Consider the following 54,882-nt stretch of genomic DNA (forward strand, 5'->3'; position numbering starts at 1 on the left):
GCTGATCGTGACACCATCCTTCCTGGCGCTGCGGGTCTGGGTGACGACCTATGCCGTATGGCTGGGCAAGGTGCTGGCGCGGGTCACTGCGGGCCGGTCCAGCAAGATCGCGCAGGACATGGCCATCGGGCGCACCGCGCGCGACATGCAATCGACCGAGATTGTCTGGAGCGATACCCCCGCCCCGTCACCGGATGAAAATCCAATGGGCGATCATCCCCCCGGCCCGCCGCTGAAAGCGGCTGAATAGAGCAAATGGCGAGCCGCAGGGCTCGTCATTTTCCTTTGGACTACGAAAAGCTAGGACTGCAATCTGGTCCAGGTCTGATGCGCGCAGATATGGTGCTCACACCCTTTGACCTTGAGCTGGTCCCCTTGCAGGGTCATCTGCGGCACCGCATCGACGTCAATCAGCGGCACCCAGAACTCACCGCCGCCGTATTTGCCGCCGCCTTCGCCTGCCACATCCCAGAACAGCTTTTTGCCGATATTCGGCGTCTGCACTTCCTTGCCGGAACTGTCATAGGCCGAGAGAATCTTGCCGCAGAACTTGTCCCCGCAAGCGGTGATCTGGATGTGAGAGGTCAGGTTCTTGCGATCCGGCTCGGTCTTCCAGACGCCCACGATCGGGTCCGCCCACGCCGCAACCGGCATCAGGGCGACAAGTGCCGAGATCAGAACTCCAACTGATATATTCCGCATGCCACCACCTCCGTTATGCTTGCCAGTCTAACAGATTTTCTCTCAGGCCGCCTGAGTGTCCGATTGTTGCCGGTTCCAAAGCTGGGCATAGCGCCCCTGTTGGGACAGCAACTCGTCATGGGTGCCCTGCTCGATGATCTCGCCGCTTTCCAGAACCACGATCCGGTCGGCCTCGGCGATGGTGCTCAGACGGTGCGCAATGGTGATCACCGTCCGCCCCTCACCAGCGCGGGCCAGCGCATCCTTGATGTCCTGTTCGGTGTCTGTGTCCAGCGCCGAGGTCGCCTCATCCAGCAACAGGATCGGAGGGTTCTTCAGCAAGGTCCGCGCGATCCCGACCCGCTGTTTTTCACCGCCTGACAGCTTCAGGCCGCGCTCGCCGACCTTAGTGTCATAGCCCTCGGGCAGCGTAGCGATAAAGTCATGGATTTGAGCGGCTCGGGCCGCAGCCTCGACATCCTCCTGAGTGGAGCCGTCACGGCCATAAGCGATGTTATAGCGGATCGTGTCGTTGAACAGCACGGTATCTTGCGGCACGACACCGATAGCCGCGTGCAGGCTGGTTTGGGTGACGTCCCGCACGTCCTGGTCGTCGATTTTCAGCGCACCTCCGGTCACGTCGTAGAACCGAAACAGCAGCCGCCCGATGGTAGACTTGCCGGACCCGGTCGCCCCGACAATCGCCACCGTCTGCCCCGCCGGCACGGTCAAAGACACGCCTTTGAGGATTTCACGCTCGGGGTCGTAGCCAAAATGGACATTCTCCAAAGTCACTTCCCCGCCGTTCACAGCAAGATCGGGCGCATCTGGCTTGTCCTTAACCTCGGCAGGTTGTTCGAGCAGATCGAACATCTGCCCCATATCCACAAGCGACTGCCGGATTTCCCGGTAGACCGTGCCCAGAAAGTTCAGCGGCACTGTAATCTGGATCATGTAAGCGTTGACCATCACGAAATCGCCGACGGTCAAAGACCCGTTTTGCACCCCAATCGCGGCTAGAACCATGACGCCGATCAGGCCGCAGGTGATCAGGAAAGACTGGCCAAAGTTCAGGAAGGCCAGCGAATAGGCCGTCTTCAGCGCGGCCCCCGCGTAGGCCTTCATCGACACATCATAGCGGTCAGCTTCGCGGGTTTCCGCGTTGAAATATTTGACGGTTTCAAAGTTCAGCAGACTGTCAATGGCGCGCTGGTTGGCCTCGGTATCCTGATCGTTCATCTCGCGCCGCAGCTTCACCCGCCACTCGGTCACGGCAAAGGTGAACCAGATGTAAAGGGCGATGGTGACGGCGACGACCACCAGATACCAGACGTCGAACAGCCACATCAGGATGATGGCGACCAACAGCAGTTCCAGGATCAAAGGGCCGATCGAAAACAGCAGGAAGCGCAGTAGGAATTCAACGCCTTTGACACCACGCTCGATAATGCGGCTCAGACCGCCAGTGCGGCGGGTCACGTGATAGCGCATCGACAGTTGGTGAATGTGCTGAAAGGTCTCCAGAGCCAGCGCCCGTAGCGCGCGCTGCCCCACCGGAGCAAAGGCCGCATCGCGCAACTGCTGGAACCCCACGGTCATCATCCGCGCCACGCCATAGGCGACGGTCAGCCCCACGGCCCCCAGCGCCAGCGGCGGCACGCCCTCACCCGCCAAGGCGTCAACCGCGCCCTTGTACAGAATCGGCGTGTACACCGCGATCAGCTTGGCCAGCACCAGCATGCCCATGGCAATGACTACGCGGCGTTTGACCCAAGGTTCATCTTCCGGCCAAAGGTAGGGCGCGACCTTGCGGATCGTGCGCCAGCCAGAGCGGCGTTCATCTGGGTCCGGCATATCAGCGGTGGTCATTGGGGCTGTCCGTCTCATCACGTACCTTGTCTGCGGTCAGAGATAGACCCCGGCCCGCGCCGAGGCCAGAGACGATTTCATTCGGGAATTGTAAATATCTGTCCCGGATAGATCAGATCGGGGTCACGGATCAATTCGCGATTGGCCTCGAACAGGCGCACATACAGTACGCCATCGCCAAACCGCTCGCGTGAGATGGCCCACAGCGTGTCGCCCCTTTGAACGGTGACCGAGCGGATCGGGGCCGCCTGTTCAAGCGACGAGTCCCCTGTTGCGGCTTCGGCGGCTTGCAGAACTTCGACCGGTTCGCGCTTGAACGGCGTTTCCACGCGGCTAAGCACGGTTCCCTCCGTATTCACTTCATCCACTCGCAGGGTGTAGACGCCAGGGTCGATCCCCTCGAGCTCACCCCGCCAGTTGCCATCGTCTTCCGGGTCCAGATCGGCGACAAGGCGGTTGTCCAGATAAAGGCGCACAGCCGACCCGTCCGGCGCACGCCCGGTCAGTTCGACATCGCCCGTGTCCGAATATCCGATGGTGTCCAGAGCGATCTGTTCCGGTTCGTCGCTTTGCGTCGCCGGGGGCTGAACCAGTTCAACGCCTTCCTCGCCCGAGCGCAGAACGGCGATTTTCTGATCTTCGGGCGCAGCCTCGGTCGACGCTTCGGCGGTCTCGGTTTCGCCGTCGGCGGTCTGCGGTTCGACCTCGGCAGTCAGAGTCTCTTCGGATGTTTCGGTCTGTAGCTCATTGGACGCGTCCGTCGGCGTCTCATCGGCAACTTCGGGCTGCGCCTCGGGTTCGGTGACGCTGGCGACTTCAGTTTCACCGGTCGGCTCTGTATTCTCAGCGGCCTCCGGCTGGCCTTCTTCTGACGGCACCTCAGTAGCTGCGACCTGCTCTTCCACCGGTTTCGGCAGCGCTGCGATCAGGTAGTCATCCGACCGAGCCGTTTGCTCTCCATCCGAGTTTTCCAGAACCAGCCCCTGTGCTGCGTCGCTGAACGGGATGGTGACGAATTCCGCAAACTGACCGCCGGGGCCAACGATAAACTCATGCAGCACTGCCCCGTTCAGCAGTACCCGCATCCGACTGCCGGGTTCTGCATCCCCGGAAAGCAGGGCGTTGCCGTCCTTCTCAACAAATATCTGATCCAGAACGGGCTTCCCCAGAGGGGCTGGTTCCGTTTCCTCTGCAGCCTCGACAGGGGCTTCTGCCTCCGGCTCTGACGCGATTTCCTCGGTTTGATCAGGTGCTGGTTCCGCAGCCGCCTCTTCCACTGGCTCAGCAGCGGGCTCCTCCTCGGCAGCCAGTTCAACCGGCTCAGCGGCCGGAGCGCTGTCTTCAACGGCTGCGGGCGCCTCGGGCGGCTGGCTTTCCGAGGTCGGGACGTCTGCAGTCTGCTCCTGCTGTTCCACCTCGGGCGGGGTACTGAAAACGCCCGACAGGTAAAGGCCACCCGCACCCAAGACTGCGACAAGACCGGCAATCACCCCCCAGACAAAATTCCCGGAGCTTCCGTTTCCCGATTTGGCGTCCATTCTTTTCCTTTCGCTCCGCGGCGCAAATGCTTTGAGTCAATAGCATTCCGGCGGACAGTTGAGCCAATCTATCAATCTCGCTATCACGGGTCAAAACGTCTGACACAAGCCCGGAGACCCCCTTAGATGTCCCAGAAATCCGTCTGTGTGTATTGCGGGTCACGCAATGGTGAAAATGCGGCATATTCCGAAGCCGCGCGGCAATTCGGCACATTACTGGCAAACGAAGGCTGGCGGCTGGTCTATGGGGCCGGAGATGTCGGTCTGATGGGCGAAGTGGCGCGGGCGGCGCAGACGGCGGGGGGCGAGACATTCGGCGTCATCCCCGTGCACCTTGTTCAGCGCGAGGTCGGCAAGACCGACCTGACCCATTTCGTGATCACCGAAACAATGCACGAGCGTAAAAAGGTCATGATCATGAACGCAGACGCTGTCGTGGTTCTGCCCGGAGGCCCCGGATCGCTGGATGAGCTGTTCGAGGCGCTGACATGGCGGCAACTGGGCCTGCATGACAAAACCATTTTGGTCATGAATGTGGACGGATATTGGGACGCGCTGCGCAGGCTGCTGGATCAGGTGATTGATCAGGGCTTTGCCGATGCCTCACTGGGCGAGTTCATCACCTGGGTTGAGGACGCGGAATCGGCGATGTCTACGTTGCGAGAAAAACTGAAGTAACGACGGGATCGGGCGGCCTGCGCCGCCCGAAGGATGGATCAGGCCAAGCGCGCATCAGGCTTTAGCCGGTGCGTCAGAACCTTCTCGACCTTGTGCAAGGGATGATTGGTCAGCGTCTTGTCGACCTCGGCCACGACCTTGGCCAGCACTTCGCTGTGCAGCCGACGGCGCAGCAGGCCGAGCACGCGTGGGTTGGCGACCAGAACCAAGCGCTTGAAGGCCCCTTTCAACCCTTTGCGATTCAACAGATTGGCCAGATCCTGCACGAACAGAGATTTGGCATGGGTCTTCCAGCTTGCATCCTCGACGGCTGACTTCTGGTTCGGACCGTTGTCATTTCGACGCCCGGCCCGGTCGGTTGGTTTCGATTTCGGGCTGTCCTGTTCCTCGACCGAAAGGACAACCAAATTGGGGTCCTCGGCGTCGGTGATGTTCTCCATGAACAACGCCTTTTCCCCGTCTGCAATGATAACCCATGTTCCCTGTGCAAGTGCGACCATCGTGATCTCCTGTTAAGGTTTCTTTTGGGTATCCCTCATCCGCCGGGCGCAATTGTTCTGTCGCGCGCCTATGGCTGCAGGCGCGCCGCCCGTTGTTTTTGAATGTGCGGATTTCTCCCTCCCGCACAATATAAGCTAGGTATCGCGGGGTCGCTTACAATAGATGGGGGTGCCGAAAGTTGACGCGTCGGCAGGTTTTCACCCTTGTCGGCGGTGTAATCGCTTTTGACAAGAAAATGCACTTAGTGAATGCCTGCGGTCAGACCGCGCATCAACCATCGCTGCAGTAACAGCACGACAAGTGCAGGCGGCAATAGTGATAAAAGCGCCAAAACCATTCCTGCCGTGCCGCCAAACCCGGTATAGGCCATCCCTCGGACCAGCGTATCATGATCTTGGCTGGTCGTCGTGATCATGATCGGCCAGACATACTGGTTCCAACCCAAAACGAACAAGATCGCAAAAACCGCAGCGATCATCGGCAAAGATATCGGGATGACGATATCAACCAGGATCTGCAGCGACCCAGCACCGTCAATCCGAGCGGCTTCCATCACCTCGGTCGGGATTTGCCGCATGTATTGCCGGAACACCAGAACACCCAACCCGCTGGCTGTGATTGGAAGGATCATTCCGGCATAGGTGTTCAACAACCCGATTTCATTGGTGATTGCAAAGGTGGGCAAAATCCGTGTCTCGATCGGAAAGAACATTGCAACAAGGATCAAACCATATAGCACCTCCGCAAAGGGCAGGCGAAAGAAAACCAACGCATAAGCCGCCAGCAGCGAGATGGCACTTTTGATGACAGCGACCCCAAGCGCCAAAACGAGCGAATTCCACATCATCGCCCCTGCCCCAATGCCCGCGCTGCTTACGCCATCTCGCCAGATCTGCACAAACAGCACCCACAGATCCCAGAGTTCGAGAGCGGATAGCAATTGCCAGATCAGCAAGCAGACCGGACCGCTCATCAGGACAACACCGGCCAAAAGGATCACATGATCTAAGATTCGGTTTCCACGCAAACTACGGGTCCAGTTGTTGAAGCGATGTCTTTTACGGCCGGCCAGTTCAGGTCTCTCATGGTCGACACTCACCCGCAAGGCGAACGGTACATGCCCACGCAAAAACCTTGATTTTTTCGGCGGATAGACCCAGCCAAAAAAGGGAATGTGCACCGAATTTCGATCTGAACCAACGCTCTCTGAAACAGGTTACGTGATCACTGCCACCATTGTTCTACGAAAAAGACCCGCCAGCGTCTCCGCAGGCGGGCCCAGACACGTCCTTAGTGGACCAGTGTTCACATCCGCGACGCGACGTTTTCCCAGTTCACCAGGTTATCGAGGAAGTTCGAAAGGTAAGCCGGGCGCTTGTTGCGGAAGTCGATGTAATACGAATGCTCCCAGACGTCGCAACCCAGCAGTGCAGTCTGACCGAAGCACACCGGGTTCACGCCGTTCTCGGTTTTGGTCACGGCCAGCGAGCCATCGGCGTTCTTGACCAGCCACGCCCAGCCCGAGCCGAACTGACCAGCGCCAGCGGCGCTAAATTGCGACTTGAATTCGTCAACCGAGCCGAAGCTCTCGGTCAGCGCTTTTTCCAATTCACCGGGCATGGCGTTGTCGCCGGGGCCCATCATCTCCCAGAATTGGTTGTGGTTCCAAAGCTGGCTGATGTTGTTGAAGATACCGTTCTGCGCCACGGCGTTTGCGTCGTAGGTGCCGGTGATGATCTCTTCCAGCGACTTGCCGTCCCACTCGGTGCCCGCGATCAGCTTGTTGCCGTTGTCGACATAGGCCTTGTGGTGCAGATCGTGGTGATATTCCAGCGTTTCTGCGGACATACCCTTGGCTGCCAGCGCGTCATGTGCATAAGGAAGATCAGGAAGTTCAAAAGCCATCTCGGCCCCCTGTTGAAATGATTGTTGCGGTTCCAAAGGTTACATGCTTTGACAAGCGCCGCAGGTCAAGGGCCGCGACAAGAAAACCCGGAGGTCCGCGATGCTGACACAGGCGCGCAAGATGTTCTACCGCGCCCGCGGGTACTATGATGGCCGGTTGAACGGCGAAACGTTCCGGCTGGACCCTTATCATTCGAAATTCTGGCGCAAAGCCTCTGCCGGCGACTGGGAGCCCGAGACATTTGCCGTTCTGGACCGGTTCCTGACCCCCGAAAGCGATTATCTGGATATCGGCGCATGGATCGGCCCAACGGTCCTCTATGGCAGCCGCAGGGCGCGGCATGTCTGGTGTTTCGAGCCGGACCCCACCGCATTCCGGCATTTGGCGTGGAATCTTGATTTGAACGACATACGCAATGTCTCAGCCTTTGGCGTGGCCTTGTCGGACCAGTTTGGCGTGGCCCGCATGGCCTCGGTCCGTGGCGAGCCGGGGGATTCCACCAGTTCCCTACTCCATGATGGCGCGCATGGTTCGGATGCGCTGACGATTGGCTGGGATCAGTTTGAGGCGGCGAATGATCTGTCGCGCGTGTCTCTGGTCAAGATGGATATTGAGGGGGCGGAATTTTTCGTTCTGCCAGCGCTGGTAGGCTGGCTGAAACAGCAAAAACCCACCCTGTTCCTGTCGCTGCACGGGCCGTTACTTGCGGAAGGCGACCAGTTTGAGGCGACCCAGAAGTTGCTGCAAATGCTGGACTTCTACCCCAATCTCAAGGATGAAACCCTCCAGACTTTGTCACCTGAACGGCTTCTTTCACAAAAGGCTCTGACAAAGTACCGGACCGTGTTGCTGCATTTCTGAGCCACCTGATCCAACCTCTGCGTCCACTGACCGGCCGGGTTGCACGAGGTGTGTTTACGAAAGCCCCGGGACCAACCCGAGGCTTTTGGTTTTGCGACCCGAACAGGCTGGGATGTCGCATTAAGAGGCGTAGAGCGACCCACCCGTGTTCACAGAACAACCGCCATACCCCGAGGGCCGGTTCGCCGCGTTTGCCTGCGGGAACCTGGCCACCATGTCCACACGTTGTTTTTCAGGATTCAGCGTGGCCGTGTAGCTGACATAGATCAGCCCACCATTGGTGGCGGGAATTTTCATCTTCCACATCAGCCGGTAGTCGCCTTTACGCGTTTCCTTGAACCTGACATCCTTGGGCTGGCCATCAAATTTCTTGATATAACCATCGTAAACGCGCGCACGCTTGTTTTCGGCATCGACACTCAGGATTACACGTTCCGGAATCCACCCACGCTCCATTCGGTGCAGGGTGCAGTCATAGGTCAAAATTTCCGCGTTCGCTATGGTTGCGGCCAGGGTCAAAGCCAGGGTGGCCAACAGTTTCTTCATCTTCTTATGCTCTCAAGTTATGCGAATAACACTGCAACTTGCGGCCTTATAATCCTTTAATCACAAAACAATCTTAGGGAGAGACCGCCCGTCGGCTTTCTCCATAAATGACCGCCGGACCCTTGTTCAAGACCAAAATGAAAACGGCCGCCTTGTTCAAAAGGCGGCCGCGACATGCGGCTGTTTTGTTGGTTTATGCGCTCAGTAAACCCCAACCTCACTGCCCGGCTGCGCCGCGACCTTGAGCAGTTTGAAGACGTAATCCGCCGTCGAGCGGAAGCAGACCACGCGGAAGGTCTCGGCATCATCCATCCAGAACGCGCCCGCCACCTGTGCCAGACGCGAGCGGCGGATTTGGCCGGGTTGGAATGCGCCCGCTGACAGGTCGACCGGGGCCAGCTTGCCCAACACCTCACGCGCGCTGCTGCCAGAGATGCGGAATAAAGCGCGGGCGTCCGAGACGTTGACGGCCAGAGCATGCGTGCCGCTAAGCGCATTGGTCATGGCGGCCAGTTTGGCCTCGACCTCGGCATAAGGCACCAGCACCAGCAATTCGTCGGTGGACATCCAGCAGACGCCGGTGTCGCCCTCAACCAGAGCCTCGCGCTGGCCCGGCACCTTCTGGCCGGTGGCGTCTTTGACGGATTTGGCCAGCACCTTGTCCGACAGATCGCCGCGCAGGGTTATCATGCCCTGCAGACCGCATTCCTCGACCTTGGCGATGCCATCATAGCTGGCGTGGTTCAGTGCGCTGATGGGTTCAGACATTCTGCTTCTCCCCGTCCTTGTCGTAGAAGATCGGGTCCACGATCTTGGCTTTATAGGTTTTGCCGTCGGTGCCGGGGAATTCGACAATCTCGCCCATCCGGTCCGGCCCGTGCTTGATCAGGCCCATGGCGATGCCCTTGTCCAGATTGGCCGAGTAATAGGTCGACGTGACACGTCCGATCATGTTGCGCTGACCGTTGGCGTTGACGCCCTCGCCCACCGCATAAGCGCCATCCGGAATGACAGAACCATCCACAGTCTCAAGACCGACCAGTTTCCAGCGGTCGGGATCGGCCATATTGCTGCGCGTATGGGCGCGTTTTCCGAGGTAATCCTCTTTCTTCTTCGAGAGCGCCCATTGCAACCCCAGATCCTGTGGGATCACGGTGCCGTCGGTCTCGTCGCCGATCATGATAAAGCCCTTCTCGGCCCGCAGGATGTGCAGACATTCGGTGCCATACGGCATCACCCCGAACTCCTGCCCAGCCTCGATCAGAGCGTCCCAGAAAGCCTGCCCCTGCGACGCGGGAACCGCGATCTCATAGGACAGCTCACCTGAGAACGAGATGCGATAGGCCCGCGCATCGAACTCACCGATCTTGCCGTCACGCCATTCCATGAATGGCAGCGCCTCTTTCGACAGGTCCATGCCGCCCAGCTTCGCCAGCACCTTGCGCGCGTTCGGACCCACGACGGCGACCTGAGCGTATTGCTCGGTCACGTTGGCGACATAGACTTTCCAGTCCCACCATTCGGTCTGCAGCCATTCTTCCATGTGACCATGGATGCGCTCGGCCCCGCCGGTGGTGGTGTGGCACAGCCATGTGTCGTCATCAATGCGGGCCACAACGCCGTCGTCGATCAGAAAGCCGTTCTCGGAACACATCAGGCCATAGCGGCATTTGCCGACCTTCAGCGTGGACATCATGTTGGTGTACATCATGTCCAGGAACTTGCCCGCGTCGGGCCCCTTGACGATCAGCTTGCCTAGCGTCGAGGCATCCAGCAGCCCGAGGTTTTCACGGGTGTTTTTCACCTCGCGATTCACCGCGTCATGCACCGACTCGCCGGGGCGGACATAGGCATAGGTCCGGCGCCAATGGCCGACGGGCTCCCAATCTGCGCCGTTCTTGTCGTGCCAGTTGTGCATTGGGGTCTGGCGGATTGGCTGGAACACCTCGCCACGCGCTTCCCCACCGATCGACGCCAGCGAGATCGGCGTATAGGGCGGACGGAAGGTAGTGGTTCCGACCTTCGGGATTTCCGACTCCAGTGCATCAGCAAGGATCGCCAAGCCGTTGATGTTGCTCAGCTTACCCTGATCAGTCGCCATGCCCAGCGTAGTGTAGCGCTTGGTGTGCTCGACACTCTCATAGCCTTCGCGCGCGGCCAGTTGGACGTCGGACACTTTCACGTCGTTCTGGAAGTCCAGCCAGGATTTCATGCGCAATTGAACCTCGGCATTGGCTGGCATCAGCCAGACAGCGGCCATCGGGGCCTCGGTGGTGGTTTCACCGACCGGAGCTTTGGTGCGTTTGGCTTTGTAGCCAGCCGCCTTGGCCGCCGCCTTACCGGCTGCATCCGCGTCTTTCAGCACGTCACACAGTGCCATCGGACCGTTCGAGGATCCAGCGGCCAGCACAAGCCCTTCGCCATCCGCGCCTAGCGGGGGGCGGTCGGGATCGGGGCGGAAATGCGCATGAGTCTCATCCCAAATCAGCTTGCCGCCGCAATGCGACCACATATGAACGACCGGAGACCAGCCACCCGACATGGCGACCGCATCGCATTCGACCTCTTCCCGCGCGCCGCCGATGCCGTCCTGATTGCAGAGGGCAACTTTCTTGACACGCTTGCCGCCTTTGACCTTGGCAATCGCCTTGCCCGGATCGACGCGGATACCCAGTTGACGAGCCTCTTCCGCCAGCGGTCCGGCGGTTGCCCTCGCGTCAACAACACGCAAAACATCCACACCTGCCTGCTTCAGGATAATCGCGGTGCGGTAAGCGTCGTCATTATTGGTCGCAACGATGACTCGTTCGCCCGGAGTCACCCCCCAGTTGACCACGTAATCCCGCATGGCCGAGGCGAGCATCACGCCCGGCACATCGTTCCCCGCGAAGGACAATGGGCGTTCTATCGCACCAGTTGCAGTCACAATCTGCTTGGCCCGGATGCGCCACAGGCGATGACGCGGGCCCTGCGTGCCCGGCTTGTGGTCGGTCAGCCGTTCGTAGCCAAGGGCATAGCCGTGGTCGTAGACGCCTGCGCCCATGCAGCGCAATCGCATCGTAACGTTGTCCATTGTTTCGAGTTCGGAAACCAATTGTTCCACGAACTTATCCACAGGCTCATCATTAACCGTGCCGCCATCAACCGGAGCGCGACCGCCCCAATGCGCGGTCTGTTCGATCAGCATGACTTTGGCACCGGACGCAGCCGCCACTTTGGCCGCCTGCAAACCGGCGACACCGCCGCCAATCACCAGCACATCGGTGAAGGCGTAGAAATGCTCATACGTGTCCGCATCGCGGCTGTCCTTGTCCGGCGCTTTGCCCAGACCGGCGGACTGGCGGATGAACGGCTCGTAGACGTGTTTCCAGAACGGCTTGGGGTGGATGAAGGTCTTGTAGTAAAACCCGGCCGGCAGGAACCGCGCGAAGGCGGTGTTGACCGCGCCGATGTCGTGTTCAAGGCTCGGCCAGTGGTTCTGTGAGATCGAGGTCAGCCCGTCGAACAGCTCGGTCGTGGTGGCTCGCTGGTTCGGCTCGAACCGGTTGCCCTGCCCCAGACCGACCAGAGCGTTCGGTTCCTCGGCACCGCTGGCGACCATGCCGCGCGGGCGGTGGTATTTGAACGAACGGCCCACCATCATCTGATCGTTGGCCAACAGCGCCGAGGCGAGCGTATCGCCTGCATAGCCCTGCATCGAGGTGCCGTTGAAGGTGAACGTGACCTGTTTCGAACGGTCGATCAGGCGGCCTTGTTTTGCGAGGCGGGTGCTCATGGTGCGGACCTTTCGCATGTGGAGGCGTCGGGGCCTCCGGCGGGAGTATTTTTGAAAAGATGAAGCATCAGGAGAACTCTCTCCACGTCCAGCCGGGGCGTTTGGCCGTGATCGCGGCCTTGACCTCTTTCGGCGGCTCGGTGATCTGGGCCGGATAGGTACCAAAAACTTCGAGCGTCTGCGTACAGCGGGCGGCATGGAACCACTTGCCACAGCCATTGGCATGGCGCCAGCGTTCGAAATGCACGCCCTTGGGGTTTTCGCGCATGAACAGGTAGTCGTGGAAATCATCATCCGATGAGCCGGGGCCGTAGCGCTTCAGATGCGCTTCGCCGCCTGCGGCCAGTTCGGTCTCTTCGGCATCCACGCCGCAATAGGGGCAATTCAGGATCAGCATGTGGTCATCCTTTCGGCAGGCGCGACGGGGCAGCCTGTAAAACTACGTAGAAGGTGCCCGAGATTTTTCGACGAAAAATCTCCATCAGTGCGCCACCCCGGCGGCGACGCTTTCGTCGATGAAGCGGCCTTCTTTGAAACGGTCCAGAGTAAAGGCTTCGGTAAGTGGCGAATGGCCTGTTGCCATCAGTTGCGCCATGCCCCAGCCCGAACCCGGAATGGCCTTGAAGCCCCCGGTCCCCCAGCCTGCATTGATAAAGCATCCGCCCAGAGGCGTTTTCGACAGGATCGGAGACCGGTCACCGGTCATATCCACGATCCCGCCCCACTGGCGTAGCATCTTCAGGCGCGAGATCATCGGGAATGTCTCGACCAGTGCGCGCACGGTTTCCTCGATATGGTGGAACGATCCGCGCTGGGTGTAGTTGTTGAACCCGTCGGTACCGCCGCCGATTACCATCTCGCCCTTGTCGGACTGAGACATATAGCCGTGCACGGTGTTGGCCATCACGACCACATCCATACAGGGCTTGATCGGCTCGGACACCAGCGCCTGCAGCGCCACGGCTTCCAGCGGCAGGCGGAAGCCCGCCATCTCGGCCAGCTGACCTGAGTGCCCCGCAACCACGATGCCCAGCTTTTCACAGTCTATCGCGCCTTTGGTGGTATCGACCCCGACAACGCGACCGTTTTCCTGGCGCACGCCGGTGACTTCGCATTTCTGGATGATGTCCATCCCCATGGCCGAACAGGCGCGGGCATAGCCCCAGGCCACCGCATCGTGACGCGCGGTGCCGCCGCGTTCCTGCCAGAGGCCGCCCAGAACCGGATAGCGCGGACCTTCCAGATTGATGATCGGCACCAGCTCTTTCACGCGCTCGGGGCCGATCCACTCGGTCTTCACGCCCTGCAGCGCGTTGGCATGCGCTGTGCGCTGATAGCCGCGAATCTCGTGCTGGGTCTGGGCCAGCATGATCACACCGCGCGGGCTGAACATGATGTTGTAGTTCAGGTCCTGGCTTAGATCCTCGTAGAGGCCCCGCGCCTTTTCATAAAGCGCCGCCGAGGGGTCCTGCAGATAGTTCGACCTGATGATCGTCGTGTTCCGACCGGTGTTGCCACCGCCCAGCCAGCCCTTCTCGATCACCGCGACATTCTGGATGCCGTAGTTCTTGCCCAGATAATATGCCGTCGCCAGACCATGGCCCCCCGCGCCAACAATGATCACGTCGTATTTCTTCTTGGGCTCGGGCGAACGCCAGGCGCGTTCCCATCCGGTGTGATAGCGCAGCGCTTCCCGCGCCACCGCAAAGGCTGAGTAGTGTTTCATAAGCGAATCCATCCGGTTCGGTGATTGCACGCACATATGCCGTGTGGCGGCATAATACCCGCGCCATGCAACGTCACAATACTGCGCTATTGCGACATGAGTACCCCTCGCGTCTTTTTGTCCCTTTTTTCCGGGCGCGTGCAGGTCTAAGTCAGGACAACCATACCGGAGGGACCATGACGTTCTGGGTTCTGATACTCCTCATCGCGCTGCTGATTGCGGCTTTCCTCAGCTACACGTTGCTGCGCACCCGTCGCGGTGCGGAACCGGCAGCGGCGTATGATCTGCGCGTGTATCGCGAACAGCTTGCCGGTGTGGACCGTGATTTGGCGCGCGGCGTGATCGGTGAGGCTGATGCAGAACGGGTGCGCACCGAAATCTCGCGCCGCATTCTGGCGGCGGATGCGCAGATGCAGCAGGACGGGGATCAGGCGGGGCCATCTCGGGTGGCTTCGGTGATTACCATATCAGTGCTGGCGCTGTTCCTGATTGGCGGGGCCCTTGCGATGTACTACAGAATGGGTGCTGTTGGCCTGCCGGACTTGCCCTTGAACGCGCGAGTGGAAATGGCCAAGGAAGTGCGCGCGAACCGCCCGGGCCAAGCTGCAGCCGAAGAGTTTACGAACCGGCCACAGCCACGCGAATTGGACGAAAGCTATGCCTCCCTTCTCAAGCAGTTGCGCGAAACGGTTGCAGCGCGACCGGACGATGCGAACGGGCACATGCTGTTGGCGCAACACGAAACCAACGCCGGTAATTTCAAGGCCGGATACACCGCTCAGCAACGGGTGATCGAGTTGTCTGGCGAGGCGGCGACAGCGGACGCTTACGCGGATCTGGCCGAGATGATGATCCTTGCCACCGGCGGCTATATCTCGCCCGAGGCGGAACAGGCCTTGAAACAAGCATTAGACCGCGACCCGCAACATGGTCCGGCCCGCTATTACTGGGGGCAGATGCTGGCGCAAATCGGGCGTCCGGACATTGCCTACCGTGTGTGGGCCGAAACCCTGCATGATGCACCAGCGGGCGCGCCGTGGGCGGATATTATTCGGGCGCAGATCAACGAACTGGCCTTTCGCGCAGGCATCTTCAACGGACCGGACCTGAGTGTCGCGCCATCCGGGTCTGGCCCCAGTCAGGAAGACATGGCCGCCGCTGCGGACCTGACGCCCGATGAGCGGCAGGAAATGATTCAAGGCATGGTGGATCAACTCTCGGACCGTTTGGCCACTGAAGGCGGCTCGCCCGAGGAATGGGGCCGCCTGATCGCCGCCCTTGGGGTTCTGGGCCAGGCCCAGCGCGCCATCGATATCCGGGATGAAGCCATGACCGTTTTCGCCGATGACGCAGCCGCGCTGCAGATCATCGACGCCGCCGCCCTGCAAGCCGGAATCGCGCAATGATCTATGACGAGTTCGAGGGTTTTGCCGAGAGCCTCGCGCCCATGACCGCGTTGATGGGGCTGGACCTTGGCGAAAAGACCATCGGCGTCGCGGTGTCGGACCGGATGCGCGGGGTGGCCAGCCCACTGGAAACCGTACGGCGCAAAAAGTTCACGCTGGACTCGGCGCGCCTGCTGGAAATCGTCGCGGATCGCGAGATCGGAGGCATCCTGCTTGGCCTGCCAAAGAACATGGACGGCACCGAAGGCCCGCGCTGCCAATCCACCCGCGCATTCGCGCGCAATATGTCTCGCCTGACCGAATTGCCCATCGGGTTCTGGGACGAACGGCTGAGCACCGTTGCGGCAGAAAAGGCACTGCTTGAGGCGGATACGACACGAAAACGTCGCGGACAGGTTATCGATCACGTTGCGGCTGGCTATATCTTGCAGGGAGCCTTGGACAGGCTGCGCTTTTTGTAACCGGTCGGAGGCCGCAAATGACGAACATGGTTTGGAAACGGAACGAGGTCGAAAGCCCTTGTATCCAAATCTGTGTCGTGCACCCGACCGAGCGGATTTGTACCGGCTGCTACCGTACCATCGACGAAATCTCGCGCTGGTCGAAAATGGACAGTTCCGAACGCGCCGAGATCATGCATGAACTGCCCTCGCGCAAGCCGCAGCTTTCGAAACGCCGCGGTGGTCGCGCCGGGCGTTTGAACGGGTCTTAATCCAACTATTTTCGCTGTTTCCGAAGCTCTTCGGCGTGGCTTGCGCAGGCACGGGCCAAGATTTGCGCCGCCGCAGGTCAGGCCCGGGTTCCGAGGGGGTAAGAAACCTAAGGGCTTGGAGTCGAATAGCCGACGACCCACGGCGGCGCGGCGCGATCACGCAGCTTCCCGTCCGTGATGGGAAACGCCCGCGTTCTGTTGCTTTTTGACCAATCAATCAAGAAAAAATCCCCTCGGCCAACGCATTCCCTTGCGTCATATTACGCTCGCTCAAGTGCGGGGTACTGCCCCCATCAATTTTCGGATTTGATCTCCCGGTTTTCCGGCTTTCATCCCAAGTCACGAAGCCCTGCCTAACCGGCGGCCAGCCAGGCTTTGGCATTCTCAAAATCACCCGATGGGAAAAACTGGGTCCGTGTCCCCAGAACATGGATCGCGACCCGCTGCGCCATGTGTTGCCAGGCCTTATCCCCGACAATCGCCGCGCGGTCGAGCATCCCGATGTGGCGGCTGGCCACCCGGAAATGCGCCGCCAACGCCGACAGGCCCTGCCAGCCATCAAACTCTCGCAGGTCAATCAACAGGCGGAACCCATCGCGGCCCTGTAGCAGCGTGGCCAGATCGGTCTCGGCCTGTTTGTACTGGTCGGGGTCCAGCTTGCCCAGCAGCCCGATTTGTACACAGGGCGCACCCAGATCGGTGACGTGGATCGAGCCGAGTGACTCGCGTATCCAGCGACGGGCTTCCTCAAGTTCGGCCAGTTCGAACACCTGCACCGGGCAGGGCAAGATTGGGGCGGCCAGGCGAATGCTGGTCTGCACCCAGCCCTGATCCGCCACCACGCCGATCCTGTCGAACCCGCGCCAATGGCCAAGGCCCAGCTTTGTGTCGGACCAGACCGCACCCAGATCATAACCTTTGAATTCCGGCTGCACGATGGCCAGCAGGCGCACCGCGTCATGCTCGGCCAACGCGGCCTCGATCGAGGGGGCCAAAGTGTCAGAGTAATCGGCGCTGGTGACCTCGCCCGACAATTCGACTTCGATCTGCGCACCGTCGGTACTTGTGTGAACCGTCATCATGAGCCAAACCCTCCGAAATCAAAGAATGACAGGAGGTTATGGGGATTCGATCCATTCGGCCACTCCCCCGGCGCATTCGGGGCGGAAATACACGATCATCCGTCCATCCGGACCGGCCGAGGCCCCCTGCCCCCACGGGGCCACTCCGTGCAGGCAATGGCGGTGCAGCAGGTAGGATTCGCCGGGTTTGGCGGGCAGTTCGATCCTTGGGCAGGTCTCAAATACCTCACGCCGGGCGGCTTGGTAGATGTCAGTGATGTCCACCTGATGCAGCGTCTCGCGTGGCTGATTGGCCAAGGCGCGGGCAAAGGCCTGTTGCATGATGATGTGGCTGCCTTCCCACAGAACCATCGGCGCAGCATCCGCGCTGGCTTCGGTCAGCGGAATACCCAATATCCAAGCATGCGGCTCATCCACCCGGCGGCGGCGATCCGGCCCCATCGGGCGCAACCCGTCCACATGGGCCGCGTCCCGGTTGCGGCGATAGCGCGTGGCGGCTTCGCCCTCACCCCGGCGTGGGCGTGGATAGCCGGGATAGATGACCGAGATCTGCCCCTTGTGCAGCGGTAATGGCCCGTAATGCTGCGCGATGAACTCTGCCGCTCGCCCGGCCAGAGGGCCGGACTGCCCTACCCGGCCCAAAGCGTCATTTGGCAGGGCATCGACACCGATGAACCATGTGCCCTCACAATCCAGCCACTCGGCATGGGCGGGATCGGTGGTCGCGGCCCGCGCAATGGGCAGGGCATGGTTCACCCACTCGGCCAGCGTTGGATCATACGGAAACCTGATCCACCCTTTGGCCCGGAAATCGCTCATAGTCCCAAAGCCTTGCGCAACATATTCAAGGCAACCAGTGTCAGGAACACCGCAAAGACCCGTTTCAACGGCTTGGGGTCCATCGCATGGGCCAGTTTGACACCCCACGGCGCTGTGATCATCGTCATGGTGACAACAATTGCGAAGGCCACAAGGTTGACAGCCCCGATGGTCAACGGCGGGCGGTGTTCTGCAGCGACATCGAGAAACAGAAACCCGATCACCGAGGGCACCGCAATGATCACACCAAACCCGGCCGCCGTCGCTACGGCGCGGTGAATGGGCGTGTTGTAAAGGCTCATCAGCGGCACCCCGAAACTGCCGCCTCCAATGCCCATCAGCACGGACAGAAATCCAACCCACGGGGACAGCAGGGCGCGCTTGACCCCTTTGGGCATCGCGTCGCCCAACCGCCACTCGGACCGGCCAAAACCCAGATATGCGCCAATGACCATGCCCAGTACGCCGAACAAGGCCTGCAGCATTTCCGTCCGCAAAGCTGATGCCACAAGCACGCCGAAAATCGCTCCGACTATGATGCCGGGCCCCCAACTGCGCAGGATATCCCAATCGACAGCGCCCTTTTTGTCATGGGCCAGCACCGACCGCAGAGAGGTCACAATGATCGTCGCCAACGAGGTCGCCAGACACAGTTGCATCAACTGCGGCCCGCCATAGCCAAGCGTATGAAAAGCGTAGAAAAAAGCTGGCACCAGAACGATACCGCCGCCAACGCCCAGCAGCCCGGCCAGCACTCCGGCCAGCGCCCCGATTACAAGCAAAAGGCCCAGCATCTGGGCCAGCAACATCGCGTCGGGCATCTTCCCCCCAAGTTGGCCATCCGGGCCGTGGTTCAGTTCCTTCAGACCTCGGCCATCGGGGCCACGTGATCCAGTGCCTGCATCATCACCTCGGGCCCGGCCCCTTCGTGCACCGCGCCCTCGGACAAGGCACGCCGCCACGCGCGTGCGCCGGGACGGCCCGCGAAAAGGCCCAGCATGTGCCGGGTGATCTGATGCAAGCGGCCCCCGGTGGACAAGTGCCGCTCGACATAAGGCACCATTTGCCGGACGATGGCAATCGGATCGCTGTCCGTTCCGCTCTGGAAGATCAGCGTATCGGCCAAGGCCAAAATGTCGGTCGGCTGATGATAGGCCGCGCGTCCGATCATCACGCCATCCAGACCCGCATCCAGATGCGCGCGTGCCTCGTCCAAAGACGTGATACCCCCGTTGATCGAGATGTGCAGATCGGGGAAATCCGCCTTCATTCTGTGCACAAGATCGTAATCCAGTGGTGGGATATCGCGATTTTCCTTGGGGCTAAGACCCTGCAGCCACGCCTTACGGGCGTGGATCGTCACACGTTTGCACCCTGCAGCGCTGATCCGTTCCAGAAATGCGGGCAGAACCTGATGCGGGTCCTGCTCATCCACGCCGATGCGGCATTTGACGGTCACGTCAACATCCACCGCCTCGCGCATGGCCACGACACATTCGGCGACGCGGGCGGGATCTTTCATCAGCACCGCCCCGAACGTGCCGGATTGCACCCGGTCCGAGGGGCAGCCGCAGTTCAGGTTGACCTCATCATACCCGGCCTCGGCCCCCAGCTTTGCTGCCTGCGCCAGCTCATCCGGGTCCGATCCGCCAAGCTGCAGGGCGACCGGGTGTTCCTCGGGGTTGTAGGCCAGCAGATGCAGCGCACCACCCCGCACCAAGGCGGGGGCCGTCACCATCTCGGTATACAGCAAGGTCTGGGAACTCAGCAGCCGGTGCAGATAGCGGCAGTGCCGATCCGTCCAGTCCATCATCGGTGCAACGCTTAAACGCGCGGCTTTTTCTGCGTTACTTTTCAAAGCACCAATTCCGTCTGCTTCTTTGCGAGGCCAGTTCCTGATTCGACTGCGGTGTAGCATATCCACAGGCCGCAGACAGCCGCCCTTCTTTGCGGGTCTTAGGCACTCCCGAGTCCGATTTCTTCCCAATTTCGTCCGACTTGGGCGCGACGAGCGGCCAAAAACCCGCGATAGTCTGGCAAAGGAGTCCGATCTCATGCGATATTCTGGCCTGCGCGTCATCAAAGAAGCCCTGACGGGGCATCGGGGCTGGGGACCCGCATGGCGGGATGCGGCCCCGAATTCCGACTATGATTATGTCATCATCGGCGGCGGCGGGCATGGGTTGGCCACTGCGCATTATCTGGCGAAGGAGTTTGGCCAAAGCCGGATTGCCGTGCTGGAAAAGGGCTGGATCGGCGGCGGCAATGTGGGGCGGAACACGACCATCATCCGCTCGAACTATCTGCTGGACGGGAATGAGCCGTTCTATGAGTTCTCGCTGAAACTGTGGGAGGGGTTGGAGCAGGACCTCAACTACAACGCGATGGTCAGCCAGCGGGGTATTCTGAACCTGATCCACTCGGACGCCCAGCGCGATGCCTATGTCCGGCGCGGCAATGCGATGCTGCTGCATGGCGCGGATGCCGAGTTGCTGTCGACCGAACAGGTGCTGGAAAAATACCCGTTTCTGAACGTCAACAATGCCCGGTTCCCGATCAAGGGCGCTCTGGCACAGCATCGCGGCGGCACCGCGCGGCATGACGCGGTGGCCTGGGGTTACGCCCGCGCCGCCGACCAGCGGGGTGTGGATATCATCCAGAATTGCGAGGTGACGGGCTTTCGCATCGAAAACGGCAGGGTTGTGGGGGTCGAAACCTCTCGCGGTTATATCGGCGCAAAAAAGGTGGCGTCCTGCGTGGCCGGGTCATCCTCGCGCGTGATGGAGAAGGCGGGGATGCGACTGCCGATTGAAAGCCATGTGCTGCAGGCCTTTGTCTCGGAAGGGTTGAAACCTGTCCTGCCGGGGGTCGTCACCTTTGGGGCCGGGCATTTCTATGTCAGCCAGTCCGACAAGGGCGGTCTGGTCTTTGGCGGCGATATCGACGGTTACAACACCTATGCCCAACGCGGCAACCTGCCGGTGGTCGAGGATGTCTGTGAAGGCGGCATGGCGATCTTTCCGATGCTGGGCCGGGTGCGGCTGCTGCGGATGTGGGGCGGCGTGATGGATATGAGCATGGACGGCTCGCCCATCATCGACCGGACCGATATCGAGGGGCTCTATTTCAACGGCGGCTGGTGCTACGGCGGCTTCAAGGCCACGCCCGCCTCGGGCTTTGCCTATGCGCATCTGCTTGCCACCGACAGGCCGCATGACACCGCCACCGCCTATCGTTTTGATCGTTTCGCCAGGGGCCTGATGATCGACGAAAAGGGCGCGGGCAACCAACCGAACCTGCATTAATGGGCAAGAGAAATGATCATCAACCATCCGCTCCTCGGGCCGCGCGATGCTGCTGAGTTCACTTATCTGGGCGACGCCCGCATGATCCAGCGCCCGGACTGGCAGGCCGATAATGCCTTGGAGCGGTTCATCGACTATGGCTATCTGCGCGACAATCCGGCTGGCATGCATCGCGAGCTTTGGTTCCACGAGCAGGGCGACCGGTCATGGCTGGTCGTGACCCGCGACACCACCACGCATGAGATCACGCAGGTCGAACTGGCCCGAGATGTGGCCCGGGCCGAGGGGCGTTCGACATGACCCAGAGCAATCGTCTGACCGGTGGGCTGATCGACCGCGCCACAAGCTTTTCCTTCCGTTTTGATGGCAAGCAGATGACCGGGTACAAAGGCGACACGCTCGCCTCGGCTTTGCTGGCGAATAACGTGCGTCTGATGGGACGGTCCTTCAAATACCACCGCCCGCGCGGGCCTTTCTCAGCCGGATCCGAAGAGCCCAATGCCATCGTCGAACTGCGCGGCGGCGCGCGGCAGGAACCCAACACCCGCGCCACCACAGCCGAACTGTTTGACGGGCTAGAGGCGCGATCACAGAACCGTTGGCCGTCGCTGGCCTTTGATGCGATGTCGATCAATGATCGGCTGTCCGGCTTTCTTGCTGCCGGGTTTTACTACAAGACGTTCATGTGGCCTGCTTCGTTCTGGGAAAAGCTCTACGAGCCGATTATCCGCCGTGCAGCCGGTCTGGGGTCGGTCAGTCATGAGCCCGATCCCGACAACTATGACAAAGGCTTCCGCCACTGCGATCTGCTGATCATCGGCGCAGGACCGGCGGGTCTGGCGGCGGCTCTGACCGTTGGCCGGGCCGGGCTGGACGTCATCCTTGCCGATGAAGATTTCCTGATGGGCGGGCGTCTGAATGCCGAAAGCTTCGCGGTCGGTGATCAAAGCGGCGCGGATTGGGCCGCCGCCACCTGCACTGAGTTGGCCGCCCTGCGCAACGTGCGCCTGATGCCGCGCACCACGGTGATCGGGGCCTTTGACCACGGGATCTACGGCGCGGTCGAGCGGGTCAGCGATCATCTGCCCCAACCCGACCCCGGCAAGCCGCGACAGATCCTGTGGCGTATCTATTCCAAACGCGCGATCCTGTGTGCAGGCGCAACCGAGCGTCCCATCGCGTTCCAAAACAACGACCGACCAGGGATCATGCTGGCCGGGGCCATGCGCGCTTTTGCCAACCGCTGGGCCGCAACCCCGGCGCAAGAGGTCGCGATCTTCACCAACAATGACGACGGACACCGGACAGCCTCCGACCTGCATGCCAAAGGCGTGCGCGTGTCCGCCGTGATCGACACCCGACCCGACGCCCCTCGCAGCTATGACTTCGAGGTTCTGGGCGGAGCTACCATCCAAGGCACCCAAGGCCGTCTGGGCCTAAAAAGCGTGGATGTCACCCTGCAAGACGGCAGCCTCCGGCGCGTCTTTTGCGGCGCGCTTGGGGTCTCGGGCGGGTGGAACCCGAATGTGCAACTAACCTGCCATCAGCGCGGACGGCCGGACTGGGATGCCTCGGTTGCGGTCTTTGTGCCCGGTGCGGCGCTGCCTTCGGGCCTGTCCGTCGCAGGCGCGGCGCAGGGGGTGTTTTCGACAGCGGGCGCTCTGGCATCCGGGGCCGAGGCTGCGGTCACTGTGGCGGATGATCTGGGCCGAACGGCCAAGCCCCCGGCCCTGCCCGAAGCCGAGGACGCGCCCGTCAACATCACGCCCTTCTGGCACGTCCAGGGCGCGAAACGGGCATGGCTGGACCAGCAGAACGACGTGACCGCCAAAGACGTAAAGCTGGCCCATCAGGAAAACTTTGTCTCGGTCGAGCACCTGAAACGCTACACGACGCTGGGCATGGCCACCGATCAAGGCAAGACCGCGAACGTACCAGCGCTGGCGATCATGGCCGAGCTTGCGGGCAAATCGATCCCCGAGACCGGCACCACCATCTTCCGCCCGCCCTACACGCCCACCGCCATCGGCGTGCTGGCCGGACGCTCGCGCGATGCAGAATTCCGCCCCACCCGCAAAACCCCCAGCCACCGCTGGGCAGAGGAACAGGGCGCGGTGTTCGTCGAGGCCGGCATGTGGCTGCGCGCCCAATGGTTCCCCCGCGCGGGCGAGACCCGCTGGCGGCAATCGGTCGATCGCGAGGTGCTGCAGACCCGCAAGTCGGTCGGGGTCTGCGACGTAACCACGCTGGGCAAGATCGACGTGCAGGGATCGGATGCGGCGGCCTTTCTGAACAAGCTCTACTGCAACGGCTTCGCAAAGTTGCCGGTCGGCAAAACCCGCTATGGCCTGATGCTGCGCGAGGATGGAATCGTCATGGATGATGGCACCGCCGCCCGGTTGGCCGAGGATCATTTCGTCGTCACCACAACCACCGCCAATGCCGTAAGTGTCTATCGTCACGTGGAATTCGTGCGCCAGTGTCTGTTCCCGGATATGGACGTTCAACTAATCTCGACCACAGAAAGCTGGGCGCAGTTTTCCGTCGCCGGGCCCAACGCACGCAAGCTGCTTCAAAAGGTGGTAGATTCCGAGTTCGACATCTCGAACGACGCCTTTCCCTTCATGGCCTGTGGCCAGATCACCGTATGCGGCGGGCTGCGGGCGCGGCTGTTCCGCATCTCTTTCTCGGGTGAGCTGGCTTTTGAAATCGCAGTGCCCACTCGCTATGGCGACGCGATGATCCGCCGTCTGATGCAGGCGGGCGAGGAATTCGACGTCACCCCCTATGGCACCGAAGCGCTTGGCGTGATGCGGATCGAGAAAGGTCATGCAGCCGGGAACGAACTGAACGGCACGACCACGGCGCTTAACCTCGGGTTGGGCCGGATGGTGTCGCAGAAAAAGGACTCGATTGGCCTGATCCTATCGCAGCGCGAAGGGCTGATGCAGGACGATGCGCTGAAACTCGTGGGGCTGAAACCGGTCGATCCAGACAATCAGGTCCCGGCAGGGGCGCATCTGATGACCAAGGGCGATCCGGTCGATGCGGCGCATGATCAGGGCTATGTCACCTCGGCCTGCTATTCGCCCCATATCGGCAGTCACATCGCGCTTGGCTTGCTGAAATCCGGCGAGGCCCGGATGGGTGAGACGATCCGTCTGGTCAGCCCCCTGACCGGGCAGGATCACGACGTCGAAGTAGTCAGCGCCCATTTTGTCGACCCGGACGGAGACCGCCTCCATGCATGATCTGACACCCCTTACCCCCCTGTTCGCGGAAGCTGCGCAGGTGGACACAATAGCTGGCGTCACGCTACGCGAGGTGACCGACGTGGCGCTTGCCTCGGTCGCGGCGCGCGCGGGCGGTGAGGCTGAAACCCAAGCGCTGGTGGCTGGTTTCATCGGCGGCGCGGCCCCCGGACCGGGCCACGCGACCCTAGGCAACCTGTCCGCGTTTTGGACCGGGACGGAGCAATGGATGATTGAGGCCCCTCTGGACAGCCACGAGGACCTTGCGGCCCAACTGACCGCCAAAACCGGCGGCAAGGCCAGCGTCACCGAACAGACCGACGGCTGGTGCCGGTTCGATCTGGAGGGCGAAGGGCTGGCGGCGGTGTTCGAACTGCTGTGCCCGCTGGATTTGCGCAACTGCACCGGCGGCGAGGCGACGCGCACGACAATCGACCATCTCGGCTGTTTCGTGATCTGCCGCACGCCGCAACTGATCTCGGTTCTGGGGCCACGCTCGGCCGCCGGATCGCTGCACCATGCGTTTGTGGCGGCGATGCGGGCGGCTGGTTGAGAAAGACCAAACGCTAAAGCGACGGAACCGGCAGGTTACCCTGCACCCGATACAGATTGATCCGCTGCCGGTCCTCTTTGGGTGAAATCCCGAATTCCGACTGGTAGTGGCCGGAAAACACCTTGACGTTGGCATAACCGACCGCTGCGGCGATATCGGCCATCCTTTCGTTCGAATACATCACAATCTGACGCGCCGCCCGCATGCGCATAGTGCGGAAAAAGCCGGTCGGGTTGCGGCCCGTCGCCTTTTTGAAACTGCGCTCGATATGGCGCGGCGACACCTTCAGGATTTCCCCTAGCCGCGCAATCGGCATCGGGTCCGCCAGGTTCTGCGTGTAGAGCTCCACCGCGCGGGCCACCAGCGGCGGGAAGCTGGCGTCGGTCTGGTCGTTGGCCGCCACCGGAACCACCTGCTTGACGCCTGCCTTGCGCATCATCGGGTGCTGGAACCAACAGGCGACCTCGGTCGAGATGCGGGGGCCAAGCTGCGCCTCGATCATGCTCAGCGCCAGATCAAACGCCGCCGCTGCGCCCGAGGCGGTGACGATGTGAGGTCCGATTTCAACCACCTGATCCGAGGCGGCCATCTTCGGAAACTCGGTCCGAAACGCCGCCGCGTAGCACCAGTGCACGGACACGGCATCGTCACCCACCGCCCCGGATCGGCATAGTGGAAAGACGCCGCCGCTGACCGCCCCCAGCCGCGTCCCGTGCCGTAGTAGCCGACGCAGATGGGCGGGGGATTGCGGATCGGAAAACGTGGCACTTGGCGCGGACAGAAGGATCAGATAATTCAGTGATTTCAAATCTTTCAACAGCACTGAGGGGTCAAAGTCCACATCCGCGCTGGATCGTACTTTACCGGGTTGTTCCGAGATCAGGGACCAGGAAAATACCTCTTGGCCCGAGATCTCATTCGCGGCGCGCAAGGGCTCGATCAGCGAGGTCAGGCAGGCCATGGGAAAGCCCGGAAAAATCAAAAATCCGGTGCGGGTCTGTCTTTGGGTCATGATGTGCCACTGGTCCGATTCACTCCGGGTAGCTGTATCACGGCCAGTTGGTTTTCGTTTAACGGAAAATGAGTGCAACCGCCCCTGGCACCTTACCCGTTGGCAGAGATTCCATACCGGCTGATCATCATCTCAACGCTGTTCTCTATCGTTTCCGCCATCTCGGCCTCGCTGAGCACCGATCCCGAAAACAGCAAGGGCCAGAACGCCCGCGCCTTGATCAGGCCGATGAACTCACGCCCGGCTTTTTCCGGATCGTCGATCTGCAGCTGCCCGTCCTCAGCCGCGTCGCGCAGCATGTCGATAAAGGCTGCGGTCTTGTCCAGCCTTCCCTGCGCCTCGGCCGCAAGAACCGGGTTGCGCAAGGTTTCGCTGATCACCATCCGCGACATCGCCATCACGTCCGGCGACATCAGGATGCGGCCCTCGGCCCAGGCGAGTTCGGTTAACTGATCACGTACATCGCGCCCTTTTTCGTAGCGGATTTCCACCACTTCGGCAAAGCGGCTGGACAGTTCGATCACGATCGAGCGGAACAGGTTTTCCTTACTTTCCACATACTTGTACAGCGTGCGCTTTGACACCTCGGCCCGGGCCGAGATGCGATCCATACTGGCTGCGGCAAAGCCCTTTTCCTGAAACTCTGCCACCGCAGCTTCGATGATCTGTGCATGCTTTGACGCGTTAGGTGCGCTGCTTTCACTCATGCCCGAGCTATAGACCCATTGACGGGCCGCGGTCAAACACTAGGTAAACGCAAGAGTTTACAGACTCGATTTTCTGTGCCACTAGTAAACCCGTGAGTTTACCGACTCAGGTAACCAGCCCAACATGGAGATCCCCCTCATGCCACTCACACTGAAACTGAACGGCGAGACCCACACGGTTGACGCCGAACCCGGCACCCCGCTTCTGTGGGTGATCCGGGATGAGCTTAAGCTGACCGGAACCAAATTCGGCTGCGGCGTCGCCTCCTGCGGGGCCTGCACTGTGCATCTGAACGGCGAGCCGGTGCGCTCGTGCCAGACCTATGTCGAGGATGTCGAAGATGCCGAAATCACCACGATTGAGGCCATCGGAGATGACAAAATCGGGGCTGCCGTACAGCAGGCCTGGGTCGAGTTGGATGTGGTGCAGTGCGGCTATTGCCAGTCGGGTCAGGTGATGTCGGCTGTGGGTCTTCTGTCCGAGAACCCCAAGCCCAGCGCCGAAGAGATTGACAGCTACATGCACGGCAACGCCTGCCGTTGCGCCACCTATCAACGCATCCGCGCCGGTATCCAGCGCGCGTCCGAAATTCTGGAGGCCTGATCCATGACCCTCAACACTTCTCGCCGTGGATTTCTGAAAGGCGCCGCTGCTGCCAGTGCCGTTCTGCTGGTTGGTGCCCGTCCTGATGGCGCACTGGCAGCGGCGTCGTCCGAAAGCGCCATGCTCAACCCGTTCGTGAAGATTGACGCCGATGGCACCGTGACCGCCATCGTCAAACACTTTGAAAAAGGTCAAGGCCCCGCAACCGGCCTGCCCACACTGATCGCTGAGGAAATCGGCCTGACCATTGATCAAATCGGGTACGAATTCGCGCCCTCTGATCCCAACGTCTACAACAATCTGGCGCTTGGCCCGTTTCAGGGCACCGGCGGCTCGACCGCGATGGCGAATTCCTGGCTGCAATACCGTCAGGCCGGGGCCGCCGCGCGGGAAATGCTGATCAACGCCGCTGCACAAAGCTGGGGTGTGGATGCTTCGGGCGTCACCATCGAAGACGGTATCGTCAAAGCGGGCGACAAATCCGCTCCGATCGCGGAATTCGTCGCTGCGGCGTCGCAACTGGAGGTCCCGGCGGAACCGCGTCTTAAGGACCCTTCCGAATTCCGACTGATTGGCAATGAAGCAGTCCGCCGCAAGGACTCGGCGATCAAAGGTAATGGGCAGGCGATGTACGCGATGGACGTTCACCTGCCGAACCAGATGGTCGCAATGATCAAGCGCCCTGAAGCGCGCGGCGGCACCGCACTCGGTTTTGACGACAGCGCGTCGAAAGAGGTCAAAGGCTATATCAACTCCGCCGTTCTGCCCAATCAGGCGGGTGTTGCGGTTTATGCCGAAAACACATGGGCCGCGATCCAGGCACGCGATGCGCTTGAGGTCGAGTGGGATATGTCGAGCGCGGAAACCCGCGATTCCGACCAGATCAGGGCCGAGATCATGGCCGCGCTGGAGGCTGAGCCCACATACAATGTGAACGGGGCAGACACCGCAGCCGTTGTGGCGGCAATCGACGGGGCGGACAAGGTCATCGAAAAGACCTTCTACTTCCCGCTGCTCGCCCATGCCCCGATGGAGCCCTTGAACTGCACCATCGAACAGACCGCCGAGGGCGATATCGTCCTGCATGACGGTGCGCAGATGCCGACCGGGCCGCATATGGCCTATCAGCAGATCTTCCAACTGCCCGCTGAGAAGATTCACATCAAGACAATGCTGGCCGGTGGCTCTTTCGGGCGTCGCGCCACGCCGGACGCGGATTATCAGGTCGAGGCCGCGTTGGCCTTTGTCGTCACCGACCGCACACGCCCGGTGAAGCTGGTCTGGACGCGCGAGGATGACATTCGCAGCGGATACTATCGCCCCGCCTTTGGCCACAAAGTGCGCGTGGGTCTGGATGCCGATGGCAATATCGTCGGATGGCAGCATCAGGTTGCCGGGCAGTCCATCATCAAGGGCACCGCGTTCGAGGCTATGGTGGTTAAAGATGGCATCGATCACACTTCGATCGAAGGCATCGGCGACAGCCCCTATGCGATACCGGGCATGGCGGTGGGGTTGACCGACACGCCCAAGGCGACCTCGGTCCTTTGGTGGCGGTCGGTGGGGCATACTCACACGGCCTATGCGATGGAAACGATGATGGACCTTGTGGCGCAAGCTGCTGGCCGCGACCCGGTGGAATTCCGGCTGGCCCATCTGGTTGACGACACCGACCCGGATCAAAAGCGTAAAGCAGGCGTCCTGAAACTGGCCATTGAAAAGGCCGGTTGGGGTAACGTGCCAGCCGGCCGGGCGCAGGGTGTGGCGGTTCACAAGTCGTTCGGATCCTACGCTGCGCAGGTGGTTGAGGTGTCTGGCGACCCGGAAAACGGCATTCGGATCGAAAAGGTGACCTGCGCCGTGGATTGCGGCATCGCCGTCAACCCGGACGTGGTGCGGGCGCAGATGGAGGGCGGTATCGGTTATGGCATCGGCCATGTGATGCGTGACCAAATCACCCTGACCAGCGGGGCCGTGGATCAGTTCAACTTCCCGGATTACGAGCCTCTGCGGATTGGTGACATCGCCGCCATTGACGTACATATCGTGCCGTCTGCCGAAGCGCCCTCGGGCGTTGGGGAACCCGGCACGCCGCCATCTGCCCCGGCGCTGGCGAATGCGATCAACGCCCTGTCCGGGGTGCAGGTCGCTGAAATGCCGATGGCCGAGAACGGGGTTAACTTCCTCTGACCCGATGGTCCCCGCGCCTTGGCGACAGGGCGCGGGGATTATCACCTAAGGACCGGCCACTAAATTTGATCAAATTTAGTGACAAGCGCGGGCGGCTCCAGTACATCTCGGGAAACGAGAGGAACGGAGACCCCAATGGACCTGAGCGCCCTGCACAGTTTTCGCGTCGCCGCCTGTGACCTGAACGGCCAGTTGCGGGGCAAACGCGTGCCGCCTTCTTATGCCGACAAGCTGGACAAAGGCGCGGTGCGGATGCCGCTTTCGGCGCTGAACGTGGATTTGTGGGGCGCTGACATTGATGGCAGCCCTCTGGTGTTTGAAAGCGGCGACGCCGACGGCGTTCTGCTGCCCACCGAACGCGGCCCTGTCCCGGTGCCTTGGCTCGATGCTGAGACGGTCCTGGTGCCGATGTGCCTCTATGATGACGCGGGCCAACCCTTCCCCGGCGATCCCCGGCACGCCCTGTCCGCAGTGCTGGACCGCTACGCAAAGCGCGGTTGCTCCGTGGTCGCCGCGACCGAGTTGGAGTTCACCCTGATCGACGCCTCCGGGGCGCAGCCGCAACCCCCGATCAACCCGATCACCGGACGCAGGCTGTCGGACGAGGCGGTCTTGTCCCTAGCCGAAATGGACGCTTTTGAGGCCTTCTTCACCGACCTTTACGACGGCTGCGCGGCAATGGGTCTCCCGGCGCAAACGGCCATCTCGGAAAGCGGCATCGGCCAGTTCGAGATCAACCTGAACCATCAGGACGCAATGCGCTGCGCCGATGATACATGGCTTTTCAAGGCATTGACGCGCGGCTTGGCGCGGAAACACGGGTTCTGCGCGACCTTCATGGCCAAGCCCTATGCGGATGATGCCGGGAATGGGATGCATGTGCATTTTTCGGTTCTTGATCAGGATGGGCGCAACGTCTTCGACGATGGCGGCCCCGAGGGTACCGACCTGTTACGCTCGGCCGTGGCCGGGTGCCTTGCGGCCATGCCCGGCAGCACGCTGATCTTTGCACCACATGGCAATTCCTACACCCGCCTTGTGCCCAGCGCCCATGCGCCGACCGGGGCAAGCTGGGCCTATGAGAACAGAACCGCCGCCATTCGTATCCCCGGCGGCCCCTCGGCTGCGCGGCGTATCGAGCACCGCGTTGCGGGCGGGGATATCAACCCGTATCTGATGCTGGCAGCCGTTCTGGGCGCGGCTCTGGTGGGGATCGAAGACAGTCTGAAACCCCCCGCCCCGATCTCGGGCAACGCCTATCAGATCAAGGGCCTGCCGCAACTGGCCAGCGACTGGGCCGCCGCCGTCGAGGCCTTTGAAACGGACCCAATGGTCGCCCGCCTGTTTCCGCCCGACCTGATCCGGTATATGGCTATGACCAAACGGCAAGAGATCGCGCGCTTTGCGGACCGCCCCGCCGAGGACCACTGGCTGAGCTATCTCGAGGCCGTCTGACCCCACTTGCCCGGCAAAACCAACTCGGGTAGGTTAAATTTGATCAAATTTGGTGAACCATGAAAATCGGTATTCTACAAACCGGCCACTCTCCTGATGGGTTGAAAGACGAATTCGGGGATTATGATGATCTGTTTCCGGCGCTTCTGGATGGCAACGGGTTCGAGTTCGAAACCTTTGCCGTTGTCGATGATGTGTTTCCGGACAGCACTGCGGACGCGGATGGCTGGCTGATCACCGGATCGCGGCACGGCGCGTATGAGGACCTGCCCTGGATTCCGAAGCTCGAGCAGCTGATCCGCGATATCCATACCAGCGGCGCGCCGATCGTCGGCGTGTGCTTTGGCCATCAGATCATCGCGCAGGCGCTGGGTGGCCGGGTCGAGAAGTTCTCGGGCGGGTGGTCCGTGGGCCGGACCGAATACGACTTTGACGGCAAGAAGGTCTGGTTGAACGCCTGGCATCAGGATCAGGTTGTCGAGGCCCCCGCAAGCGCGCGCGTCGTGGGGCAGAACGACTTCTGCCGGAATGCGATGCTGTCTTATGGCGACACGATCTGGACGGTTCAGGCCCACCCGGAGTTTTCGAATGATTTCGTAACCGGCCTGATGCGCACGCGCGGCAAGGGTCTGGTGCCCGACGCCCTGATGGAAGCCGCCGCAAACCGGCGGACAGCCCCAGATGACAATGCCAATATCGCGCACTACATGGCCGAGTTTCTCAAGAAAGAGAGGGCCTGATGGCCGACTGGACAGATCAGCTGCCGCAGGCGGCGCGCACCTATATTGACGGGCACCGATTGGACGAGGTCGAGTGCATCATCTCGGACCTGCCCGGCATTGCGCGCGGCAAGGCGGTGCCTGCGTCGAAATTCGCAAAGCAGACCTATTTCCACCTGCCCGACAGCGTCTTTTATCAGACGATCACCGGCGACTGGGGTGAGGCTGCGGGTGAGGACGGGTTCATCGAACGGGATATGATCCTGAAGCCCGATTTCTCGACCGCGTCCGCCGCGCCGTGGACCGGCGACTGGACGCTGCAGGTGATCCACGACGCCTATGATCGCGATGACAATCCGATCCCGTTCAGCCCGCGCAACGTACTGAAACGCGTCGTGCAATTGTATCTCGACAAGGGCTGGAAACCGGTCGTGGCCCCGGAGATGGAGTTCTTTCTGGTCGCCCCCAACGTCGATCCCGCACAGGGGATCACGCCGATGATGGGCCGCTCGGGCCGCCCTGCGGCAGCGCGTCAGGCCTATTCAATGACGGCGGTGGATGAATTCGGCCCGGTGATCGACGACATCTACGATTTCGCCGAACATCAGGGGTTTGAGATCGACGGCATCACCCAGGAAGGCGGGGCCGGTCAGCTTGAGATCAACCTGCGCCACGGCAACCCGGTGAAGCTGGCTGATGAGGTGTTCTATTTCAAACGTCTGATCCGCGAGGCCGCCCTGCGGCACAATTGCTTCGCCACCTTCATGGCCAAACCGATCGAGGATGAGCCGGGCTCGGCCATGCATATCCATCACTCGATTATCGACATGGAGACCGGCCAGAACATCTTCTCGGGCCCTCAAGGCGGTGAGACGGACGCGTTCTACAACTTCATTGCCGGTCTGCAGAACCACCTGCCCGCCGGTCTGGCGGTGATGGCACCCTACGTGAACTCGTACCGGCGCTATGTGAAAGACCACGCCGCGCCGATCAATCTGGAATGGGCGCGCGACAACCGCACGACGGGCATCCGCGTGCCTCTGTCCGGGCCGGAAGCACGGCGGGTCGAAAACCGCATCGCCGGGATGGATTGTAACCCGTATCTGGGCATCGCGCTGTCGCTGGCCTGTGGTTATCTGGGCCTGACCCAGCAGGAACGCCCGCGCCGTCAGTTCTATGGGGATGCCTATGAGGGCGACGGCGACATTCCGCAGGTCATGGGCAGCGCGCTGGAACTGTTCGATGGAGCCACCGCCTTGCACGAGGTTCTGGGGCCGGAATTCGCGCGCGTCTATGGGATCGTCAAACGGGCCGAGTACGAAGAGTTCCTGCAGGTGATCTCTCCGTGGGAGCGAGAGCATCTTTTGCTGAATGTCTAGGCCTTTGGGACCGTTCGGGATGTCCGTATTTGGAACGAGAAGAAGCCGGGGCGCGGGATGAACCTGCTGTATTCCAATGATCGGAAGGCCGAGTACCCGGCCAGTTGGTATGCGGCAACGGCCAATTCGATGGACCGGTTTCCGGCGTTGGATGGCGATACCAAAGCCGATGTTTGCATCGTGGGGGGCGGCTATACCGGCCTGTCGGCGGCGCTGCATCTGACTGAAGCAGGGTTTGATGTTGTTCTGCTTGAGGCCCATCGCGTGGGCTTTGGCGCGTCGGGCCGCAACGGTGGCCAGTTGGGCAGCGCGCAGCGGATGGATCAGGAGGATCTGGAGCGGCTGGTTGGCGATGACGACGCCGCCAAGCTGTGGGACCTGGCCGAGGAGGCTAAAGCGCTGGTGAAATCCCTGATCTCGCGCCATCAGATCGACTGCGATCTGAAACCCGGCGTTGCCAGCATGGCGCTGAGCGATGGCGAGCGGCGCGACCTGCATGACCACGCCGCGCATCTGTCCGGTCGCTACGGGTACGACCAGATTGAGCCTCTGGATGCTGAGGCGGGCCGTGCGCTGTGCCCCTCGCCCGTCTACAAGGGCGGGTATCTGGACAAGGGGGCGGCCCATCTACACCCTTTGAATTATGCGCTGGGTCTGGCACGCGCCGCCGCGCAAGCAGGCGCGCGTATCTTTGAAGGCACCGAGGTTCTGGACATCGAACAAGGCCCAAGCGTTTCTGTCCGGACAGCACAAGGCACGATCACTGCGGATCACGTCATTCTGGCTTGTAACGGGTATCTGGGCGGTTTGAACCCGCAAGTGGCGGCGCGGGTCATGCCGATCAACAACTTCATCGCCGCGACCGAACCGCTGGGCGCGGATGTTGCCAAAGTTCTGACGCAGGACGTGGCCGTCGCTGACACGAAGTTCGTGGTGAATTACTTCCGTCTCAGCGCTGATGGCCGGTTGCTGTTTGGCGGCGGCGAAAGCTATGGCTATCGCTTCCCCTCTGACATCGCCGCCACCGTCCGCAAACCGATGGCGCAGATTTTCCCGCACCTTAGCGATGTGAAAATCGACTACGCTTGGGGCGGTACACTGGCCATAACCATGCGACGGATGCCGTATTTGGCGCGGGTGGCCCCCAATATCCTGTCCGCCTCGGGCTATTCCGGTCATGGCGTCGGCACGGCTACCCATGCCGGTCAGCTTATGGCAAAGGCCATTCAGGGACAGGCCGAGGGGTTCGACACTCTGGCCCGCGTGCCCGCCCTGCCCTTTCCCGGCGGTCCGGCGTTGCGCAGCCCCCTGCTGGCGCTGGCGATGACGTGGTACGCGTTGCGGGATAGGCTGGGGATCTGACCCTTTTCCCATTGCGACAGTTTGGTGAAATTTCGCCGACCCGCCGAAAGGGGACTTGGCATTGGCAGGCTCTTTGATTTAGATAAACAAAAGTTAGAATTCGGGATTTCCAAATATGACACTGCCGCCCAACGTTCATGATGCCGAACCCATCCCTGCCGCCGCCCGCGAGGCGATTGACGCTTTGATGCAATCCGGCGACCTGTTCCGCTATACCGCACCGCAGGACGCCCCGGTTGCTTTGCTCGAGGCTGAGTTTGCCGAATTGCTGGGCTCGAAATACGCGCTGGCGGTATCGTCTTGTTCCGCCGCTTTGTTCCTGTCGCTCAAGGCGCTTGGCCTGCCACGCGATGCGCGCGTGCTGATCCCGGGCTTTACCTTTGCGGCCGTGCCCTCGTCCATCGTGCATGCCGATTGCATCCCGGTTCTGTGCGAAGTGGGTGACAATTATCGCATCGACATGGCAGATTTTGCGGCCAAGCTTGCCGATGTTCAGGCGGTGATCATCAGCCACATGCGCGGACATACCTCGGACATGGACGCGATCATGGCGCTGTGTGATGCGCGCAACATTCCGGTGATCGAGGACGCGGCCCATTCACTGGGCACCACCTGGCACGGGCGCAATATCGGCACCATTGGCAAGGTCGGCTGTTTCTCGTTCCAGTCCTACAAGATGATCAACGCGGGCGAAGGTGGCATCCTGATCACCGATGACGCCGATCTGGTCGCCCGCGCGGTGATCATGTCGGGCGCTTATGAGCACAACTGGAAAAAGCACAAGGGCCCGCATGGCGACAACTCGCCCGAGTTACGCGACGCTTTTGCCCGCTGGCAGAACCAGTTGCCGCTGTATAACCTGCGCATGAGCAACCTCAGCGCCGCTGTGATCCGCCCGCAAATCCCGGAACTGGCGCGGCGCGTGCGGGATGGACTGGCGAACCACGACTACGTGGCCGACCGCCTGAACACATCGCCCTATATCGACGTCCCTGCCCCGCTGGCCCCGGAACGCCGCGCGCCGGATTCGATCCAGTTCAATCTGGTCGGGCTGAGCGAGGATGAAATCCGCGCCTTTGCCGAAGCCTCGGAGGCGAGAGGCGTCAAGGTTCAGGTCTTTGGTCTGAGCGAGGACAACGCCCGCGCGTTCTGGAACTGGCAGTTCCTGCCCGAAAAGTTCGACCTGCCCCAGACCCGCGAGATGCTGATGAAGGCCTGCGACGTGCGCCTTCCAGTGCGCCTGACCCGCGAAGAGTTGGACGTGATTGCCGACATCCTGCTGGCCTCGGTCGGTGAGGTGATCGGCCCGGTTCCTGCCTACGGGACCTGAGGGTCAATCCGCAATCGCATCCACAGACACAAACAATGCGTTGATCCCTTCCGGGGTCGCCGCAATGCGTGACAGAACACCGGCAATCCGCAGGCCCGATGGGGTTTGCACCAACAGCGGTGCGCCAGAATCGCCCATCATCACCGGGCAGGTCGCGATCATCAGCCCTTTAGCCACTGTGCGCGAACGGCAATCCTTTGTCCGGCTCTGGACATGAGGCCGCAGGCCGGGGTAACCGGCAACTGTTCCTGCGGCAGGCCGGGCGTCGGCTTCCGCAAGTCCCAGAAACCCCAGGGATTGCCCGACGGGTTCGGTCAGTTCGAGCACAGCCCAATCCCGTTCGGGGCGATTGTCAAAACCGGTGGCACCCTGATCGGGGTGCAACCGATAGCTTTCGACGGTTGAAACCGAAACGGCCTCTCCACGTTGATACCCTGCCGCAAAGCGGATGCTAGCGGCGGGAATCCAGCGTTTACGGGCGCTGTTGAATAGGCAATGGGCGGCGGTCAGGACCTGCCGGTCCGAGATCAGGACACCCGTGCAATGGGACCGCTGAGACCGGCTGGCAAAGTTGACCCTGCCGATAGCGCGCCATGGCGCGGCGGAGGCATCCAGAATCTCGCGCGCGCGGATGTCATCGCATCCGGCATCCGCACTGGCACCCAGCGTGCAAACAGGCGACCAGATTTCGGTGAAGCGGCCTTGCGCCATTGCCGCCGGAGCGAAAAGCAAAGCGACGCAAACGGCAAGCCAGCGCATCGTTTGAAGGATCAGTTCAGCTTGGACAGCTTCTGCTGCAACTCGGCGAGTTGCTTTTTGATATCGTCCAGATCCTCTTTGGGTTCGGCCTGTTCTTCGTCGCTGTCGGGGCCGGACCAGTTGCCCGACAATCCTCCGGTCATCGCCTTGAGGAACGCCTTTTGCTGCGCCTGCATCGCTTCGAACCCAGGCATCTGGGACATCGGATTCATGGCGTTCATGTTTTCCATCATCTTGGACTGGCTTTCGCGCAGCATCTCGAACGAACTTTGCAGGAACTGCGGCATCATCCCGCCGCCCGGAACCATGTAGCTGCGCACAAGGTCATTCAGCACGTTCACCGGCAGAACGTTTTCGCCCCGGCTTTCATGCTCGGCAATGATTTGCAGCAGATACTGGCGCGTCAGGTCGTCGCCGGTTTTCAGGTCGATAATCTGTACTTCACGCCCGTCGCGGATGAACCCCGCGATATCTTCAAGCGTGACATAGTCGCTGGTCTCGGTGTTATACAGCCGACGGCTGGCGTAACGCTTGATCAACAACGGTTTTTCCTGGTTCGACACCCTTAACCCTCCCCAAGGATGATGCATTGCAGCACAGGTTATGCGACTGCAGCACAAAAAGAAAGGGCAGGTCAAGCGACCTGCCCAGCGCAACTGCACCAGTTGGGAGGAATGGGTGCCTGTCGCGCCCCTTCCTTACTTGGCGGCGGCCGCTTTCTTGGCAGCGGTCGTCACTTCGTTGGTAGCTTTCTTGACAGCAGCAGTTGCTTCTTCTGCAGCGTCTTTACCGGCAGCCATCAGCAGTTCGACGGTTTCGGTCTGAACTTTTTTCGCGATTTCAGCGAAAGCGGCCATGTTTTCGGCAGCAACTTCAGCCGACGCGCTTGCGAAGTCGGTTGCGGCTTTTGCGTAGTCAGCAGGCTCTGCCTTTGCTTTCGACATCTCGGTCAGTTTGGCCAGAGTTTCTTTGGTCCATTTGTTCGAGATTTCAGCCGATTTTTCAGCTGCTTCCAGAGCAACGCCCGACAGCTTTTCGTTCAGCGAAGCGGTCGATTTGAATGCGTCTTCCATTGCGGCGGTGTCTACCGGGAATGCGCCCATCATGTCTTTCATGATCGCGGTGAAGTCTTGCGTCTTTGCCATTGTCCTAATCCTTTTTGCCGAACCGGGCCCACCCCGGCTTTCATCAGCTTGAGGACAATATGGTTTCTGCAGCGCAGCATTGCAAGCATTTTCTTGCTGCGCTGCAGAAAAATTGAGTTTCAAAATGAAATCAGCGGTTTGCTTTGACCAGAACATAGGACCCCGGAGCCGGGCACAGGCGCTCATGGTCCGAATCGCCCGTATCGCGGGCCGGAACCTGCTTGCCTGAGCGCTTCTTCAACCACGCCTCCCATAGCGGCCACCATGACCCTTCGTGGAAGTCCGCCTCTTTCAGCCAGGTATCGGCATCCGCCTTCAGGTCGGGATTGGTGTAGTGGCCGTATTTCTTCTTGCTGGGCGGGTTAACGATACCGGCGATATGCCCCGATTCAGACACGACAAAGGTCTTGGATTTCGACCCGGTCTGCCGGAATCCGCGATAGCAATCTTTCCAGGTGGCGATATGGTCGGTCTCGCAGGTGATCGCCATGATCGGAACATCCACGTCGCTGATGTGCAACTTGTGCCCCATCAGTTCGAAACCGTCCTCGACAAAGTCGTTGTTTTGGCACAGGCCGCGCAAATACTGGACCGCCATCTTACCCGGCAGGTTGGAGCCATCTCCGTTCCAGAACAACAGATCAAACGCAGGCGGTGTCTCACCCATCATGTAATTGCGGATGGCGGGCGTATAAACAAGGTCGCGCGATCGTAGGAAGGACATGGTGCGCCCCAGAATCCAGGCGTTCAGCAGCCCTTCCTTGGCAACGTGTTCCTCGATACCGTCTACGAAATGGTCCTGCAGGAAGGGCGTGAACTCTCCCTGCTCACCGAAATCCGTCAGGGTGGTAAAGAACGTCGCCGATTTGACCGACTTGTCGCCCCGCTGCTTGAGCAGCGACAGCGTCAGGTTCAGGGTCGTTCCCGCGATACAATAGCCGACGGCATTGACCTGCTTGACCTTGCAGATCTTCTTGACCTCTTCAATCGCAGCCAGGAAACCATCTTCGATGTAGTCCTCCATTCCGACTTCCGCATACGAGGCATCCGGGTTGATCCAACTGACGACAAACAGGGTATAGCCCTGTTCAGTGATCCACTTGATCATGCTGTTCTGGGCTTTCAGGTCCAGAATGTAGAACTTGTTGATCCACGGCGGGAACAGCACGATAGGCGTTTCACAGACCGTTTCCGTCACAGGTTTGTACTGGATCAGTTCCATCATGCGATTGCGGTAAACCACATCACCCGGCGTGGTCGCCAGGTTGCCACCGATCTCAAAGGCGCTGTCATCGGCCAGCTTGACGACAAGTTCACCGTCATTGGCTTCCAGGTCCGATACAAGATTTTCCAGCCCCTGGATCAGCGATTGCCCCTCGGTCTCGATCGCTTTCTCCAGCGCATCGGGGTTGGTGGCCAGAAAGTTGGTGGGGGCCATCATGTCGATGATCTGCTGCGAGAAATACTGAAGTCGCTGTTTGTCGGTCTGATCCAGGTCTTCCACCGATGCCACGGCTTGTTCCAGCGCCTTGGCATTGGTCTGGTATTGCTGTCGGATCAAACGGAAGTACGGATTGCTTTCCCACAAGGGGTTCGAGAACCGCTTGTCCGTGGGTCTGGCCTCTTCGTCTTCGACTTCGCCTGTTGTCAGCGCCTGATGCGCTTCGGCAAAGTTCATGACCGACTTGCCCCAATACTCGATCTGTTGCTCAAGAAGTTTGGCGGGATTCTGCCAAGCTTCGGCCCAATAAGAGGTTGCTGCTCGCGCGAAAAGATCTTGATTCGGACCGTCCAACGCAGAGGTTCGGGGCTTTTTTACAGCCATAATCTCGACCAAACGTTTGGAAAGCTGTTCGACTTTTTCCATATTTTCTTTAAGCCGTTCAATATGTTCTTCGCTAATGTCAGACATTTGACCTTCACTTGTTGTCATTTTAACAATTCCCACCTAATCTCGCTGCCATGCAGAATAGCGTCGTGGGCGTCGGGGGGCAAAGCGACGAATGGTCCGGACTTACACGACACCGCACAGGAGGCCCCGTCGATGCGCTACATGATGACCTATGACCTGATGGAAACCATGCGCAACACGAACCAGTGGCTTGGTGCCACTGCAAGCGCGATGGCGTCTTATCCCATGTTTTCTATGGTTCCCAACCCGGCATTCGGATGGATGGCCGCCTGGGGTGAGGTGACAGAGCGCACATTCCAGCGCATGGTCGTCAAGCCCGACTGGGGTATTCGCACATTCACCTGCGAAGACGGTAAAGATCATCTTGTTGATGTCACCACGGTTTTGGAACGCCCCTTCGGGGACCTGATTCACTTCAAGGTAAACGGGCGTGAGACGCAACCGCGCAAGGTGCTGTTGGTCGCGCCGATGTCCGGGCACTATGCCACTTTGATGCGGTCGACCGTCAAAAGCCTGCTGGTCAATTGCGAGGTTTACATCACCGATTGGCATAACGCGCGCGATATTCCCGTGTCCGCAGGCAAGTTCGATGTCGAGGATTACACCCTCTACCTTGTCGATTTCATGAAGGAACTTGGCCCCGACACGCATGTGGTCGCCGTGTGCCAGCCCGCGCCGCTGACATTGGCCGCCACGGCCTATCTGGCCGAGGTCGAGCCCAAGGCCCAGCCTAGCACACTGACGTTGATCGGTGGCCCCGTCGATCCAGACGCGACCCCAACGGACGTGACCGATTTTGGTCGGCGTGTCACGATGGGTCAGTTGGAAAAGACCATGATCCAGCGCGTTGGTTTCAAATACAAGGGTGCTGGCAGGATGGTGTATCCCGGCCTGCTGCAACTGGCGTCGTTCATGTCCATGAACGCAGATCGCCATTCCAAAGCGTTTTCTGACCAGATTCAGCGCATCATTCGGGATGAGGCGTCGGATCACGACGCCCACAACCGCTTCTATGATGAATATCTGGCGGTCATGGACATGACGGCAGAATTTTACCTGTCTACCGTTGAACGCATCTTCAAAAACCGGGAAATCGCCCGCAACGAATTTGTCGTTGCCGGTCACAAGGTGGATATCGGCAAAATCACCGATGTTGCGGTCAAGACCGTCGAAGGCGCGAATGACGATATCTCGGCACCTGGTCAGTGCATCGCTGCGTTGGACCTGTGCACCGGCCTGCCGGACAGCAAAAAGGCCAGCCATGTGGAGCCCGGAGCGGGTCACTACGGTATTTTTGCCGGACGTAGCTGGCGGGACAATATCCGCCCGCTGGTGATCAATTTCATGAATGAAAACAGCCGCAAACCGCGCCGTCGGGCGGCGAACAGCAACAAGGTCGCCTGAGGACAATGGGCGAGCGCGCGTCAGCCGACCTCGCCTTTGCCTGCACCTGCGGGGCCCTAAGCGGTCGCATCGCGGCATCGGGTTTGCCGCTCAGCACGCATGCCGCCTGCTTCTGCCATGACTGCCGCGCAGCGCAGTTGTATTTCGGGCAGCCCGACCCGGCCCCCGGCCCTGTCGACGTTCTGCAGATGGTGCCCGAGGCGATCGTGATTGATCAGGGCGCGGACCATCTGGCGGCGATGAAGCTTAGCCCCAAGGGCATGCTGCGCTGGTATGCCAAATGCTGCAATGCCCCGCTGGCGACCACGCCGAACACTCCGAAGTTTCCCTTTGCCGGGTTCATCGTCAAACGGCTTGCCGACCCCTCAGGCCTTGGCCCGGTGAAAACGCGGGGGTTTGTGCCGCAGCCGAACGGCAAGCAAAAGCATGAGCATCTGGCCCCCGCGGCCATCGGGTTGCTGCGCCGCGTTGTCAAATCCCGATTGTCCGGAAGCTGGAAAGACGCGCCGTTCTTTGATCCGAAGACCGGAACGCCGGTCGCCCGGCCCACAGTTATCAGCAAAAGCGACCGAGCCGCGCTTTATACGTAAGCCATCATCTGAGGCGCGCTCAGCCAATCCCCCATCGCATCATTGACGATGTCCGGAGCCTCCAGCGTTGGCAGATGCCCTGCGTGTTCAATGGTTTGCAAGGTGGCCTCGGGGATCAGCTCGGCCATGAAGGCGTGTTTTCGAACCGGCGTCAGCGTGTCATGGGCACCGCACAGGATCAGTGTCGGCACCTTGATCCGCCGCAGCGCACCCTGCTGGTCAGGCCGTCGCTGCAACGCCCGCATCTGTCGCACGAACACATCCGGCCCCAGTTCCGTCGCCATGGCCAGAAGGGTGTTCAGATGCGGTATCCGCTGCGGCCCCGGAGCCAGCGCATCTGAGCCAACGACCTTGCGCATGACCTCCTCCAACCGACCGGCCTGCGCGCCAATGATCAACTCCTCGCGCCCGGCTGCCATCTGCGGCGTGTCCGCCTGCGCATCGGTTGCGATCAGGCACAGGCGCGACACCCGTTCGGGCGCGCGGCGGACCAATTCCAGCGCCACGACGCCGCCCATACCAAGCCCGGCCAGGGCAAAGCGGTGCGGCAACTGATCCAACAGGCCCGAGGCGATTTCTTCAATCCGCTCGCCCTGCGAAATCGGCGCAACAGTCACCGCCCTGACGCGCGACAGCCCCTCGATCTGAGGGCGAAACAGCCGGGCATCGGCCATGAAATCAGGTAAAAACACCAGCGGCTCGATCACGCGGGTCCCTCCCTCTGCTCGGTTATCCGAGTCCTTTCCGTTTGCTCTCAGGATGAAAGTTTTACCCCTGCGGGGCAAGGAAAACTTCACGGATAGCGAATGCCGCGAAAGGTGGGAAAATCCGCGTATCGGGATTGCCGTTGGCGCAGGTCCTCCTCGGGCTCGGCCCCGGGTCGCAACAGGCACCCGCGCGGCGCGATGTAGCTGTCGATCCGACGATGAGGCTGGGGCCGCCACACCAGATTGAAGGCGCAGAGCTTGGGGAAGAACCAGATCTCCGAATAGTCCAGATGATCATGCATCCACCACGCCAGATCGCGCCAGTCGCGCCCCTGAGCATAGCGATCCGCAAACCACGGGATCACGATGGACGCACCCGCAATGCGCGCCTCGCCCGTGCCGCGATCCCAGATATGGCATTCCATCGGATTGTCATTGCGGGCGCAATTCAGGCGGTTCTCATTGCCAAACCGGTTCAGCGACGGGGACCGATAGCCCGAGCGCACGGCGATCCGGCCAAAGGTCTCCTCCAAAGGGTCCAGCAGGGTCTCGCAAAGGGCACGACCCGTCTGAATTGCCAGATCGGGGTTGTCGGGGACGTTCTGTTTCTGATGAAAACTCCCGATCTCGGAATACAGAAAATCCCGCATATAGAAATGCCGCGACAGGCGCACGCGACCAAGGGTCTCAAGGCTCCACATGCTGCCCGGTTTGCGCATGTTCAGACCCGTGTGAATGGAGAGCGCGTCATTCGATCCCCTGCCCCTTTAGCCAAGCCAACATCGCCTCGACCGCCGCATCAGTCTGGCCCGGCGACATCAGGCGACCCGCAATGACATGCGACATCGGATCATCGCCCGGTCCCATTGTCACCGTTTCAACGGTCACCGGCCCGCCCCAGGATTCAGCCACCTTGTGAGTCCGCTTGGGCCGCACGACCTGATCATCATCCGAGAACATGAACAATGCGGGCACCGTCGCGCCCGAGAAATCAAGCGCATAGACCGTATCGACCAGAACCGTCATCGGCACCACGGCCACCCAGGGGTAGACAACCGACCAGTATTTGTTCTTTTCCGGGTCCGAACTGGACACATCCCGCTCCTCCCCCATCACCAGCGGCAGCCAGTCCCGCGCCCAGGGCAGGCCCGGCATGAAAGCAACTGGAGAGTTCACCCCAAAGTTGGGAGAGACAAAGATCATCGCCGCCACATCCGCGCTGAGGTCAGGGTCTAGCGCCGCCGCCGCCGTCAGCGTGCCCCCGGTCGATGTCGAGATGACCACGACCTTGTCGCCAACCGCGCGGGCTGCGGCCAAGCCCTCGGCCATATCCTGCATCCAGCCCGAGGCGGTCGCCTCACCCATCGCCGCGCCGTCACGGCCATGCCCCTGCAGGCGCGTGTAGACCAGATTGGCCCCCAACGCGTCCGCGACCCGATCAGGCACCGGGCGGATTTCCTCGGAACTGGCCGAAAACCCATGCACGTAAAGCACCGAATACGGCGTGCGCTGTTCCTTGAACCCGTCCTGCCAGATCACCCGTTTATCAACGCCGGGCGTGATGTCGTCAAACCCCGACTCAATACTTTCGAAATAAACCTGCACACCTTCGCCAAACTTACGGGCATCGAAAGAGGGGGTCAGATCCACCTCCTCCCGCGGCCCGAACCAGTAGATCAGCCCGCCGACCACGATCAGCGCCAGCAGCAGACGCCCCAATATCCACCCAAAGCGCCGCATCAGCCTGCCCCCAGCACGTCAAGCACCGCGTCTTCGATCAGGCCCAGACACGGCCCATCCGAGAACCGATGGTCGGCATCTTTTACCAACCGCAACTGCATATCCGGCCCCGTGGCATGTTCCAGCAACCGCACCGCCGTTTCGACAGAGACCGCCGTATCCGCCGTGCCCTGCAGAAACCGCACCGGGAAGGGCAGGCTCAAAGCCGCGCGCAGAACAAGGCGCTCCCGGCCATCCTCGATCATGCGCTTGGTGATGATGTAGGGCTCCATATAGTCCGAGGGCAATTCCACATGCCCAACCGTTTCCAACGCAGCCTTCTGCTCGTCGGTAAAGGACGCCCAATACCCATCTTCTGTAAAATCCGGCGCTGCAGCGATGGTCACCATCCCGGCAATCCGCGCGGGCATTTCTCTGGCCAGCAACAAGGCCTGCCAGCCGCCCATCGAGGACCCCACGACAATCAGCGGCCCATCGGTCAGAGATGTCACTGCAGCAACGGTATCCTCATGCCAATTCCCGATACAACCCTCTGTAAACGCGCCAGAACTCTCACCATGACCCGAATAGTCAAACCGCAGAAACGCCTGCCCGCGCGCCTGCGCCCAGGCCTCAAGATGCACCGCCTTGGTGCCCTCCATATCCGACTTCAAACCGCCCAGAAAAACCACGGTCGGCCCTGCGCCCTCACTCTTGTGATACGCCAACCGCCGCCCCTGCGCCGTCTCCAGAAATTCTGTCGCTGCCATGAAACCCTCGCCGCTATTCCCCCTCATCATGCACGTCCCACCCCTAACCGCAATTCCCCGATCCCCCTTCATCTGGCCAAAAATATCCCGGGGTGCGCGAGGGACAGCGCCCCTCGCTCCAACCCTTGACACACGCACCACCACCTGCCAAAGCAGCGCAACACACATAACCCGCAACCGGGCGTTCAGTGGGCGCCAAACCGACGAGGAGAGCCGATATGGCCCTGGATTCAAAATCCGTCTCACTCACCTTCCCCGATGGCAATGCAAGATCCTATGACGCTGGCGTCACGCCAGCGCAGGTGGCAGCCGACATCTCGACCTCGCTGGCCAAAAAGGCCATCTCGGCCACGGTCGATGGCAAGCATTGGGACCTGCAATGGCCCATCAACGCCGACGCGCAAATCGCCATCCACACCATGAAGGACGAGGCGCAGGCCAACGAACTGATCCGCCACGATCTGGCCCATGTCATGGCCCGCGCGGTGCAAGAGATCTGGCCCGACACCAAGGTCACCATCGGCCCCGTCATCGAAAACGGCTGGTATTATGACTTCGACCGTGCCGAACCCTTCACCCCCGAAGACCTCGGCCTGATCGAGAAAAAGATGAAGGAAATCATCAACAAGCGCGACGCCGTGACAACGGAAGTCTGGGACCGTCAGCGCGCGATCGATTTCTACACCGCCAATGACGAGCCCTATAAGGTCGAGCTGATCGAGGCCATCCCCGGGGATGAGCCGCTGCGCATGTACTGGCACGGCGACTGGCAGGACCTCTGCCGCGGCCCGCACCTGCAGCACACCGGTCAGCTGCCGGGTGATGCGTTCAAGCTGATGTCCATCGCCGGGGCCTATTGGCGCGGCGACAGCTCGCGCCAGATGCTGCAACGCATCTACGGCGTGGCCTTCACCGGCAAGGAAAAGCTAAAGGCGCACCTGCATATGCTGGAAGAGGCCGCCAAACGCGACCACCGCAAGCTGGGCCGCGAGATGGACCTGTTCCACATGCAGGAAGAAGCCCCCGGTCAGGTGTTCTGGCACCCGAACGGCTGGACCATCTACACCCAACTGCAGGACTACATGCGGCGCAAACAGCGTGCAGGCGGGTATAACGAGATCAACACCCCTCAGGTCGTCGACCGCAAATTGTGGGAGGCCTCGGGCCACTGGGAGAAATACCAGCACCATATGTTCCTCGTCGAAGTCGACGAAAGCCGCGATGGCGAGAATGACGACGCCAGCTCGAAAAACCGCGACCAGACCCGGATCAACGCGCTGAAGCCGATGAACTGCCCCTGCCACGTGCAGGTGTTCAATCAGGGCCTCAAAAGCTATCGCGATCTGCCGCTGCGGCTGGCCGAGTTCGGATCATGCGCGCGGTTTGAACCGTCGGGGGCCCTGCACGGCATCATGCGCGTGCGCGGGTTCACGCAGGACGACGCTCATATCTTCTGCACCGAGGACCAGATCCAAGAGGAATGCGCGCGCTTCATCGATTTCCTGGCAAATGTCTATGACGAGCTCGGCTTCAAAGAGTTCGAGATCCGCTTTGCCACCCGCCCCGAAAAACGCGTGGGTACCGATGAAAGCTGGGATTATGTCGAAGGCGCGCTGGAAAACGCGATCAAGGCGGTGGGCCGGGATTATACCCTGGAACCCGGCGACGGCGCATTCTACGGCCCCAAGCTGGATTTCTATCTGACCGACGCCATCGGCCGGGTCTGGCAATGCGGCACATTCCAGGTTGATCCCAACCTGCCCGAGCGTCTGGACGCGACCTATGTCGGCGCAGATGGCGACCGGCACCGCCCCTATATGCTGCACCGCGCCTGTCTGGGCTCGTTCGAACGGTTCATCGGCATCTTGATCGAGAACTGGGAAGGCAAGCTGCCCTTCTGGCTGGCCCCGCGTCAGGTCGTGGTCGCCTCGATCACCTCGGACGCCGACGCCTATGTGATGGAAGTTGTCGAAACGCTCAAAGCCGCCGGTGTCCGCGCCGAGGCCGATATTCGAAACGAAAAGATCAACTACAAAGTCCGCGAGCATTCGGTCGGCAAGGTGCCGGTCATTCTGGCCGTCGGCCACCGCGAGGTGTACGAGCGCACCGTCAGCGTTCGCCGTCTGGGTGAAAAACAGACGCAGGTTCAATCGCTTGAGGCTGTAACAATTGAACTGTCGCAGGCGGCGACTCCGCCAGACCTGCTGTAACATTCGGCATCATATCGCCACCAATCCGGCCCCAAATCCGGGGCCGGATTGAAACATTTCCCCTTTTTCAATTCAAAAACAGTATGTTAACTTACAAGTGGGCACAGTGTTGCCTGACGCGCTTGTGAGACACGGGCTCGTGAATTCAAACCCGGCCTACAAGCCATTACCTTTGTCATTGTCACAAGCAGACATACGCAGTCATCAAAAGGGATTACCGAGATGTCGAACACCGCAAAAACACTGGTCATCGCAAGCGCCGTGGCAGCAGCCGTATCGGGCGCAGCGACAACCGCAACCGCCCAGGCCAAAGAGAAATGCTATGGCGTTTCGCTGGCCGGTCAGAACGACTGCGCCGCAGGCCCCGGCACCACCTGCGCGGGCACCTCGACCGTCGATTATCAGGGCAACGCATGGACGCTGGTCGATGCAGGCACCTGCGGCGATATCGAATTGCCGAAAACCGCTGATGGTACCGACCGCAAGGGCTCGCTCGAGCCGCTGGATCGCGACCTGCCCGCATAAGGCTGTCCGAATGAATTGCGAAGGGCGGGCAGGTTCGCCCGCCCTTCTGCTATGATCAGGGGATTCGCAGATGTTGGATGACGCACTCAGGTCAAACCGATTGCCCGCCGCGCCGGGCGTTGGCTACAAACCGCAGCATTTTGCGCAAATCCTTGAACACGCCAAGCCCGTTGCGTGGCTGGAAATCCACGCCGAAAACTACATGGGCGATGGCGGGCGACCTCTGGCGCAACTGCGTCACCTGTCCGAACAGTTTCCGATCTCGGTTCACGGCGTTGGCTTGTCCATCGGCGGCGAAGGTCCGCTGGACCCGGATCATCTGGCGCGTCTGAAACATCTGGTCGACTGGCTGAATCCGGCCAGCTTTTCCGAACATCTGGCGTGGTCGACCCACGACACCAGCTTTTTCAACGACCTGCTGCCCCTGCCCTATACCGACGAAACGCTGGCGCGCGTCTGTGACCATATCAATCAGTTGCAGGACACGGTCGGGCGGCAAATGCTGCTGGAGAACCCCTCAAGCTATCTGGCGTTCGAGGAAAGCACCTGGTCCGAGCCCGATTTCCTGCGCGAGATTTCGAAGCGCACCGGATGCGGCCTGTTGCTGGACGTCAACAATGTCTTTGTGTCGGCCACCAATCTGGATTTTTCACCGCAGGGCTATATCGACGCCTATCCGCTGGATCAGGTCGGCGAAATTCATCTGGGCGGACATGACGAAGACGAGGACGACCACGGCCATCCCCTGCTGATCGACAGCCACGGGCGAGAGGTGGTCGACCCCGTTTGGGCACTGCTGGATTACGTGCTGGACAAATCCGGCCCCAAACCGCTGTTGGTTGAATGGGATACCGACGTCCCGGATTGGCCCGTGCTGCGGGCCGAGGCCGAACGCGCCCAAACCGCGTTAGACCGGGTACCCGCATGAGTGTGTCTCAATCCACCTTTCAGGCAGCGTTGCTGGATGCGCAGGCCCCCGTCCCGGACGGGTTGACGGATGCCGAATCCCGGCCCGCAGGTCGGCGGTTCAGCGTCTATCGCAACAACGTGGCGGTGTCGCTGACCGAGGCGATGCAGCAGGCGTTTCCGGTGATCACCAAGCTGCTGGGCACGCAGAATATGGATGGTCTATCGGGTATCTTCCTGCGACAGCACCCTCCGTCCTCGCCATTGATGATGTTCTATGGCGACCGGTTTCCCGAGTTTCTGGCCGACATGCCGCAGCTGTCGCATCTGGGATACTTGCCCGACGTCGCTCGGCTGGAACTCGCGCTGCGGCGATCGTACCACGCCGCCGACAGCACCCCGGCTCAGGCGGATGCACTGGCCGTGCCGCCCGAGGATATCATGCGGGCAAAACTCGGCTTTGCCCCATCCATGCAGATCATCCGCTCGGACTGGCCCATTCACGCCATCTGGCGCTTCAACACCGAGGCCGACGCCCCGAAACCCGAGCCACGGGCCGAGGATGTGCTGATCACCCGCCCTGACTATGATCCCGTTCCGCAGGCGCTGCCTCCGGGCGGGGCCATTTGGATTACGCATCTGCAAGCCGGTGACACCATCGGCGGCGCGTTTGAAAAAACCACCACGGACATCCCGGAGTTTGATCTGGGAACCACTCTGGCGCTGCTTTTGCAAGGCAGTGCAATAACTTCTGTGACTATCGAAAGGCTGTAAACATGACTGCCCTGATCTCAACCTATAATTCCGCAATGGAAAAGGTCGACCATTCCTCGGGCTGGCTGACACCGACCCTGGCGCGGGCGGTCTTTATCGCGGTTCTGTTCTTCTACTACTGGAATTCGGCGACGCTGAAGATCGACGGTTCGATCTTTTCGCCCTCGGCAGGTGCGTTTGGCCAGATCTTCCCCAAGGCGGCCGAGGCCGTTTTGTATGACGTAACTCAGATGACCTTCTTTCAGCGCATCGTGATTTTCTTCGGCACAGTGGCCGAGTTCGTTCTGCCCGTTCTACTGCTGGTCGGCCTGCTGACGCGTCCGGCTGCGCTGGCGATGATCGGCTTTATCTGGGTGCAGACCCTGACCGATGTGGTTGGCCACAATATCGCTTTGGGCAGCCTGTTCGACAACGCTATCACGCTGATGGATCAGCGCGTGATGTGGACCTTCCTGATGCTGGTGATCATCATCAACGGGGCTGGTCCGATCTCGCTGGACAAGTTGTTGCGGCTGAAGTGATCTAGAAATGCGCCTTGGGCTTGTCCGGCTGACCTGCGGCAAGCCCAAGCAGACCGGCCACGCCGGCAAATGCGATGGGGAACATGGTGAAGACACCAAACCCGAACGCGTAGTACATCCCCGCCGCCGACAGCAACAGCAACAGACCCGCAACCAAGGCGCGGGCATGGGCCATAGCGCCGCCAGCAATCGCCAAAAGCGGGGCAAGGATGGAAACCGTCTGGATCAGCGCGGGTCGTCAACCTGTTCGGCGAGGCCCTCGATGCCGCCAAAATGGCGGATCGCCTCGACAATTCCGTACCCGACGAAACCGACGATCATGCCGATCAACCCGGCGATGACACCCAAAACCATGGCGGCGCTACGCATTCCATATCCTCGCGATTGCTGATCACCAGATATGTACGCGATCACGCAACGCCAAGCGCAGCCCGTGTTTCAGCGGTCCAACCCAACGACAAGCCGCCCTCTTTTTCGATCAGGGGACGTTTCATCAGGGTCGGATGGTCGGCCAGCAGTTCCATCACAGGGCGCGCGCGTTGCTCCTCATCCAATCCACGCCAGGTTGTAGAGCGCGTGTTGAGCAAAGCCTCGCCGAACGCGGCAAAAGCTTGCGACAGCACGGTTTCCGGCACGCCGTCGTTGCGGACATCCACAAATTCCGCATCCGGCAAGAATTTCAACGCCTTACGGCACGTATCGCATGTCTTCAAGCCAAAAAGTCGCATTTGGTCACTGCTCCTGCATTTGATTCTATTTTGGGCATTTCCGCCTGTTGCCTGCGGTAATTCTTGATTTTTTACTTCACCGTGCAATGTTGAAAAAGGTGAAACATGCAATGTGGAGTGTATCGGTTGCCCCAAAACCGGCCGCGTTGCTGTCTCACTTGTCACCGCCCCCACCAATTTGTGGGACAATGCGTAAGTAGAAGGAGACACGGGACATGCCAACCGGCACCGTGAAATGGTTCAATACCACCAAAGGCTATGGGTTTATTGCCCCTGACGAAGGGGGCAAGGATGTGTTTGTTCATATCTCGGCCGTAGAACGCTCCGGCCTGACCGGGCTCGCTGACAATCAGAAAGTCTCGTACGAGTTGCAGGACGGGCGCGATGGCCGCCAGATGGCAGCTGATTTGAAGCCGTTGTAAAAACAGCCCCGCATTGCGCGGGGAGATTTCAGAGAAGGTTGGCGGCCAATTTCAGGCCGCCGACCGCCCCCATCCGGCAATTGCCCAGTTCCCATGCTGACCCGATCTTCGCATGGGCGTCTTTGTTTGGTCTGTTGTGACGATGCGCCTGCAGTTCAACCTTCGCGGATAATCGTTTCGAACTCACGCCATTCACGCGCTGTCATGCCGGAGTTCTCCTGCGTGACCGCCTCTCCTGCCAGCATCCGGCGCAGGCTGTCGACCATCTGCGCAGACAGGTTCACGGCGCCCAGACGGTAATCCTCGAACGCTTTGTAGGCGAACGGCACCCAGTCGGCGACGATCTTGCACATCTCTTCCGCATACACCCGGATTTCGTATTGCGCATGCGGATCGGCGCGCAGGCGCAGGAAATGGAACAGGTTGTGCAGATCCACCTTCCAGTACCATTGCGTGTAGATATTCGCAGGCAGGTTCATCCGCGCGAGTTCCCGCGCCAGACCTTGCTGGCCATCCTGGCTGATCATGTTCTCGTAGTTGTCATAGCACCGCGCGCTGTCGGCCTTGAGGATGTCCAGCACGCGAGCAGCCTCTTCCCCCTCCAGCGCAGAGCCGCGGCCCTGGTTGTTGACCTCGGACTGGGCGGCGACATGTTCGGGCGCGGGGATGTAAAATTCGCGGTCCAAAATCGAATAGCGCGCCGAGTATTCATTCACGTTCGCCGTGCGGTGGCGGATCCACTGACGAGCGACGAAGACCGGCAGTTTGACGTGCAGCTTCACCTCGCACATTTCAAACGGGGTCGAATGCCAATGACGCATCAGATAGCGGATCAGCCCTTCGTCATTCTGAACCGATTTGGTGCCTTTGCCATAGGACACCCGCGCCGCCTGACAGATCGCCGCGTCGTCGCCCATATAGTCGATCACGCGGACAAAGCCGTGGTCCAGAACCTGATGCGCCGTGTAAAGACGCTCTTCCATGCCCTCTGCAACGACGCGACGTGTTGGATGCGATTGCGCGCGTTGCGCTTCGACCTCGGCCAGTTGATCGGCGGACAGCGGCATGAAATTTTCCTTTCGAGCAATGAGTCGCCGACCACTATATATCGACAACCCAAGCACCGGAACCGCCATATGTACGGCCATGCAGGCAATATTGAAAATGTGTTCCTTCTGCCCCCTCGACACATCAGGTCCGCGCGCTAAGCTGCGTTAAACCATAAGTATCGAAAGGAAGCCGAGATGGGGCTGACATATCTTCACACCATGATCCGGGTGAAGGATCTGGAGAAATCCATGGCGTTTTACAAGCTGCTCGGCCTGCAGGAAACGCGCCGGTATGACAGCGAACAGGGCCGGTTTTCGCTGATCTTCATGGCCCCTCCGGGGCAAGAAGATGCGCCGATCGAACTGACCCACAACTGGGATGGCGACGACGGGTTGCCCAGCGACAGTCGTCATTTCGGCCACCTCGCTTATGGCGTCGACAATATTTACGAGACCTGCCAGCACCTTCAGGACAATGGCATCGTGATCAACCGCCCCCCGCGCGACGGGCGCATGGCATTTGTGCGCTCGCCCGACAATATCTCGGTTGAGCTACTGCAGAACGGGGATGCTCTGGCCCCTGCGGAACCCTGGGCCAGCATGGAGAGCACCGGCCACTGGTGATCCGATCGATCATAGCTTTGGGCCTGGCCGCGCTGGCCAGCCCTGTTAACGCTGAGCCGTGCCGTCTGGCGCTGGCCCTTGCGCTGGATATCTCTGTCTCGGTGGATGCAACCGAGGACACCCTGCAGCGACAAGGCCTTGCCGCCGCCCTGATCGCGCCCGAGGTTCAGGACGCCTTCTTTTCCTCACCCATGCCCGTGGCCCTGGCGGTATATGAATGGAGCGGGCAAACCAATCAGCATGTCATTCTGAACTGGCGGCTGATTGAAAACGCAGGCGATCTGTACGCAGCAGCTAACCAGATCAGTCAGTCAGTTCGGTCCAACAACGAATCTGCCACGGCGATGGGTTATGCGCTGAGCTTTGGTGCCTCTTTAATGAAACAGGCCCCGCCATGCTTGTTTCAGACCATCGATCTGTCCGGAGACGGGACAAACAATGATGGCTACGGGCCGCAGATCGCCTACCGCCATTTTCCGTTCCAGAATACGGTAGTGAACGGTCTGGTGATCAACGCCGCCGATTTTGAAGGGGAGTTGTTTCTGATCCCGTTTTTCGAAAACAATGTCCTGCACGGACCCGGCGCGTTTCTGGAAATTGCCTATGGGTTCGAAGATTTCGAACGCGCGATGCGCAAGAAACTGGAACGCGAGTTGAGCGGATTGCAAATCGGTGCGCTGGACGGATCCCCTCCATGATCCTGCGAGTTCTGGCCATGCTTTGCTTAGCAGCCAGCCCCGCCGGGGCGCAGTGCCGTCAAGCCTTGGCGCTTGGGCTGGACGTGTCCGGATCGGTTGATGCTCGGGAATACCAGTTGCAGCTTGGTGGCCTTGCGTCAGCCTTGAGCCATCCAAAGGTCAGCCAACTGATCCTATCGAATTCCACCACCCCCGTGCGCCTGGCGATCTTTGAGTGGAGCGAACCTGGGCATCACAGGATGCTGCTGGACTGGACCGAGATCCGTTCTGCCACCGATCTGTCGCGGATTGCAGTGCGCCTGCAAAAGGTCAAGCGCAGCGCGGCGCCGCAGGGAACCGCCGTCGGGGCGGCCATGTCTTTTGGCGCTGAACTGCTGGCGCAACAGGCGGAGTGCTGGAAACGAACGCTGGATTTGTCGGGGGACGGAAAGCACAACCTGGGCCCGCATCCGCGCGACGTGAAATCCAAACTCAGATCGACAGATGTCACCATTAACGGTCTGGTGATCGGGGCAGACGATCCTCGCAACGGCGATAGACGCTACGTTCAGGTGGGCGAGTTGTCCGCCTACTACAACGCGTGGGTCATTCTGGGAACCGACGCCTTTGTTGAGGTTGCATTGGGTTTCGAGGCCTACGGGGACGCCATGGCGCGAAAGCTGATCCGGGAGCTTGACAGTCTGGTGCTGTCAGACGCGCGCCCCTGATCAGTAGATGTAACGGATTTGATCCGTCCAATATCGCTCAACCCGGCGCAGAGAGGTGGTGATATCCTCAATCCCTTCAAGCCCCAGAACGCCCCGGCCCTGCAGCCCCTCGGCATGGCGCGAGAACAGGTCGGACACAACATCGCGTATCTCGCGCCCGCGCGGGGTCAGCCGCACCCGGACCGAGCGTCGATCGATCTCGCACCGCTGATGGTGCATATACCCCATCTCGACCAATTTCTTCAGGTTGTAGCTGACGTTGCTGCCCTGGTAGTAGCCACGGCTTTTCAACTCGCCCGCCGTCACCTCATGATCGCCAATGTTGAACAGCAGCAGCGCCTGCACGGCGTTGATTTCCAACACGCCGACGCGTTCGAATTCGTCCTTGATGACATCAAGCAGCAACCGGTGCAGCCGTTCCACAAGGGCCAGCGCCTCAAGATAGCTGGTCATGAACCCCTTGGTTTCCGGCACCGAGACCTGCATTTCCATACTCATCCGACCCTCCGATTCAGTCGCGCGGTTTCACACACAATGAACCGAATTCACCAATAATCGGTTAAGCCGGATTTTCTGTTATTTTTGAAAGGTCTGTCCGATATTCGCGATCAGATCCGCATAAACGGCCGGTGGCTGAACCTGACCCGTGACCCATTGATACAGGTCCTGATCGTTTTCATGCAACAGCGCGTCATACATATCCAGCCCGGCTGCATCCATATGGTCCAGATTGCGATCCGCATAG

57 protein-coding genes and 1 pseudogene (2 of these 58 only partly in view) are annotated in these 54,882 nt (G+C 60.5%); 28 read left to right on the top strand and 30 right to left on the bottom strand.

The window, feature by feature from the left end; translation table 11 throughout:
- Positions 1 to 250: the 3' end of an efflux RND transporter permease subunit gene (locus tag ACR0JN_RS05500; protein WP_480884655.1), read on the top strand. It extends 3,536 nt beyond the left edge of the window; 250 of the gene's 3,786 nt are visible here — the last part of the coding sequence; the start codon falls outside the window, past its left edge; it ends in the stop codon at positions 248 to 250.
- Positions 251 to 300: 50 nt separating this feature from the next.
- Here ACR0JN_RS05500 and ACR0JN_RS05505 read toward each other — a convergent pair whose 3' ends face one another.
- The 3 genes from ACR0JN_RS05505 to ACR0JN_RS05515 all read right to left on the bottom strand — a co-directional run bounded on the left by ACR0JN_RS05505 (position 301) and on the right by ACR0JN_RS05515 (position 4,088).
- A complete protein-coding gene (locus ACR0JN_RS05505) occupies positions 301 to 702 on the bottom strand; it encodes a DUF2147 domain-containing protein (RefSeq protein ID WP_480884656.1) in 402 nt (133 codons plus the stop codon).
- A gap of 42 nt (positions 703 to 744) precedes the next feature.
- Positions 745 to 2,550, bottom strand: coding sequence for an ABCB family ABC transporter ATP-binding protein/permease (locus ACR0JN_RS05510; RefSeq protein WP_480884657.1), 1,806 nt, complete (start codon positions 2,548 to 2,550; stop codon positions 745 to 747).
- Positions 2,551 to 2,627: 77 nt separating this feature from the next.
- The gene (locus ACR0JN_RS05515) at positions 2,628 to 4,088 is read right to left on the bottom strand and encodes a LysM peptidoglycan-binding domain-containing protein (protein ID WP_480884658.1); all 1,461 of its coding nucleotides are present in this window, start codon (positions 4,086 to 4,088) and stop codon (positions 2,628 to 2,630) included.
- A gap of 126 nt (positions 4,089 to 4,214) precedes the next feature.
- Between ACR0JN_RS05515 and ACR0JN_RS05520 the strand changes: the two genes are divergently transcribed.
- On the top strand, positions 4,215 to 4,766 hold the full coding sequence (locus ACR0JN_RS05520) for an LOG family protein (RefSeq protein ID WP_480884659.1): 552 nt from the start codon (positions 4,215 to 4,217) through the stop codon (positions 4,764 to 4,766).
- A gap of 38 nt (positions 4,767 to 4,804) precedes the next feature.
- On the opposite strand, the gene ACR0JN_RS05525 is transcribed toward ACR0JN_RS05520, so the two are convergent.
- From ACR0JN_RS05525 to ACR0JN_RS05535, 3 genes are all read right to left on the bottom strand, one after another.
- Complete coding sequence (locus ACR0JN_RS05525) at positions 4,805 to 5,266, bottom strand: host attachment family protein (protein WP_480884660.1); 462 nt, start codon at positions 5,264 to 5,266, stop codon at positions 4,805 to 4,807.
- A 242-nt stretch (positions 5,267 to 5,508) separates the two neighbouring features.
- Positions 5,509 to 6,447, bottom strand: coding sequence for an ABC transporter permease subunit (locus ACR0JN_RS05530; protein ID WP_480884661.1), 939 nt, complete (start codon positions 6,445 to 6,447; stop codon positions 5,509 to 5,511).
- 125 nt (positions 6,448 to 6,572) lie between these two features.
- The gene (locus ACR0JN_RS05535) at positions 6,573 to 7,172 is read right to left on the bottom strand and encodes a superoxide dismutase (protein ID WP_480884662.1); all 600 of its coding nucleotides are present in this window, start codon (positions 7,170 to 7,172) and stop codon (positions 6,573 to 6,575) included.
- 100 nt (positions 7,173 to 7,272) lie between these two features.
- On the opposite strand from ACR0JN_RS05535, the gene ACR0JN_RS05540 reads away from it, so the two are divergent.
- Complete coding sequence (locus ACR0JN_RS05540; RefSeq protein WP_480884663.1) at positions 7,273 to 8,034, top strand: FkbM family methyltransferase; 762 nt, start codon at positions 7,273 to 7,275, stop codon at positions 8,032 to 8,034.
- Positions 8,035 to 8,154: 120 nt separating this feature from the next.
- On the opposite strand, the gene ACR0JN_RS05545 is transcribed toward ACR0JN_RS05540, so the two are convergent.
- From ACR0JN_RS05545 to ACR0JN_RS05565, 5 genes are all read right to left on the bottom strand, one after another.
- Positions 8,155 to 8,580 (bottom strand): hypothetical protein, encoded by a 426-nt coding sequence (locus tag ACR0JN_RS05545; protein WP_480884664.1) that lies wholly within the window; start codon positions 8,578 to 8,580, stop codon positions 8,155 to 8,157.
- Positions 8,581 to 8,781: 201 nt separating this feature from the next.
- Positions 8,782 to 9,348 (bottom strand): sarcosine oxidase subunit gamma, encoded by a 567-nt coding sequence (locus tag ACR0JN_RS05550; RefSeq protein ID WP_480884665.1) that lies wholly within the window; start codon positions 9,346 to 9,348, stop codon positions 8,782 to 8,784.
- A complete protein-coding gene (locus tag ACR0JN_RS05555; RefSeq protein WP_480884666.1) occupies positions 9,341 to 12,355 on the bottom strand; it encodes a sarcosine oxidase subunit alpha family protein in 3,015 nt (1,004 codons plus the stop codon). Before ACR0JN_RS05555 ends, ACR0JN_RS05550 begins: the two co-directional genes overlap by 8 nt.
- A gap of 67 nt (positions 12,356 to 12,422) precedes the next feature.
- Positions 12,423 to 12,752 (bottom strand): sarcosine oxidase subunit delta, encoded by a 330-nt coding sequence (locus ACR0JN_RS05560; protein ID WP_480884667.1) that lies wholly within the window; start codon positions 12,750 to 12,752, stop codon positions 12,423 to 12,425.
- Positions 12,753 to 12,836: 84 nt separating this feature from the next.
- Positions 12,837 to 14,081, bottom strand: a complete 1,245-nt coding sequence (locus ACR0JN_RS05565) for a sarcosine oxidase subunit beta family protein (protein WP_480884668.1) — start codon at positions 14,079 to 14,081, stop codon at positions 12,837 to 12,839.
- Between the two features lie 176 nt (positions 14,082 to 14,257).
- Between ACR0JN_RS05565 and ccmI the strand changes: the two genes are divergently transcribed.
- The 3 genes from ccmI to ACR0JN_RS05580 are packed head-to-tail and all read left to right on the top strand — an operon-like array spanning position 14,258 to position 16,199.
- Positions 14,258 to 15,487, top strand: coding sequence for a c-type cytochrome biogenesis protein CcmI (gene ccmI / locus ACR0JN_RS05570; protein WP_480884669.1), 1,230 nt, complete (start codon positions 14,258 to 14,260; stop codon positions 15,485 to 15,487).
- Complete coding sequence (gene ruvX, locus ACR0JN_RS05575) at positions 15,484 to 15,948, top strand: Holliday junction resolvase RuvX (RefSeq protein ID WP_480884670.1); 465 nt, start codon at positions 15,484 to 15,486, stop codon at positions 15,946 to 15,948. Before ccmI ends, ruvX begins: the two co-directional genes overlap by 4 nt.
- A 17-nt stretch (positions 15,949 to 15,965) precedes the next feature.
- A complete protein-coding gene (locus ACR0JN_RS05580) occupies positions 15,966 to 16,199 on the top strand; it encodes a DUF1289 domain-containing protein (protein ID WP_480884671.1) in 234 nt (77 codons plus the stop codon).
- 353 nt (positions 16,200 to 16,552) lie between these two features.
- On the opposite strand, the gene ACR0JN_RS05585 is transcribed toward ACR0JN_RS05580, so the two are convergent.
- From ACR0JN_RS05585 to dusA, 4 genes are read right to left on the bottom strand one after another with little or no spacing between them, the layout of a single operon-like run.
- Positions 16,553 to 17,281, bottom strand: coding sequence for a SpoIIAA family protein (locus tag ACR0JN_RS05585; protein ID WP_480884672.1), 729 nt, complete (start codon positions 17,279 to 17,281; stop codon positions 16,553 to 16,555).
- Positions 17,282 to 17,317: 36 nt separating this feature from the next.
- Positions 17,318 to 18,100: a hypothetical protein gene (locus ACR0JN_RS05590; protein ID WP_480815225.1), complete on the bottom strand. Its 783-nt coding sequence runs from the start codon at positions 18,098 to 18,100 to the stop codon at positions 17,318 to 17,320.
- The gene (locus tag ACR0JN_RS05595) at positions 18,097 to 18,921 is read right to left on the bottom strand and encodes a sulfite exporter TauE/SafE family protein (protein WP_480884673.1); all 825 of its coding nucleotides are present in this window, start codon (positions 18,919 to 18,921) and stop codon (positions 18,097 to 18,099) included. The genes ACR0JN_RS05590 and ACR0JN_RS05595 overlap by 4 nt, the downstream gene beginning before the upstream one ends.
- A 41-nt stretch (positions 18,922 to 18,962) precedes the next feature.
- Entirely contained in the window at positions 18,963 to 19,958 is a 996-nt protein-coding gene (dusA, locus tag ACR0JN_RS05600) for a tRNA dihydrouridine(20/20a) synthase DusA (RefSeq protein WP_480884674.1), read from the bottom strand.
- Between the two features lie 196 nt (positions 19,959 to 20,154).
- Here dusA and ACR0JN_RS05605 point away from each other — a divergent pair, with 196 nt between their 5' ends.
- Genes ACR0JN_RS05605 through ACR0JN_RS05620 form a run of 4 tightly spaced genes read left to right on the top strand, consistent with a single transcriptional unit; the run spans position 20,155 to position 25,209 of the window.
- On the top strand, positions 20,155 to 21,405 hold the full coding sequence (locus ACR0JN_RS05605; RefSeq protein WP_480884675.1) for a sarcosine oxidase subunit beta family protein: 1,251 nt from the start codon (positions 20,155 to 20,157) through the stop codon (positions 21,403 to 21,405).
- A gap of 12 nt (positions 21,406 to 21,417) precedes the next feature.
- On the top strand, positions 21,418 to 21,705 hold the full coding sequence (locus ACR0JN_RS05610) for a sarcosine oxidase subunit delta (protein WP_480884676.1): 288 nt from the start codon (positions 21,418 to 21,420) through the stop codon (positions 21,703 to 21,705).
- Positions 21,702 to 24,656, top strand: a complete 2,955-nt coding sequence (locus ACR0JN_RS05615; protein ID WP_480884677.1) for a sarcosine oxidase subunit alpha family protein — start codon at positions 21,702 to 21,704, stop codon at positions 24,654 to 24,656. Before ACR0JN_RS05610 ends, ACR0JN_RS05615 begins: the two co-directional genes overlap by 4 nt.
- Positions 24,649 to 25,209, top strand: coding sequence for a sarcosine oxidase subunit gamma (locus ACR0JN_RS05620; protein WP_480884678.1), 561 nt, complete (start codon positions 24,649 to 24,651; stop codon positions 25,207 to 25,209). Before ACR0JN_RS05615 ends, ACR0JN_RS05620 begins: the two co-directional genes overlap by 8 nt.
- A 13-nt stretch (positions 25,210 to 25,222) precedes the next feature.
- On the opposite strand, the gene ACR0JN_RS05625 is transcribed toward ACR0JN_RS05620, so the two are convergent.
- Positions 25,223 to 26,221, bottom strand: coding sequence for a GlxA family transcriptional regulator (locus ACR0JN_RS05625; RefSeq protein ID WP_480884679.1), 999 nt, complete (start codon positions 26,219 to 26,221; stop codon positions 25,223 to 25,225).
- Between the two features lie 92 nt (positions 26,222 to 26,313).
- Complete coding sequence (locus ACR0JN_RS05630; RefSeq protein ID WP_480884680.1) at positions 26,314 to 26,928, bottom strand: TetR/AcrR family transcriptional regulator; 615 nt, start codon at positions 26,926 to 26,928, stop codon at positions 26,314 to 26,316.
- A 139-nt stretch (positions 26,929 to 27,067) separates the two neighbouring features.
- Between ACR0JN_RS05630 and ACR0JN_RS05635 the strand changes: the two genes are divergently transcribed.
- From ACR0JN_RS05635 to ACR0JN_RS05665, 7 genes are all read left to right on the top strand, one after another.
- Positions 27,068 to 27,532 (top strand): (2Fe-2S)-binding protein, encoded by a 465-nt coding sequence (locus ACR0JN_RS05635; RefSeq protein WP_480815216.1) that lies wholly within the window; start codon positions 27,068 to 27,070, stop codon positions 27,530 to 27,532.
- Positions 27,533 to 27,535: 3 nt separating this feature from the next.
- Positions 27,536 to 29,722 carry a xanthine dehydrogenase family protein molybdopterin-binding subunit gene (locus ACR0JN_RS05640; protein ID WP_480884681.1) on the top strand — a complete coding sequence of 729 codons (2,187 nt, stop codon included), beginning with the start codon at positions 27,536 to 27,538 and terminating at the stop codon, positions 29,720 to 29,722.
- A gap of 135 nt (positions 29,723 to 29,857) precedes the next feature.
- Positions 29,858 to 31,177, top strand: a complete 1,320-nt coding sequence (locus ACR0JN_RS05645; RefSeq protein ID WP_480884682.1) for a glutamine synthetase family protein — start codon at positions 29,858 to 29,860, stop codon at positions 31,175 to 31,177.
- Between the two features lie 59 nt (positions 31,178 to 31,236).
- Positions 31,237 to 31,917 (top strand): type 1 glutamine amidotransferase, encoded by a 681-nt coding sequence (locus tag ACR0JN_RS05650; protein ID WP_480884683.1) that lies wholly within the window; start codon positions 31,237 to 31,239, stop codon positions 31,915 to 31,917.
- Positions 31,917 to 33,275, top strand: coding sequence for a glutamine synthetase family protein (locus ACR0JN_RS05655; protein WP_480884684.1), 1,359 nt, complete (start codon positions 31,917 to 31,919; stop codon positions 33,273 to 33,275). Before ACR0JN_RS05650 ends, ACR0JN_RS05655 begins: the two co-directional genes overlap by 1 nt.
- A gap of 57 nt (positions 33,276 to 33,332) precedes the next feature.
- Complete coding sequence (locus ACR0JN_RS05660) at positions 33,333 to 34,637, top strand: NAD(P)/FAD-dependent oxidoreductase (RefSeq protein ID WP_480884685.1); 1,305 nt, start codon at positions 33,333 to 33,335, stop codon at positions 34,635 to 34,637.
- Positions 34,638 to 34,752: 115 nt separating this feature from the next.
- A complete protein-coding gene (locus tag ACR0JN_RS05665) occupies positions 34,753 to 35,967 on the top strand; it encodes a DegT/DnrJ/EryC1/StrS family aminotransferase (RefSeq protein ID WP_480884686.1) in 1,215 nt (404 codons plus the stop codon).
- A 3-nt stretch (positions 35,968 to 35,970) separates the two neighbouring features.
- Here the strand turns inward: ACR0JN_RS05665 and ACR0JN_RS05670 are convergent, their stop codons facing one another.
- The 4 genes from ACR0JN_RS05670 to ACR0JN_RS05685 all read right to left on the bottom strand — a co-directional run bounded on the left by ACR0JN_RS05670 (position 35,971) and on the right by ACR0JN_RS05685 (position 39,804).
- Positions 35,971 to 36,726 (bottom strand): trypsin-like serine peptidase, encoded by a 756-nt coding sequence (locus ACR0JN_RS05670; RefSeq protein ID WP_480884687.1) that lies wholly within the window; start codon positions 36,724 to 36,726, stop codon positions 35,971 to 35,973.
- Between the two features lie 11 nt (positions 36,727 to 36,737).
- Positions 36,738 to 37,289 (bottom strand): polyhydroxyalkanoate synthesis repressor PhaR, encoded by a 552-nt coding sequence (phaR, locus tag ACR0JN_RS05675; protein WP_480815208.1) that lies wholly within the window; start codon positions 37,287 to 37,289, stop codon positions 36,738 to 36,740.
- Between the two features lie 135 nt (positions 37,290 to 37,424).
- A complete protein-coding gene (locus ACR0JN_RS05680; protein ID WP_480815542.1) occupies positions 37,425 to 37,871 on the bottom strand; it encodes a phasin family protein in 447 nt (148 codons plus the stop codon).
- A gap of 130 nt (positions 37,872 to 38,001) precedes the next feature.
- The gene (locus ACR0JN_RS05685; RefSeq protein ID WP_480884688.1) at positions 38,002 to 39,804 is read right to left on the bottom strand and encodes a PHA/PHB synthase family protein; all 1,803 of its coding nucleotides are present in this window, start codon (positions 39,802 to 39,804) and stop codon (positions 38,002 to 38,004) included.
- Positions 39,805 to 39,915: 111 nt separating this feature from the next.
- On the opposite strand from ACR0JN_RS05685, the gene phaZ reads away from it, so the two are divergent.
- Both phaZ and ACR0JN_RS05695 read left to right on the top strand, forming a co-directional pair.
- Positions 39,916 to 41,187, top strand: coding sequence for a polyhydroxyalkanoate depolymerase (gene phaZ, locus ACR0JN_RS05690; protein WP_480884689.1), 1,272 nt, complete (start codon positions 39,916 to 39,918; stop codon positions 41,185 to 41,187).
- A 5-nt stretch (positions 41,188 to 41,192) separates the two neighbouring features.
- Positions 41,193 to 41,777 (top strand): DUF6151 family protein, encoded by a 585-nt coding sequence (locus tag ACR0JN_RS05695; RefSeq protein ID WP_480884690.1) that lies wholly within the window; start codon positions 41,193 to 41,195, stop codon positions 41,775 to 41,777.
- On the opposite strand, the gene ACR0JN_RS05700 is transcribed toward ACR0JN_RS05695, so the two are convergent.
- The 4 genes from ACR0JN_RS05700 to ACR0JN_RS05715 all read right to left on the bottom strand — a co-directional run bounded on the left by ACR0JN_RS05700 (position 41,768) and on the right by ACR0JN_RS05715 (position 44,973).
- Complete coding sequence (locus ACR0JN_RS05700; protein WP_480884691.1) at positions 41,768 to 42,484, bottom strand: alpha/beta fold hydrolase; 717 nt, start codon at positions 42,482 to 42,484, stop codon at positions 41,768 to 41,770. The two genes, ACR0JN_RS05695 and ACR0JN_RS05700, sit on opposite strands and share 10 nt — an antisense overlap.
- Before the next feature lie 86 nt (positions 42,485 to 42,570).
- Complete coding sequence (locus ACR0JN_RS05705; RefSeq protein ID WP_480885011.1) at positions 42,571 to 43,185, bottom strand: hypothetical protein; 615 nt, start codon at positions 43,183 to 43,185, stop codon at positions 42,571 to 42,573.
- Between the two features lie 46 nt (positions 43,186 to 43,231).
- Positions 43,232 to 44,224, bottom strand: coding sequence for an alpha/beta hydrolase (locus ACR0JN_RS05710; protein WP_480884692.1), 993 nt, complete (start codon positions 44,222 to 44,224; stop codon positions 43,232 to 43,234).
- Positions 44,224 to 44,973 (bottom strand): alpha/beta fold hydrolase, encoded by a 750-nt coding sequence (locus ACR0JN_RS05715; protein ID WP_480884693.1) that lies wholly within the window; start codon positions 44,971 to 44,973, stop codon positions 44,224 to 44,226. Before ACR0JN_RS05715 ends, ACR0JN_RS05710 begins: the two co-directional genes overlap by 1 nt.
- 218 nt (positions 44,974 to 45,191) lie before the next feature.
- Here ACR0JN_RS05715 and thrS point away from each other — a divergent pair, with 218 nt between their 5' ends.
- The 5 genes from thrS to ACR0JN_RS05740 all read left to right on the top strand — a co-directional run bounded on the left by thrS (position 45,192) and on the right by ACR0JN_RS05740 (position 49,909).
- Positions 45,192 to 47,183: a threonine--tRNA ligase gene (gene thrS, locus ACR0JN_RS05720; protein WP_480884694.1), complete on the top strand. Its 1,992-nt coding sequence runs from the start codon at positions 45,192 to 45,194 to the stop codon at positions 47,181 to 47,183.
- 222 nt (positions 47,184 to 47,405) lie between these two features.
- A complete protein-coding gene (locus ACR0JN_RS05725) occupies positions 47,406 to 47,708 on the top strand; it encodes a BufA1 family periplasmic bufferin-type metallophore (protein WP_480815200.1) in 303 nt (100 codons plus the stop codon).
- A 70-nt stretch (positions 47,709 to 47,778) separates the two neighbouring features.
- Positions 47,779 to 48,636: an MNIO family bufferin maturase gene (gene bufB, locus ACR0JN_RS05730; RefSeq protein WP_480884695.1), complete on the top strand. Its 858-nt coding sequence runs from the start codon at positions 47,779 to 47,781 to the stop codon at positions 48,634 to 48,636.
- Positions 48,633 to 49,388, top strand: a complete 756-nt coding sequence (locus ACR0JN_RS05735; protein ID WP_480884696.1) for an HvfC/BufC N-terminal domain-containing protein — start codon at positions 48,633 to 48,635, stop codon at positions 49,386 to 49,388. The genes bufB and ACR0JN_RS05735 overlap by 4 nt, the downstream gene beginning before the upstream one ends.
- Positions 49,389 to 49,390: 2 nt before the next feature.
- Complete coding sequence (locus ACR0JN_RS05740; protein ID WP_480815197.1) at positions 49,391 to 49,909, top strand: hypothetical protein; 519 nt, start codon at positions 49,391 to 49,393, stop codon at positions 49,907 to 49,909.
- A 1-nt stretch (position 49,910) separates the two neighbouring features.
- Here ACR0JN_RS05740 and ACR0JN_RS05745 read toward each other — a convergent pair.
- A pseudogene (locus ACR0JN_RS05745) lies at positions 49,911 to 50,278 on the bottom strand (hypothetical protein).
- 41 nt (positions 50,279 to 50,319) lie between these two features.
- Complete coding sequence (locus ACR0JN_RS05750; protein ID WP_480815196.1) at positions 50,320 to 50,637, bottom strand: ArsC/Spx/MgsR family protein; 318 nt, start codon at positions 50,635 to 50,637, stop codon at positions 50,320 to 50,322.
- A gap of 215 nt (positions 50,638 to 50,852) precedes the next feature.
- Here ACR0JN_RS05750 and ACR0JN_RS05755 point away from each other — a divergent pair, with 215 nt between their 5' ends.
- On the top strand, positions 50,853 to 51,059 hold the full coding sequence (locus tag ACR0JN_RS05755; RefSeq protein ID WP_008758035.1) for a cold-shock protein: 207 nt from the start codon (positions 50,853 to 50,855) through the stop codon (positions 51,057 to 51,059).
- Positions 51,060 to 51,214: 155 nt separating this feature from the next.
- Here the strand turns inward: ACR0JN_RS05755 and thyX are convergent, their stop codons facing one another.
- The gene (gene thyX / locus ACR0JN_RS05760) at positions 51,215 to 52,126 is read right to left on the bottom strand and encodes an FAD-dependent thymidylate synthase (protein WP_480884697.1); all 912 of its coding nucleotides are present in this window, start codon (positions 52,124 to 52,126) and stop codon (positions 51,215 to 51,217) included.
- A gap of 177 nt (positions 52,127 to 52,303) precedes the next feature.
- Here thyX and ACR0JN_RS05765 point away from each other — a divergent pair, with 177 nt between their 5' ends.
- Genes ACR0JN_RS05765 through ACR0JN_RS05775 form a run of 3 tightly spaced genes read left to right on the top strand, consistent with a single transcriptional unit; the run spans position 52,304 to position 54,137 of the window.
- Positions 52,304 to 52,732 carry a VOC family protein gene (locus ACR0JN_RS05765; protein WP_480884698.1) on the top strand — a complete coding sequence of 143 codons (429 nt, stop codon included), beginning with the start codon at positions 52,304 to 52,306 and terminating at the stop codon, positions 52,730 to 52,732.
- A complete protein-coding gene (locus tag ACR0JN_RS05770) occupies positions 52,729 to 53,430 on the top strand; it encodes a DUF1194 domain-containing protein (protein WP_480884699.1) in 702 nt (233 codons plus the stop codon). Before ACR0JN_RS05765 ends, ACR0JN_RS05770 begins: the two co-directional genes overlap by 4 nt.
- On the top strand, positions 53,427 to 54,137 hold the full coding sequence (locus ACR0JN_RS05775; protein ID WP_480884700.1) for a DUF1194 domain-containing protein: 711 nt from the start codon (positions 53,427 to 53,429) through the stop codon (positions 54,135 to 54,137). The genes ACR0JN_RS05770 and ACR0JN_RS05775 overlap by 4 nt, the downstream gene beginning before the upstream one ends.
- On the opposite strand, the gene ACR0JN_RS05780 is transcribed toward ACR0JN_RS05775, so the two are convergent.
- Together ACR0JN_RS05780 and ACR0JN_RS05785 are read right to left on the bottom strand one after the other, a co-directional pair.
- Positions 54,138 to 54,635, bottom strand: a complete 498-nt coding sequence (locus ACR0JN_RS05780; RefSeq protein ID WP_480815191.1) for a MarR family winged helix-turn-helix transcriptional regulator — start codon at positions 54,633 to 54,635, stop codon at positions 54,138 to 54,140.
- 78 nt (positions 54,636 to 54,713) lie between these two features.
- Positions 54,714 to 54,882, bottom strand: partial view of a succinate dehydrogenase assembly factor 2 gene (locus ACR0JN_RS05785; protein WP_480884701.1) — the 3' portion only. It continues 89 nt past the right edge of the window; 169 of the gene's 258 nt are visible here — the last part of the coding sequence; its start codon lies beyond the right edge, outside the window; it ends in the stop codon at positions 54,714 to 54,716.

The sequence above is a fragment of the Ruegeria sp. G12 genome, from assembly GCF_056533565.1.

What these genes read in the sequence shown, in the direction of transcription:
- ACR0JN_RS05605 (WP_480884675.1), top strand. Translation starts at nt 20,155, where the DNA reads ATGCGATATTCTGGCCTGCGCGTCATCAAAGAAGCCCTGACGGGGCAT.
- ACR0JN_RS05655 (WP_480884684.1), top strand. Translation starts at nt 31,917, where the DNA reads ATGGCCGACTGGACAGATCAGCTGCCGCAGGCGGCGCGCACCTATATT.
- ACR0JN_RS05630 (WP_480884680.1), bottom strand. Translation starts at nt 26,928, where the DNA reads ATGAGTGAAAGCAGCGCACCTAACGCGTCAAAGCATGCACAGATCATC.
- ACR0JN_RS05765 (WP_480884698.1), top strand. Translation starts at nt 52,304, where the DNA reads ATGGGGCTGACATATCTTCACACCATGATCCGGGTGAAGGATCTGGAG.
- ACR0JN_RS05525 (WP_480884660.1), bottom strand. Translation starts at nt 5,266, where the DNA reads ATGGTCGCACTTGCACAGGGAACATGGGTTATCATTGCAGACGGGGAA.
- ACR0JN_RS05640 (WP_480884681.1), top strand. Translation starts at nt 27,536, where the DNA reads ATGACCCTCAACACTTCTCGCCGTGGATTTCTGAAAGGCGCCGCTGCT.
- ACR0JN_RS05780 (WP_480815191.1), bottom strand. Translation starts at nt 54,635, where the DNA reads ATGAGTATGGAAATGCAGGTCTCGGTGCCGGAAACCAAGGGGTTCATG.
- ACR0JN_RS05565 (WP_480884668.1), bottom strand. Translation starts at nt 14,081, where the DNA reads ATGAAACACTACTCAGCCTTTGCGGTGGCGCGGGAAGCGCTGCGCTAT.
- ACR0JN_RS05510 (WP_480884657.1), bottom strand. Translation starts at nt 2,550, where the DNA reads ATGACCACCGCTGATATGCCGGACCCAGATGAACGCCGCTCTGGCTGG.
- ACR0JN_RS05660 (WP_480884685.1), top strand. Translation starts at nt 33,333, where the DNA reads ATGAACCTGCTGTATTCCAATGATCGGAAGGCCGAGTACCCGGCCAGT.
- ACR0JN_RS05595 (WP_480884673.1), bottom strand. Translation starts at nt 18,921, where the DNA reads ATGCCCGACGCGATGTTGCTGGCCCAGATGCTGGGCCTTTTGCTTGTA.
- ACR0JN_RS05625 (WP_480884679.1), bottom strand. Translation starts at nt 26,221, where the DNA reads ATGACCCAAAGACAGACCCGCACCGGATTTTTGATTTTTCCGGGCTTT.
- ACR0JN_RS05620 (WP_480884678.1), top strand. Translation starts at nt 24,649, where the DNA reads ATGCATGATCTGACACCCCTTACCCCCCTGTTCGCGGAAGCTGCGCAG.
- ACR0JN_RS05555 (WP_480884666.1), bottom strand. Translation starts at nt 12,355, where the DNA reads ATGAGCACCCGCCTCGCAAAACAAGGCCGCCTGATCGACCGTTCGAAA.
- ACR0JN_RS05550 (WP_480884665.1), bottom strand. Translation starts at nt 9,348, where the DNA reads ATGTCTGAACCCATCAGCGCACTGAACCACGCCAGCTATGATGGCATC.
- ACR0JN_RS05735 (WP_480884696.1), top strand. Translation starts at nt 48,633, where the DNA reads ATGAGTGTGTCTCAATCCACCTTTCAGGCAGCGTTGCTGGATGCGCAG.
- thrS (WP_480884694.1), top strand. Translation starts at nt 45,192, where the DNA reads ATGGCCCTGGATTCAAAATCCGTCTCACTCACCTTCCCCGATGGCAAT.
- ACR0JN_RS05635 (WP_480815216.1), top strand. Translation starts at nt 27,068, where the DNA reads ATGCCACTCACACTGAAACTGAACGGCGAGACCCACACGGTTGACGCC.
- phaZ (WP_480884689.1), top strand. Translation starts at nt 39,916, where the DNA reads ATGCGCTACATGATGACCTATGACCTGATGGAAACCATGCGCAACACG.
- ACR0JN_RS05670 (WP_480884687.1), bottom strand. Translation starts at nt 36,726, where the DNA reads ATGCGCTGGCTTGCCGTTTGCGTCGCTTTGCTTTTCGCTCCGGCGGCA.
- ACR0JN_RS05650 (WP_480884683.1), top strand. Translation starts at nt 31,237, where the DNA reads ATGAAAATCGGTATTCTACAAACCGGCCACTCTCCTGATGGGTTGAAA.
- ACR0JN_RS05515 (WP_480884658.1), bottom strand. Translation starts at nt 4,088, where the DNA reads ATGGACGCCAAATCGGGAAACGGAAGCTCCGGGAATTTTGTCTGGGGG.
- ACR0JN_RS05585 (WP_480884672.1), bottom strand. Translation starts at nt 17,281, where the DNA reads ATGATGACGGTTCACACAAGTACCGACGGTGCGCAGATCGAAGTCGAA.
- ACR0JN_RS05775 (WP_480884700.1), top strand. Translation starts at nt 53,427, where the DNA reads ATGATCCTGCGAGTTCTGGCCATGCTTTGCTTAGCAGCCAGCCCCGCC.
- ACR0JN_RS05610 (WP_480884676.1), top strand. Translation starts at nt 21,418, where the DNA reads ATGATCATCAACCATCCGCTCCTCGGGCCGCGCGATGCTGCTGAGTTC.
- ccmI (WP_480884669.1), top strand. Translation starts at nt 14,258, where the DNA reads ATGACGTTCTGGGTTCTGATACTCCTCATCGCGCTGCTGATTGCGGCT.
- ACR0JN_RS05540 (WP_480884663.1), top strand. Translation starts at nt 7,273, where the DNA reads ATGCTGACACAGGCGCGCAAGATGTTCTACCGCGCCCGCGGGTACTAT.
- ACR0JN_RS05505 (WP_480884656.1), bottom strand. Translation starts at nt 702, where the DNA reads ATGCGGAATATATCAGTTGGAGTTCTGATCTCGGCACTTGTCGCCCTG.
- ACR0JN_RS05725 (WP_480815200.1), top strand. Translation starts at nt 47,406, where the DNA reads ATGTCGAACACCGCAAAAACACTGGTCATCGCAAGCGCCGTGGCAGCA.
- ACR0JN_RS05645 (WP_480884682.1), top strand. Translation starts at nt 29,858, where the DNA reads ATGGACCTGAGCGCCCTGCACAGTTTTCGCGTCGCCGCCTGTGACCTG.
- ACR0JN_RS05705 (WP_480885011.1), bottom strand. Translation starts at nt 43,185, where the DNA reads ATGTGGAGCCTTGAGACCCTTGGTCGCGTGCGCCTGTCGCGGCATTTC.
- ACR0JN_RS05710 (WP_480884692.1), bottom strand. Translation starts at nt 44,224, where the DNA reads ATGCGGCGCTTTGGGTGGATATTGGGGCGTCTGCTGCTGGCGCTGATC.
- thyX (WP_480884697.1), bottom strand. Translation starts at nt 52,126, where the DNA reads ATGCCGCTGTCCGCCGATCAACTGGCCGAGGTCGAAGCGCAACGCGCG.
- ACR0JN_RS05520 (WP_480884659.1), top strand. Translation starts at nt 4,215, where the DNA reads ATGTCCCAGAAATCCGTCTGTGTGTATTGCGGGTCACGCAATGGTGAA.
- ACR0JN_RS05755 (WP_008758035.1), top strand. Translation starts at nt 50,853, where the DNA reads ATGCCAACCGGCACCGTGAAATGGTTCAATACCACCAAAGGCTATGGG.
- ACR0JN_RS05715 (WP_480884693.1), bottom strand. Translation starts at nt 44,973, where the DNA reads ATGGCAGCGACAGAATTTCTGGAGACGGCGCAGGGGCGGCGGTTGGCG.
- bufB (WP_480884695.1), top strand. Translation starts at nt 47,779, where the DNA reads ATGTTGGATGACGCACTCAGGTCAAACCGATTGCCCGCCGCGCCGGGC.
- ruvX (WP_480884670.1), top strand. Translation starts at nt 15,484, where the DNA reads ATGATCTATGACGAGTTCGAGGGTTTTGCCGAGAGCCTCGCGCCCATG.
- ACR0JN_RS05665 (WP_480884686.1), top strand. Translation starts at nt 34,753, where the DNA reads ATGACACTGCCGCCCAACGTTCATGATGCCGAACCCATCCCTGCCGCC.
- ACR0JN_RS05685 (WP_480884688.1), bottom strand. Translation starts at nt 39,804, where the DNA reads ATGACAACAAGTGAAGGTCAAATGTCTGACATTAGCGAAGAACATATT.
- ACR0JN_RS05535 (WP_480884662.1), bottom strand. Translation starts at nt 7,172, where the DNA reads ATGGCTTTTGAACTTCCTGATCTTCCTTATGCACATGACGCGCTGGCA.
- ACR0JN_RS05680 (WP_480815542.1), bottom strand. Translation starts at nt 37,871, where the DNA reads ATGGCAAAGACGCAAGACTTCACCGCGATCATGAAAGACATGATGGGC.
- ACR0JN_RS05740 (WP_480815197.1), top strand. Translation starts at nt 49,391, where the DNA reads ATGACTGCCCTGATCTCAACCTATAATTCCGCAATGGAAAAGGTCGAC.
- ACR0JN_RS05545 (WP_480884664.1), bottom strand. Translation starts at nt 8,580, where the DNA reads ATGAAGAAACTGTTGGCCACCCTGGCTTTGACCCTGGCCGCAACCATA.
- ACR0JN_RS05750 (WP_480815196.1), bottom strand. Translation starts at nt 50,637, where the DNA reads ATGCGACTTTTTGGCTTGAAGACATGCGATACGTGCCGTAAGGCGTTG.
- ACR0JN_RS05615 (WP_480884677.1), top strand. Translation starts at nt 21,702, where the DNA reads ATGACCCAGAGCAATCGTCTGACCGGTGGGCTGATCGACCGCGCCACA.
- ACR0JN_RS05560 (WP_480884667.1), bottom strand. Translation starts at nt 12,752, where the DNA reads ATGCTGATCCTGAATTGCCCCTATTGCGGCGTGGATGCCGAAGAGACC.
- ACR0JN_RS05580 (WP_480884671.1), top strand. Translation starts at nt 15,966, where the DNA reads ATGACGAACATGGTTTGGAAACGGAACGAGGTCGAAAGCCCTTGTATC.
- ACR0JN_RS05695 (WP_480884690.1), top strand. Translation starts at nt 41,193, where the DNA reads ATGGGCGAGCGCGCGTCAGCCGACCTCGCCTTTGCCTGCACCTGCGGG.
- ACR0JN_RS05590 (WP_480815225.1), bottom strand. Translation starts at nt 18,100, where the DNA reads ATGAGCGATTTCCGGGCCAAAGGGTGGATCAGGTTTCCGTATGATCCA.